This is a genomic window from Nonomuraea sp. NPDC001636 (assembly GCF_040298265.1).
Taxonomy (GTDB): domain Bacteria; phylum Actinomycetota; class Actinomycetes; order Streptosporangiales; family Streptosporangiaceae; genus Nonomuraea.
On record NZ_JBEOZT010000011.1, the window covers coordinates 113,387 to 170,583 of the forward strand.

Annotated in this window: 50 protein-coding genes (2 of these 50 running past the window's edge); 27 read left to right on the plus strand and 23 right to left on the minus strand. The window is 73.2% G+C overall.

Features of this window, described 5'->3' with window-relative positions:
• Positions 1-632, plus strand: the 3' portion of a protein-coding gene (locus ABT158_RS22065; RefSeq protein ID WP_352356067.1) for a helix-turn-helix transcriptional regulator. The gene continues 316 nt to the left of window position 1, outside the view; the window shows 632 of its 948 coding nt (coding positions 317-948); its start codon lies beyond the left edge, outside the window; the stop codon is at positions 630-632.
• Positions 633-898: 266 nt separating this feature from the next.
• Here the strand turns inward: ABT158_RS22065 and ABT158_RS22070 are convergent, their stop codons facing one another.
• The 3 genes from ABT158_RS22070 to ABT158_RS22080 are packed head-to-tail and all read right to left on the minus strand — an operon-like array spanning position 899 to position 3,236.
• Positions 899-2,593 (minus strand): SulP family inorganic anion transporter, encoded by a 1,695-nt coding sequence (locus ABT158_RS22070; RefSeq protein WP_352356069.1) that lies wholly within the window; start codon positions 2,591-2,593, stop codon positions 899-901.
• Positions 2,590-2,931 carry an ArsR/SmtB family transcription factor gene (locus ABT158_RS22075; RefSeq protein ID WP_352327141.1) on the minus strand — a complete coding sequence of 114 codons (342 nt, stop codon included), beginning with the start codon at positions 2,929-2,931 and terminating at the stop codon, positions 2,590-2,592. Before ABT158_RS22075 ends, ABT158_RS22070 begins: the two co-directional genes overlap by 4 nt.
• The gene (locus ABT158_RS22080) at positions 2,931-3,236 is read right to left on the minus strand and encodes a hypothetical protein (RefSeq protein ID WP_352356072.1); all 306 of its coding nucleotides are present in this window, start codon (positions 3,234-3,236) and stop codon (positions 2,931-2,933) included. Before ABT158_RS22080 ends, ABT158_RS22075 begins: the two co-directional genes overlap by 1 nt.
• Positions 3,237-3,331: 95 nt before the next feature.
• On the opposite strand from ABT158_RS22080, the gene ABT158_RS22085 reads away from it, so the two are divergent.
• On the plus strand, positions 3,332-3,946 hold the full coding sequence (locus tag ABT158_RS22085; RefSeq protein ID WP_352356074.1) for a TetR/AcrR family transcriptional regulator: 615 nt from the start codon (positions 3,332-3,334) through the stop codon (positions 3,944-3,946).
• A gap of 23 nt (positions 3,947-3,969) precedes the next feature.
• On the plus strand, positions 3,970-4,758 hold the full coding sequence (locus tag ABT158_RS22090) for an SDR family oxidoreductase (protein ID WP_352356076.1): 789 nt from the start codon (positions 3,970-3,972) through the stop codon (positions 4,756-4,758).
• A gap of 130 nt (positions 4,759-4,888) precedes the next feature.
• Here ABT158_RS22090 and ABT158_RS22095 read toward each other — a convergent pair whose 3' ends face one another.
• The 5 genes from ABT158_RS22095 to ABT158_RS22115 all read right to left on the minus strand — a co-directional run bounded on the left by ABT158_RS22095 (position 4,889) and on the right by ABT158_RS22115 (position 9,790).
• Complete coding sequence (locus ABT158_RS22095) at positions 4,889-6,232, minus strand: amino acid permease (RefSeq protein ID WP_352356078.1); 1,344 nt, start codon at positions 6,230-6,232, stop codon at positions 4,889-4,891.
• A 205-nt stretch (positions 6,233-6,437) separates the two neighbouring features.
• Positions 6,438-7,226: an enoyl-CoA hydratase/isomerase family protein gene (locus tag ABT158_RS22100; protein WP_352356080.1), complete on the minus strand. Its 789-nt coding sequence runs from the start codon at positions 7,224-7,226 to the stop codon at positions 6,438-6,440.
• Positions 7,223-8,845: an AMP-binding protein gene (locus ABT158_RS22105; RefSeq protein WP_352356082.1), complete on the minus strand. Its 1,623-nt coding sequence runs from the start codon at positions 8,843-8,845 to the stop codon at positions 7,223-7,225. The genes ABT158_RS22100 and ABT158_RS22105 overlap by 4 nt, the downstream gene beginning before the upstream one ends.
• Entirely contained in the window at positions 8,842-9,471 is a 630-nt protein-coding gene (locus ABT158_RS22110) for a TetR/AcrR family transcriptional regulator (protein ID WP_352356084.1), read from the minus strand. Before ABT158_RS22110 ends, ABT158_RS22105 begins: the two co-directional genes overlap by 4 nt.
• 43 nt (positions 9,472-9,514) lie before the next feature.
• Entirely contained in the window at positions 9,515-9,790 is a 276-nt protein-coding gene (locus ABT158_RS22115; protein ID WP_502911561.1) for a helix-turn-helix domain-containing protein, read from the minus strand.
• An 83-nt stretch (positions 9,791-9,873) separates the two neighbouring features.
• Between ABT158_RS22115 and ABT158_RS22120 the strand changes: the two genes are divergently transcribed.
• Positions 9,874-11,109: a serine hydrolase domain-containing protein gene (locus tag ABT158_RS22120; protein ID WP_352356086.1), complete on the plus strand. Its 1,236-nt coding sequence runs from the start codon at positions 9,874-9,876 to the stop codon at positions 11,107-11,109.
• 1 nt (position 11,110) lies between these two features.
• On the opposite strand, the gene ABT158_RS22125 is transcribed toward ABT158_RS22120, so the two are convergent.
• Entirely contained in the window at positions 11,111-12,574 is a 1,464-nt protein-coding gene (locus ABT158_RS22125; RefSeq protein ID WP_352356088.1) for an LCP family protein, read from the minus strand.
• Between the two features lie 102 nt (positions 12,575-12,676).
• Positions 12,677-12,928 (minus strand): hypothetical protein, encoded by a 252-nt coding sequence (locus tag ABT158_RS22130; RefSeq protein WP_352356090.1) that lies wholly within the window; start codon positions 12,926-12,928, stop codon positions 12,677-12,679.
• Positions 12,929-13,295: 367 nt separating this feature from the next.
• Here ABT158_RS22130 and ABT158_RS22135 point away from each other — a divergent pair, with 367 nt between their 5' ends.
• The 10 genes from ABT158_RS22135 to ABT158_RS22180 all read left to right on the plus strand — a co-directional run bounded on the left by ABT158_RS22135 (position 13,296) and on the right by ABT158_RS22180 (position 19,538).
• A complete protein-coding gene (locus tag ABT158_RS22135; RefSeq protein WP_352356092.1) occupies positions 13,296-14,060 on the plus strand; it encodes an ABC transporter ATP-binding protein in 765 nt (254 codons plus the stop codon).
• Positions 14,061-14,071: 11 nt separating this feature from the next.
• The gene (locus ABT158_RS22140; RefSeq protein WP_352356094.1) at positions 14,072-14,833 is read left to right on the plus strand and encodes an ABC transporter permease; all 762 of its coding nucleotides are present in this window, start codon (positions 14,072-14,074) and stop codon (positions 14,831-14,833) included.
• 10 nt (positions 14,834-14,843) lie between these two features.
• Positions 14,844-16,052 (plus strand): cytochrome P450, encoded by a 1,209-nt coding sequence (locus ABT158_RS22145; protein WP_352356096.1) that lies wholly within the window; start codon positions 14,844-14,846, stop codon positions 16,050-16,052.
• 48 nt (positions 16,053-16,100) lie between these two features.
• Positions 16,101-16,712: a DUF1707 SHOCT-like domain-containing protein gene (locus ABT158_RS22150; protein ID WP_352356098.1), complete on the plus strand. Its 612-nt coding sequence runs from the start codon at positions 16,101-16,103 to the stop codon at positions 16,710-16,712.
• A gap of 97 nt (positions 16,713-16,809) precedes the next feature.
• Positions 16,810-17,133 carry a hypothetical protein gene (locus tag ABT158_RS22155; protein WP_352356100.1) on the plus strand — a complete coding sequence of 108 codons (324 nt, stop codon included), beginning with the start codon at positions 16,810-16,812 and terminating at the stop codon, positions 17,131-17,133.
• The gene (locus ABT158_RS22160; protein WP_352356102.1) at positions 17,130-18,002 is read left to right on the plus strand and encodes a hypothetical protein; all 873 of its coding nucleotides are present in this window, start codon (positions 17,130-17,132) and stop codon (positions 18,000-18,002) included. Before ABT158_RS22155 ends, ABT158_RS22160 begins: the two co-directional genes overlap by 4 nt.
• 5 nt (positions 18,003-18,007) lie before the next feature.
• A complete protein-coding gene (locus tag ABT158_RS22165; protein WP_352356104.1) occupies positions 18,008-18,436 on the plus strand; it encodes a YbaB/EbfC family nucleoid-associated protein in 429 nt (142 codons plus the stop codon).
• An 82-nt stretch (positions 18,437-18,518) separates the two neighbouring features.
• Entirely contained in the window at positions 18,519-18,845 is a 327-nt protein-coding gene (locus ABT158_RS22170) for a PadR family transcriptional regulator (RefSeq protein ID WP_352356106.1), read from the plus strand.
• Complete coding sequence (locus tag ABT158_RS22175) at positions 18,842-19,198, plus strand: DUF1048 domain-containing protein (protein WP_352356108.1); 357 nt, start codon at positions 18,842-18,844, stop codon at positions 19,196-19,198. Before ABT158_RS22170 ends, ABT158_RS22175 begins: the two co-directional genes overlap by 4 nt.
• A gap of 1 nt (position 19,199) precedes the next feature.
• Positions 19,200-19,538 carry a DUF1048 domain-containing protein gene (locus ABT158_RS22180; RefSeq protein ID WP_352356110.1) on the plus strand — a complete coding sequence of 113 codons (339 nt, stop codon included), beginning with the start codon at positions 19,200-19,202 and terminating at the stop codon, positions 19,536-19,538.
• On the opposite strand, the gene ABT158_RS22185 is transcribed toward ABT158_RS22180, so the two are convergent.
• Both ABT158_RS22185 and ABT158_RS22190 read right to left on the minus strand, forming a co-directional pair.
• Positions 19,526-20,284 (minus strand): ABC transporter permease, encoded by a 759-nt coding sequence (locus tag ABT158_RS22185; RefSeq protein WP_352356112.1) that lies wholly within the window; start codon positions 20,282-20,284, stop codon positions 19,526-19,528. The genes ABT158_RS22180 and ABT158_RS22185 overlap by 13 nt on opposite strands.
• Positions 20,281-21,225 (minus strand): ATP-binding cassette domain-containing protein, encoded by a 945-nt coding sequence (locus tag ABT158_RS22190; protein WP_352356114.1) that lies wholly within the window; start codon positions 21,223-21,225, stop codon positions 20,281-20,283. The genes ABT158_RS22185 and ABT158_RS22190 overlap by 4 nt, the downstream gene beginning before the upstream one ends.
• A 149-nt stretch (positions 21,226-21,374) precedes the next feature.
• Between ABT158_RS22190 and ABT158_RS22195 the strand changes: the two genes are divergently transcribed.
• The 6 genes from ABT158_RS22195 to ABT158_RS22220 all read left to right on the plus strand — a co-directional run bounded on the left by ABT158_RS22195 (position 21,375) and on the right by ABT158_RS22220 (position 29,543).
• Complete coding sequence (locus ABT158_RS22195; protein WP_352356116.1) at positions 21,375-22,052, plus strand: GbsR/MarR family transcriptional regulator; 678 nt, start codon at positions 21,375-21,377, stop codon at positions 22,050-22,052.
• Between the two features lie 262 nt (positions 22,053-22,314).
• Positions 22,315-22,404, plus strand: a complete 90-nt coding sequence (gene kdpF / locus ABT158_RS22200; RefSeq protein ID WP_352356118.1) for a K(+)-transporting ATPase subunit F — start codon at positions 22,315-22,317, stop codon at positions 22,402-22,404.
• Positions 22,404-24,065 carry a potassium-transporting ATPase subunit KdpA gene (kdpA, locus tag ABT158_RS22205; protein WP_352356120.1) on the plus strand — a complete coding sequence of 554 codons (1,662 nt, stop codon included), beginning with the start codon at positions 22,404-22,406 and terminating at the stop codon, positions 24,063-24,065. The genes kdpF and kdpA overlap by 1 nt, the downstream gene beginning before the upstream one ends.
• A 1-nt stretch (position 24,066) precedes the next feature.
• Entirely contained in the window at positions 24,067-26,172 is a 2,106-nt protein-coding gene (gene kdpB / locus ABT158_RS22210) for a potassium-transporting ATPase subunit KdpB (RefSeq protein ID WP_352356122.1), read from the plus strand.
• Positions 26,173-27,006 carry a potassium-transporting ATPase subunit C gene (locus tag ABT158_RS22215; RefSeq protein WP_352356124.1) on the plus strand — a complete coding sequence of 278 codons (834 nt, stop codon included), beginning with the start codon at positions 26,173-26,175 and terminating at the stop codon, positions 27,004-27,006.
• On the plus strand, positions 27,003-29,543 hold the full coding sequence (locus ABT158_RS22220; protein WP_352356126.1) for an ATP-binding protein: 2,541 nt from the start codon (positions 27,003-27,005) through the stop codon (positions 29,541-29,543). Before ABT158_RS22215 ends, ABT158_RS22220 begins: the two co-directional genes overlap by 4 nt.
• Positions 29,544-29,557: 14 nt before the next feature.
• On the opposite strand, the gene ABT158_RS22225 is transcribed toward ABT158_RS22220, so the two are convergent.
• Entirely contained in the window at positions 29,558-30,172 is a 615-nt protein-coding gene (locus ABT158_RS22225; protein WP_352356128.1) for a hypothetical protein, read from the minus strand.
• Positions 30,173-30,304: 132 nt separating this feature from the next.
• A complete protein-coding gene (locus ABT158_RS22230; RefSeq protein ID WP_352356130.1) occupies positions 30,305-31,447 on the minus strand; it encodes an FAD-dependent monooxygenase in 1,143 nt (380 codons plus the stop codon).
• Positions 31,448-31,510: 63 nt separating this feature from the next.
• On the opposite strand from ABT158_RS22230, the gene ABT158_RS22235 reads away from it, so the two are divergent.
• Complete coding sequence (locus ABT158_RS22235) at positions 31,511-31,963, plus strand: MarR family winged helix-turn-helix transcriptional regulator (protein WP_352356132.1); 453 nt, start codon at positions 31,511-31,513, stop codon at positions 31,961-31,963.
• Positions 31,964-31,982: 19 nt separating this feature from the next.
• On the opposite strand, the gene ABT158_RS22240 is transcribed toward ABT158_RS22235, so the two are convergent.
• Positions 31,983-32,945, minus strand: a complete 963-nt coding sequence (locus ABT158_RS22240; protein WP_352356134.1) for an alpha/beta fold hydrolase — start codon at positions 32,943-32,945, stop codon at positions 31,983-31,985.
• 85 nt (positions 32,946-33,030) lie between these two features.
• On the opposite strand from ABT158_RS22240, the gene ABT158_RS22245 reads away from it, so the two are divergent.
• Positions 33,031-33,618 carry a TetR/AcrR family transcriptional regulator gene (locus ABT158_RS22245; RefSeq protein ID WP_352356136.1) on the plus strand — a complete coding sequence of 196 codons (588 nt, stop codon included), beginning with the start codon at positions 33,031-33,033 and terminating at the stop codon, positions 33,616-33,618.
• A gap of 54 nt (positions 33,619-33,672) precedes the next feature.
• Here ABT158_RS22245 and ABT158_RS22250 read toward each other — a convergent pair whose 3' ends face one another.
• The 5 genes from ABT158_RS22250 to ABT158_RS22270 all read right to left on the minus strand — a co-directional run bounded on the left by ABT158_RS22250 (position 33,673) and on the right by ABT158_RS22270 (position 41,507).
• Complete coding sequence (locus tag ABT158_RS22250) at positions 33,673-37,461, minus strand: type I polyketide synthase (protein WP_352356138.1); 3,789 nt, start codon at positions 37,459-37,461, stop codon at positions 33,673-33,675.
• 49 nt (positions 37,462-37,510) lie between these two features.
• Positions 37,511-38,554: a ketoacyl-ACP synthase III family protein gene (locus ABT158_RS22255; protein WP_352356140.1), complete on the minus strand. Its 1,044-nt coding sequence runs from the start codon at positions 38,552-38,554 to the stop codon at positions 37,511-37,513.
• A 20-nt stretch (positions 38,555-38,574) separates the two neighbouring features.
• Positions 38,575-38,829 (minus strand): hypothetical protein, encoded by a 255-nt coding sequence (locus ABT158_RS22260; RefSeq protein ID WP_352327657.1) that lies wholly within the window; start codon positions 38,827-38,829, stop codon positions 38,575-38,577.
• Positions 38,826-39,836 (minus strand): ketoacyl-ACP synthase III family protein, encoded by a 1,011-nt coding sequence (locus ABT158_RS22265; RefSeq protein WP_352356142.1) that lies wholly within the window; start codon positions 39,834-39,836, stop codon positions 38,826-38,828. Before ABT158_RS22265 ends, ABT158_RS22260 begins: the two co-directional genes overlap by 4 nt.
• A gap of 351 nt (positions 39,837-40,187) precedes the next feature.
• Positions 40,188-41,507: a cellulose binding domain-containing protein gene (locus ABT158_RS22270; protein ID WP_352356144.1), complete on the minus strand. Its 1,320-nt coding sequence runs from the start codon at positions 41,505-41,507 to the stop codon at positions 40,188-40,190.
• A gap of 432 nt (positions 41,508-41,939) precedes the next feature.
• On the opposite strand from ABT158_RS22270, the gene ABT158_RS22275 reads away from it, so the two are divergent.
• Entirely contained in the window at positions 41,940-42,158 is a 219-nt protein-coding gene (locus ABT158_RS22275; protein WP_352356146.1) for a hypothetical protein, read from the plus strand.
• 70 nt (positions 42,159-42,228) lie between these two features.
• On the opposite strand, the gene ABT158_RS22280 is transcribed toward ABT158_RS22275, so the two are convergent.
• The 3 genes from ABT158_RS22280 to ABT158_RS22290 are packed head-to-tail and all read right to left on the minus strand — an operon-like array spanning position 42,229 to position 45,945.
• Entirely contained in the window at positions 42,229-43,443 is a 1,215-nt protein-coding gene (locus ABT158_RS22280; protein ID WP_352356148.1) for an ROK family transcriptional regulator, read from the minus strand.
• A gap of 31 nt (positions 43,444-43,474) precedes the next feature.
• Complete coding sequence (locus ABT158_RS22285) at positions 43,475-45,265, minus strand: sensor histidine kinase (protein WP_352356150.1); 1,791 nt, start codon at positions 45,263-45,265, stop codon at positions 43,475-43,477.
• Positions 45,262-45,945, minus strand: a complete 684-nt coding sequence (locus ABT158_RS22290; RefSeq protein WP_352356152.1) for a response regulator transcription factor — start codon at positions 45,943-45,945, stop codon at positions 45,262-45,264. Before ABT158_RS22290 ends, ABT158_RS22285 begins: the two co-directional genes overlap by 4 nt.
• A gap of 90 nt (positions 45,946-46,035) precedes the next feature.
• Between ABT158_RS22290 and ABT158_RS22295 the strand changes: the two genes are divergently transcribed.
• The 4 genes from ABT158_RS22295 to ABT158_RS22310 all read left to right on the plus strand — a co-directional run.
• Positions 46,036-46,803 (plus strand): L,D-transpeptidase, encoded by a 768-nt coding sequence (locus ABT158_RS22295; protein ID WP_352356154.1) that lies wholly within the window; start codon positions 46,036-46,038, stop codon positions 46,801-46,803.
• A gap of 29 nt (positions 46,804-46,832) precedes the next feature.
• Complete coding sequence (locus tag ABT158_RS22300) at positions 46,833-47,099, plus strand: hypothetical protein (RefSeq protein ID WP_352356156.1); 267 nt, start codon at positions 46,833-46,835, stop codon at positions 47,097-47,099.
• A gap of 838 nt (positions 47,100-47,937) precedes the next feature.
• Complete coding sequence (locus ABT158_RS22305; protein ID WP_352356158.1) at positions 47,938-52,674, plus strand: non-ribosomal peptide synthetase; 4,737 nt, start codon at positions 47,938-47,940, stop codon at positions 52,672-52,674.
• Positions 52,671-57,197: the 5' portion of a non-ribosomal peptide synthetase/MFS transporter gene (locus ABT158_RS22310; protein WP_352356160.1), read on the plus strand. 3,693 nt of this gene lie beyond the right edge of the window; 4,527 of the gene's 8,220 nt are visible here — the first part of the coding sequence; the start codon lies at positions 52,671-52,673; the stop codon falls past the right edge of the window. The genes ABT158_RS22305 and ABT158_RS22310 overlap by 4 nt, the downstream gene beginning before the upstream one ends.

Below are 57,197 nucleotides of genomic sequence, written 5' to 3' on the forward strand. Positions count from 1 at the left end.
TCCGGCGGGTGCTGCCGGACACGCTGCGGCAGCAGGCCGGCGCGCTGGAGGAGACCCTCGACTTCACCCTCGCCGCCCGCGCCGCGCGGACGCCCGCGAGCCGGGCCGTGCTGACCCTGGCCGCCGCGATCCGCGACCGCCGCCGGGTCACGCTGGGCTACCGCTCCTGGAAGGGCTCCACCACCGAACGCGAACTGGACGGCCACGGCCTGGTCTTCCACTCCGGCCGCTGGTACGTGACCGGCCTCGACCACCTGTCCGGCGAGCTGCGCACCTTCCGCCTCGACCGGATCTCCTCCGTCGTCCCCGGGACGGCCTCCTACGAGATCCCCGCCGAGTCCGACCCGGTGCGGCAGGTCACCGCGTCGCTGGCCCGGGTGCCGTACGCGCACCTCGTCGAGGTCGTCCTGCGTGTGCCCCTCGCGGAGGCGGCCCGTCGCGTCCCGCCGTCGGTCGCCACGCTCACCGAGACGCCGGACGGAGTGCTGCTGCGGATGCGCGCCGAGTCCCTGGACGGCATGGCCGCCATGCTCGCCGGGCTCGGCTTCCCGTTCACGATCCGGTCGCCGCCGGAGCTGCGCGCCGCCGTCCGCCGGCTGGCCCAGGGACTGCTCGACCAGACTCCCGATTGAGGCCGGACGCCCGCTCCCGTGATCTCACCCAGGCGGTGCAGCCCTCGACCGCCTGGAAGCGGACCGGGTGGCACAGGTCGAAGGCGTGGTTGCCGCCGCGCAGCTCGGCGTGCACGACGGGGGAGGCCGAGGTGCGGCGCAGGCTGTCGGCGAAGTGCCGGGCGTCGGCCACGGGCACCAGCGGGTCGAGGTCGACGTGGGCCACGAGGAACGGCGGCGCGTCCGGCGTGACGTGGGCCAGCGCCCCGCCCCGCCTTCGCCGGCCGTCAGCCGATGGGGGCGGGGAGGACGCCGGTGCGGTGAAGATGGCGGCGGGCCGCCGCGATGGCCTCCGGGGTCGAGGCGAACACCTGACCGGCCTCGTCCAGGCGGGCGATCGCGCCCAGGGCGCGCAGCGGCCGGTGGTGGCCGTCCCGGATGCCGGAGACGTACACGGTGATGCCGCGTCGTTCCAGGCGGGCGACGGCGTCACCGAGCACCAGGACGCCGCTGGCGTCGATCGTGCTGATGCGGGACATGCGCAGGATCACCACCGAGACGTCGGCGACCTCCGACAGCTCCAGCAGGAAGCGGTGCGCCGCGGCGAAGAACAGCGGCCCGTCCAGCCGGTAGGCGACGATGTGCTCGGCCAGCAGCTCGTGCTCCTCGGCGTCGTGGGCGCCGGGCAGGTCGGCCTGCAGGGGCACGGTGTCCAGGCGCACGTTCCTGGCGATGGCCCGCAGCGCGAGCGCCCCGGCGACGATCAGGCCGAGGATGACGGCCGTGACCAGGTCGAGAACGAGGGTGGCGACCGCGGTCGAGGCCAGGACGACGGCGTCGGCCCGGGTGGAGCGCAGCATCGACGTCACCGAGCCGACCTCGACCATCCGCGCCGCGGTGGCCAGCAGCACCCCGGCCAGGGCCGCCAGCGGGATGCGGGCGACCAGGCCCGAGGCGGTGAACACGATGACGCCGAGGATCGCGGCGTGCGCGAGCGCGGCCAGCCGGGAGGACGCGCCCGCGCGCACGTTGACGGCGGTGCGGGCGATCGCGCCGGTGGCCGGGACGCCGCCGAACAGCGGGGCGACCAGGTTGGCGACGCCCTGGCCGAACAGCTCGCGGTCGGGGTCGTGCCGATGGTTGACGCTCATGCCGTCGGCGACGGCGGCCGACAACAACAATTCCAGCGCGGCCAGCGCGGCCACGGCGAACGCGGGGGCGACCAGGGAGCTCAGCGCGCCGACGTCCAGGAACTCCAGGGACGGGGCGGGCAGCCCCGCGGGCAGGGCGCCGATGCGCGTCACCGGCAACCCCGCCAGCTCCGCGACGAGCGTGGCGGCGACGACGGCGAGCAGCGAGAACGGCACGGCGGGCCGCCGGCGTCCGCCGAACAGGATCACCGCCGCGACCGCCGCGGCCATGGCGAGGGCGGCCCAGTTCGGACGGGCGGCGAAGTCGCGCACCGCCTGCCAGGCCACCGCCAGCACCTTGTCACCCGCAGGCGTGGGCACGCCGAGCGCGGCGGGCACCTGCTGCATGCCGATCACACAGGCGATGCCCAGGGTGAACCCCTCCACCACCGGCGCGGGCACCAGCATCATGAACCGGCCCGCGCGGGCCAGGGCCAGGCCGAGCAGCAGCAGCCCGGCCAGCAGCCCCACCGTCAGCACGCCGGTGGCGCCGTGCGCGTGCATGATCGGGACGAGCACCACCGTCATCGCCCCGGTCGGCCCGGACACCTGCAGGGCCGAGCCGCCGAAGACGGCGGCCAGCGCGCCGGCCACCACCGCGGTGGCCAGCCCCGCCTGCGCGCCCAGCCCGCTGGAGATGCCGAAGCCGAGCGCCAGCGGCAGCGCGACGATGGCCACCGTCAGCCCGGCCAGCAGGTCGCGGCGCGGATGGCGGCCGAACGCGGCCAGATCGGCCCGGCCGGGCAGGACGGGGCGCAGACGGGCCCAGCCCGCCCGGAGCACTGAGGTCACCGTTCGCCGGCCTCCGATTCGAGCAGCTCGTTCAGCAGCGCGTGCCGGCCGGAGAGCTTGGCCTGCAGCAGGTGGCGGGCGGCGCGCAGCAGTTCCGCCACGTCGCCGCCGGACAGCGCGTACACGACGGTCGATCCGTCGCGGCGGGCGGTGACCAGCTCCGAGCGGCGCAGCACGGCCAGATGTTGCGACAGGCCGGTCGGCTCCACCTCGATCTCGGCCAGGAGGTCGCGCACCGGCATCGGGCCGTCCTGGAGCAGCTCCAGCACGCGGATCCGCACCGGATGGCCGAGCAGCCGGAACAGCTCGGCCTTGGCCTCGTACAGGGGGACGGACATCAGCGCGCCTCCTCTCCCCCGCGCGCCGGGCCGGGGTCCGCGCCGGGGCTTCCGTCGGTGTTCACGCCGGGGCTTCCGTCGGGGTCCGCGCCGGGTCTTTCGTCGGTGTTCGCGCCGGGGCTTCCGTCGGTGTTCACGCCGTGTGCGCGGGCCATCCGCAGCACCTCGTCCAGCCCGCCGGCGGCGGACAGCGCGGCGTCGGCGTCGCCGTCCTGTTCGGCCGCGCGCAGCGCGCCGGCCGCCTCATCCACCCGGCGCCGGATCGCCGCCGCGAACGCCTCGCTCACCGTGTCCCCTGCCTTCACGCCTGCCTGAACGGGATAAGTGTTGAACGAATTGCGAAAATTCGCAAGTTCTATACGGATTGCCGTTTGTTATCTGACTAGATAACGTTATCTGTATGGATAACAGCGACGGCGATCAAGGCCGTCCGCTCGGCCCCCATCAGGCGGCGACCGCGGCCCGCAGGAAGCAGATCATCCGGGCCGCGATCACCCTGCTCGGCGAGCGCGGCTACCAGGCGACCACCTTCGACGCCATCTGCAAGGAGGCCGGGCTCAGCAGCAGCCGGCTGATCACCTACCACTTCTCCAGCAAGGACGAGCTGTTCGCGGCCGTCGCCGACCAGATCGCCGCCGACGCCGAGGCCCACGTGCGTCCCGCCGTGGAGGCCGCGCGCGGCGCCCGCGAACTGCTGGCCACCGCCATCCGGGCGAACGTGGCGTTCATCGCCGCCCACTCCTCGCAGGTGCGGGCGCTCCAGCAGATCCTGCTCAACAGCGGTCAAGGCGTCTGGGAACGGCACCACACCGAGTCGCTGGACCGGCTGGCCGGCCTGTTCACGGACGGGCAGCGCGCCGGCGTCTTCCGTCCCTTCGACCCGCAGGTCATGGCGGCGGCGCTGCGGGCGTCGATCGACAGCGTCGTCCCGCTCCTCGCCGCCGGGCTCGACCCCGGCCTCTGCGCGGAGGAACTGGTCGAACTCTTCGACCGCAGTACGAGCGAGAAGTCCTGAGACCGGTCCGGAAGGGGAACACGATGTCAGTTGAGGGGATCGCCGGGCGGACGTACGTCGTCACCGGTTCGGCGTCGGGCATCGGCGCCGCGACCGCCGCCCTGCTCCGGGCGCGCGGCGCCACGGTCATCGGCTGCGACCTCGACGACGCCGACGTCCGGGCCGACCTGTCCACGCCCGAGGGCCGGCGGTCGCTGGTCGGCCAGGTGAGCGCGGCCGGGGCCGTCGACGCGGTGCTCGCCGTCGCCGGGGGCGGCCGGACCGGGCTGCTCGCGACGAACTACTTCGGCGCGGTCGCGACGCTCGAAGGTCTGCGTCCGCTGCTGGCGCGGAGTCAGGCCCCCCGGGCCGTGGTCGTGTCGTCGACGTCGTCGCTGGCCCCCGCCGACGAGCGCGTCATGCAGGCGTGCCTGGACGGCGACGAGGCCGCCGCCGTCGCCCTCGTCGAGGCGGACCCGTCCGCCGGCGGCCCGGCCGGCGCCTACGGGATCGCCAAGCGCGCGTTGAACCGCTGGGTGCGCAGAGCCGCCCCGACGCCGGAGTGGGCGGGCGCCGGCATCGCGCTCAACGCCGTCGCGTCCGGCGTCGTGGACACGCCGGCGGCCGCCTGGATCTTCGCGAGCGAGGAGGTGCGGGCCGCGGTGGAGGCGGCGGCGCCGCAACCGTTCGGCGGCTTCCCCGGGCGGCCGGAGTGGGTCGCCGAGCTCCTGTGCTGGCTCACCGGCGCGGACAACCGCTTCGTCACCGGCCAGATCATCTTCGCCGACGGCGGCGCGGAGGCGGCGCTGCTCGGCGACCTCCATTGGCGCTGACCGCGCTGGAGGCGCTGGAGGCGCTGGGGGCGCTGGGGGCGCTGGGGGCGCTGGGGGCGCTGGGGGCCGCCGACCGGCCACGAGCCCACCGCTCAGGCCGGTGCTCGGGCCACCGCCGGGGCCACCCCGCTCAGGCCACCGTTCGGGCGACCGCGTCGGCGGGCTGTTTGCGGCGGGATCTGATCTCGTAGGCGAGCAGCGTGCCGCCGACGGCCACGGCGACCGCCCCGACCACCGGCAGCGCCTCGGCGGAGGAGGCCACGGCGGCGAACGCCAGCACCAGCAGCGCCACCACCACCCGGCTCAGCCAGGGAAAACCCCACATGCGCAGCCGCAGCAGCTCGGGCGACTCGGCCTCCATGCGCCGCCGCAGCCGGAGCTGGCTGAGCGCCACGAAGACGTAGAGCAGCAGCACCAGCAGCCCGGCGGTGTTGATCAGCAGGTCGAAGGCGTCGTCGCCGACCGCGAACGCGCCGGCCATCAGGGCCAGCGCGAGCGCGCCGCCGCCGAGCAGGGCGGGCGCCGGCACCCCGGACGCCCGCACCCGCGCCGCCGCGGCCGGGGCGTCGCCGCGGGCGGCCATCGCGCACAGGACGCGCGAGGCGGCGTACAGCGCGGCGTTCATCACCGACACGACCGCGACCAGGATCACCCACGTCATCAGGGTCGCCGCGCCGGGGACGCCGAGCTCGGCGATGGCGGCCGCGAACGGGCTGTCCGCGCCCCCCGCCGGGACGCGGTTCCACGGCACGACCGCCAGGATGACCAGTACGGAGCCGACGTAGAAGATCAGCACCCGCCAGACCACCCGCAGGGTGGCCCGCGCGACCTCCTTGGCGGGTTCGGCCGACTCGGCGGCCGCGATGGTGACGATCTCCGCCCCGAAGTAGGAGAACAGCACGGTGACGAGCGCGGTGAGGACCGCTCCCCAGCCCTTGGGGGCGAACCCGCCGTGCCCGGTCAGCGCGCTGAGGCCGGCGCCGCCACCGGACGGCCACAGGCCCAGGACGTACAGCGCCCCGGCGGCGAGGAACGCCACGATCACCACGACCTTGACCGAGGCCAGCCAGAACTCGGTCTCGCCGAACAGCCGCACCGAGACCAGGTTGGCCGCGGTGAGCGCCGCCAGCAGCGCGACGGCCGTCGGCAGCACGGGGACGGCGCCGGACAGGGAGTGCAGCAGCTTGGCCCCCGCCACGCCCTCGAACGCGACCGCGACGATCGCGAACAGCCAGTAGCACCAGCCCACCAGGAACCCGGCGCGCGGCCCGAGTGCGGCACGGGCGTAGTCGGCGAACGAGCCCGCCGAGGGCCGGGCGGCGGCCATCTCGCCGAGCATCCGCATCACCAGGACGACGATCAGGCCGCCCAGGGCGTAGGCGACCAGCGCCGCCGGGCCGGTGTCGGCGATCACCTTGCCGCTGCTGACGAACAGGCCGGCGCTGATGACGCCGCCGAGCCCGATCATGGTCATGTGGCGTCGTTTGAGTCCGCGGTGGAGCGATCCCCCGCTGTCGTGCCCGGTCATGGCGTTCGGCTCCCTGCTGTTCTCGGATAGGGGAGGTCGGACCCCGGCCCATGGCCGGGCCGGGGTCAGGTTGATCGCGGGGGCGGTACGGGCGGCGCGGCCAGTGGCCGCATTCAGTGGCGCGGTCAGTGGCCGCGGTCAGTGGCCGCGGTCAGTGACCGCGGTAGACGGCGGGGCGCCGTTCGACGAAGGAGCGGACGCCTTCGAGCACGTCCTGGCCGCGCAGGCAGGCCAGCAGCCCTTCGGTCTCCAGGTCGAGCACCTCTTCCAGGTCCAGCTCCCAGACCCGCCGCATGGCCTGCTTGATCAGGCGTACCGGGGTGGGCGCCGCGGCGGCGACGCGTTCGGCCAGCTCCAGCGCCGTGTCGAGCAGGTCGGCGTCGGGGACCAGCCGGCTGACCAGCCCGGCGCGGTACGCCTCGGCGGCGCCGACGGTCTCGCCCGTCAGCAGCAGGTCCACCGCGCGGCCGTGGCCGACCAGGCGGGGCAGCGAGTACAGCACGCCGTTGCTCGGGAACAGGCCGCGGTGCACCTCCTTGAAGGCGAACGAGGCGGCGTGGCCGGCCAGCCGCAGGTCGCTGGCGATGGCCAGCTCCACGCCGACGCCGACCGCGATCCCGTTGACCGCCGAGATGATCACCTTGGGGTGGGTGGCGAAACGGCGGGTGAGGTCCTGGAGCGCGGCGATCCGTTCGGCCAGGTCGGCGTCGGACCCGGCGGCGAGCTGCGCGCCGGCCTCCTTCAGGTCGGTCCCGGCCGAGAAGGCCCGGCCGGTGCCGGTGAGCACCAGCGCGCCCACCGCGTCGTCGCGGGCTGCCTCGTCCAGGACGGCGACCAGTTCGCCGTAGGTGCGCTGCCGGAAGGCGTTCAGCACCTCGGGCCGGTCGAAGGCGACCACCAGGGCCGAGCCGGCGCGGCGCACCCGCAGATCGGTGCTCATCGGTTTGCCTCCCGGGCGTCGTAGGCGCCGTCCCGTCCGGGCGGCAGCAGGTGCTTGGCGATGCGTTCGGACGGCGTCATCGGGAACGCCTCGACGAACTGCACGAACCGCGGCGTCTTGAAGTCGGCCAGCCGCGCCCGGACGTAGTCGACCAGCTCGTGCGGCTCGACGGGCTCGGCGACCTGCACGAACGCCTTGACCTCCTCGCCGAACAGCTCGTCGGGCACCGGGATCACGGCGGCGGCGCGCACGGCCGGATGGCCGGTCAGCACCGCCTCCACCTCGGCGGCGGCGACGTTCTCGCTGCCCCGCCGGATCATCTCCTTGAGCCGTCCGACCAGGTGGTAGTGGCCGCGGGCGTCCCGGCGGCCGAGGTCGCCCATGGGGTACCAGCCGTCGCGCAGCAGCGGCTCGTCCCGGTTCCAGTAGCCGGTCAGCATCGGGCGGCCGCGGACCATGATCTCGCCGATCTCGCCGTCCGGGGCGTCGGACCCGTCCTCCCGGACGATCTTGACCTCCTTGCCGGGGACGGGCCGTCCCATGGCGCCGGTGCCGACGCACGCGGTGTCCTCCGGCCGGACGGCCAGCACGACCCCGGCCTCGGTGCTGCCGTACGCCTCCCGCCAGGGCGCGCCCCAGCGCTCCTCGATCGCGGCGTGCAGGGCGGGCGCGATGCCCGAGCACAGGACGAGCCGGACGCGGTGGGCCCGGTCCCGTTCGGGGTCGGGCGGCTGCCTGAGCAGCAGCAGCGGCATCGTGCCGAGGACGTAGAAGAAGGTGGCGCCGTGCTCGCGCACCGACGGCCAGAAGCCGGAGGCGGAAAAGCGCGGCAGGATCACCAGCGGGATGCCGGTCAGCAGGCACAGCACCGTGTTCCACTGCGGGTCCATGTAGTAGAACGGCTGGGCGGTGAGGTCCACGTCGTCCGGGGTGACGGCGGCGACGTCGGCCGCCAGTTCGGCCAGGTGCAGCCAGTAGCGGTGGGTGAGCATGCAGCCCTTGGGGAACCCGGTGGTGCCCGAGGTGTACTGGAGGTTGAGCAGGTCGTCCCAGCCGACGTCGGGCAGGTCGGGGGCGCCGGACGCGGCGGCGCTCTCGGCCCCCGCGTCGAAGGCGCCCGCGGGGACGGGTTCGGGCGCGGGCCCGGCGTCGGCGGCGTCGAGCAGCCCGACCTCGCCCAGGCCCAGCGCGAGCAGCGCACCGGCCGCGGCAGCCGAGCCGGCCAGGGCCAGCACCGGCGCGGCGTCCCTGACGACGTGGGCCAGGTCGGCGCTGCGATACCCGGGGTTCAGCGGGACGATCACCGCGCCCAGCTTGGCGATCGCCAGCCAGGCGACCGGGAAGCCGACGCCGTTGGCGAGCATCACCGCGACCCGGTCGCCGCGGCGGACGCCGTGCGCGGCCAGCACACCCGCCAGCCGGTCGGTCCGCTGCTCCACCTGCGCGACGGTGGTCTCGGCTCCGTCGAAGCGGAACAGCACCCGGTCGCCGTGGGCGGCGGCCCGGTCCCTGAGCAGCCCGCCGAGGCCCCCGGCGATCCGCCCGGCCGCTCCCCCGCCGAGGCCGCCCGCGATCGGCCCGGCCGCTTTCCCCCCGGACGGCGGGAAAGCGGCCGTCACGCCCGCCGCCGGGTGGCCATGTCGAACATCGTCGTCAGCTCGGCGGCGCAGTCGGCCAGGTCGACGGCCTCCTCGTCGAAGACCCACTGGAGCATGACGCCGTCGATCGCGCCCTGGACGGTGGCGGCCAGCGTGCGCGGCGAGAAGTCGCGGAAGTCGCCGCTGTCCTGGCCGCGCCGCAGGATGCCTTCCAGGTGGTGGCGGCACGGGTCGTACATGTCGGCGTTGAACCGGCGCTTGGCCTCGGGCGATCCGAAGCTGCCCCAGATGTCCACCAGCGCGACGAAGTTGGCGCGGTTGGCCGCCATGAACTCGAAGCTCGCCTCGATGAAGGCGCGCAGCCGGTGCGGGGCGTCCGGCGCCCGGTCCACCCGAGCCTTGATGAACCGGTTCGTCTCGGTGAACAGGGCGTTGACGACCTGCTGGATCAGTTCGTCCCGGCCGGCGAAGTGGTAGGAGATCACGCCCCTGCTGACGCCGACGTCCTGGGCGATCCGGGCCAGCGACGCCTGGGGCAGCCCGGCGGTGGCGATGGTGGAGATGGCGCCCTCCACGATCTGCCGCCGCCGGGCCTCCTCGATGAACGAGGCCTTCTTCTGGCCGTCCTGATCGATTTTTGACCGCATGGCCAGGATTCAAGCCCGGCGGACGGCGCACGGCAAGCCCCGCTCACCGACTGTGCGGTTTCCCCCACCCCTCGCCCGGCCGTTCCCCGGGCCGGCCGGTCGCCGCGAGGTAGTGCAGCACCGCCAGCACCCGGCGGTTGCCGGCCGCCGACGCGGGCAGGCCGAGTTTGGCGAACACCGCGGTGACGTGCTTCTCCACCGCGCTCAGCGACACGTACAGCTGGTCGGCGATGCCGGTGTTGGACCAGCCCTCGGCCATCAGGGCGAGCACCTCGCGCTCGCGGGGCAGCAGGGACTCGTCCCAGCCGGGGTCGGGCATGGCGGCACCTCCTCGGTGCGGGAAACCGCAAGATCCGGGCGAACCTCTTGTCTCACTCATACCATCTGGATTAAATCCTGGCCATGCGGTCAAAAAATCATCACCATGCCCAGAAAACCTGCCTGCTCGGCGCCGTCCTGGCCGGCGTGGTGCTCGGCGGCGGCCTCGCCGTCCCGGCCCACGCCCGGACGGCGCACGTCCCCGCCACCGCGGCCCGGACCGCCACCGACGCCGCGCACGCCATGCACGCCATGCACGCCGTGCACGCCACGGACGCCACCGACGAGCAGCTCCGTTGCCTGCTGGACGACGTCGTCAAGCCGCCCGTGCCCGGCGCGATCCTCACCGTGACCGGCCCCGGCCGGGCCTTCGACGGCGCGGCCGGCGTGTACGAGCTGGGCGGACGCGCCCTGCGCAGCTCCGACGCCTTCCGCGCGGCCAGCGTCACCAAGACGATGACCGCGGCCGTCGCGCTCCGCCTCGCCGAACGCGGCGACCTGCGCCTGGACGCCCCCATCAGCGAATACCTGGACCGCAAGCTGGTCGCGCGCATCCCGTACGGGCCGCGGATCACCGTCCGGCAGCTCCTCGACCACACCGCCGGTCTGTACGACTACGTGGGGGACGAGAAGTGGTTCCAGTACGTGCTCGACCATCCGGACAAGACCTGGAAACCGCTGGAACTGGTGGACTGGGCGCTTCGGTCGGGCAAGCCCTACTTCGCTCCCGCCAAGGGCTACCACTACTCCGACACGGGCTACGTCCTGGCCGGGATGGTCATCGAGAAGGCCGGCCGCGAGCCGCTGCACCGGCTGTACCGGTCGTTGCTGCTGGAGCCGCTGAAGATGGACCGCACGTACCTGGAGTGGTGGGAGCCGCACCGCGGCCCGCGCGCCCACAACTACCTCGGCGAGCGCGACACCTACCACCACAACCCGACGTTCGACACCTTCGGCGGCGGCGGCCTGGTCTCCACCGGGGCCGACCTCAACCGGTTCATGCGCGGCCTGTTCGAGGGCAAGGTCTTCAAGAACCCGGCGACGCTGCGGACGATGTTGCGCAGCACCCCGCAGAGCGTCAAGGCCGGGTCGCCGTACGGGCTGGGCATCGCCCGGCTGACCGCGACGGGCGATGCCGTCTACGGGCACAGCGGCTTCTTCGGCGCGTTCCAGATCTACGTGCCGAAGCAGCGGCTGGCGATGACCGGCACCCTCACCCAGGCGGAGACGGTGTCCAAGAAGCAGAGCAGCGAGTTCATCGAGAACGCCCTGCGGGTGAGCCTCGGCAAGGCGCCCACCGGCCCCTGCGCGCGCCCGTAGCTCAGGCCACGCAGGAGTCGGCCAGCTTCCCCGACGACGCCATCGCCGTCCTGGTGGGCGTGCCGGACGGCCGGCCGGACGGCGTGCTCGACGGCGTGGTCGACGGCGTGCTCGACGGCTGGGCGGACGGCGTGCCCGCGGCGACGGTGGCGGGCGCGCGGTGCGAGCGGAGGATGGCCTTGCGGACGTCGGCCCGGATGCGCGGGAAGTCCGGGTAGGCCGGGTTGTAGCGCGGCGGGACGATCGACAACGTCCCCACCCGGGCGCCCTTGACCTTGTCGGCCAGCGGCACCAGGTCCTGCAGCAGCCCGCGCGGGATGTCGGTCCGGAACGTCTGCCGGGCCGCGCCGGCCAGCTGCTTGAACTTCAGCAGCACGTTGGCCGGGTCGAGCTGGTCGAGCATGGCGGAGATGACGCAGTGCTGGCGGCGCATCCGGGTGTGGTTGTCGCCTCCGGCGCAGCTGGAGCCGTCGTGGTCGCGGGCCCTGCCGTACCAGAGCGCGTCGTTGCCGTTCAGCCGGCGGGTGCCCGCCTTGATCACGCCGCCGTCGCTGCGGCCCACGCCGTAGCAGATGTCCTGCTCGACGTGGATGCGCACGCCGCCGAGCGCGTCGATCAGCCGGGCCACGCCCCACATGTTGACCAGCACGTAGTAGTCGATCTTGAGGCCGAGGATCTCGCCGACCGCGCCCTTGACGGCGTCGGGGGCCCGGGTGGGCGAGTTGCGGAACAGCGCGGGGTGGGTGTCGGCGTAGGCCCAGACGCCGTTCAGCAGGTCCTCCGACTCCCGTCCGGCCCCGGCGATGTAGAAGCCCTTGGGCGGCGGGAACAGCCGGCCCATCACGCTCCCCCGGGGGAAGGGCGCGTTCTCCATCTCCCTGGGCAGCGCGAACAGCACGGTGTCGCCGGTCCTGACGTCGATGCTGGCGACGTTGACGCTGTCGGTGCGGATGCTCGTCCCGTTGCGGCCGCGCGCGCCGTCGCCGCCGAGCAGCAGGATGTTCACCCTCGTCCGGCCGGCCCACGGGTCGGCGTGGTCGATGGGGGTGGGCTCGGGGGCGTTGAACACGTCGGTCAGCGTGGCGTCGACCTCCGACACCGTCTGCGAGGCCACCACGAACGGCGACACGACGGCCGCGACCAGCAGCAGCGCCACGCCGTCGGACCAGACCAGCCGCCGCCGCGGCCGCAGCACGGTGTAGGAGGCGACCACCAGCAGCCCCCACGCGACGCCGACGCCGATGGCGCCACCGGTGATCGCCGAGGCCCAGGCGGCCTGGGTCGCCATGGCCAGCCCACCCGCCGAGGCCACGACGAGGGCCACCGCCACGCCCGCGGCCAGGAACAGCCCCAGCAGCGCCAGCCCGAGCAGGCGGTACCCGGCCCGCAGATGGGCCGCGCCCGGAATGACGATCGACAGCGCTGCCCAGCCGATGGCTGCCCCCGCGCCCCGTTTGGTGCCCATCCGCCCTCATGATCTCTATGTGGTACGTCCCCCGAGATCATAGGTTCGGGGCTGATTGCCCATGTACGCAACTTATCCGGCGGAATATGCGGAAGAAGGGCGTCAGTCCACGTACGCCCACAGGTCGTAGGTGGTGGAGCCCGGGTAGCTCTGCGGGTAGTGCGTGCTGCACCACCAGGTCTGCCAGCGCCCGTTCTGCTGGCCCGACTGGCCGAAGGAGACGCAGATGTCGTACGGCAGGCCGGTGTAGACGACCTGGAGCGTGGACGTGGCGTCCGCCGGCGTGCTCATGGCCAGGACGGGCGCCAGGGTGGTGACCGCGGCAAGCGTCAGGGCGGTGATTGCGCGACGCATCGGCTCTCCCCTCATCAAGGGTCGGATTGCGTGAGAAGCGATCACCGTGAATTGCACGACAGGGCTCGTCCCCGCCGCAATATCGGCCCGCGCACGGCCCCGGCGACCAGGGCGAACGTCCCGCGGGCGATGAAAGCTTCATTCCGCCGCCCCTGACGGCGTCAGAGCGGGGCTGTGCCGTGTCAGCGCGACGTCGGCGCGGTGTCAGCGCGGCCCGCGAAGGTGAACCCCATGAACAGCGCGGCGGTCAGAGCTATCCGGTGTTGCTAGATACCAGTACTTCGTGGCACTATATAGCTGGTAGTCAGCACCACTAAGTAGTTGCGCCGACGGCGAGACCCCCCGGAAGAGAAGACAGGGCCAAGAGATGACGACACAACAAGCTCCGGCGATCCAGGTGCGCGGCCTGGAGAAGTCGTACAAGGAACTCCACGTGCTGCGCGGCGTGGACTTCGAGGTGGCGCGGGGCAGCATCTTCGCCCTGCTCGGCTCGAACGGCGCGGGCAAGACCACGCTGGTGAAGATCCTGGCCACGCTGCTCAAGGCCGACGCCGGCACAGCGAGCGTCAACGGCCTCGACGTCGCCGGGCAGGCCGCCCGGGTGCGCGAGTCCATCAGCCTCACCGGCCAGTTCGCCGCCGTGGACGAGATCCTCAGCGGACGGGAGAACCTCGTGCTCGTCGCCCGGCTGCGACACCTGAAGAACCCCGGCAAGATCGCCGACGACCTGCTCGAACGGTTCTCGCTGACCGACGCGGGCGGCCGGAAGGCGGCGACGTACTCGGGCGGCATGCGCCGCCGCCTCGACATCGCGATGAGCCTCATCGGCGACCCGCCGGTCATCTTCCTCGACGAGCCGACCACCGGCCTCGACCCCCAGGCGCGCATCGAGGTGTGGCAGGCCGTCAAGGAGCTCGCCGCCCAGGGCACCACCGTGCTGCTCACCACCCAGTACCTGGACGAGGCCGAGCAGCTCGCGGACCGGATCGCGATCCTGCACGAGGGCCGGATCATCGTCAACGGCACCCTCGCCGAGCTCAAGCAACTCCTCCCGCCCGCCAAGGTCGAGTACGTCGAGAAGCAGCCGACCCTGGAGGACGTCTTCCTCACCCTCGTCGGCACGAAAGCCTAAGGACCCCCACGATGAGCAAGCACTTCTTCGGTGACACCACCGTCCTGCTGGGACGGTCCCTGCGGCACATCTCCCGCAGCCCGGACACCATCGTCACGACCGCGATCATGCCGATCGCCATGATGCTGATGTTCGTCTACGTGTTCGGCGGCGCGATCAGGACGGGGTCGGACTCGTATGTGAACTACATGCTGCCCGGCATCCTGCTCATCACGGTCGCCTCCGGCATCGCCTACACCGCCTACCGGCTGTTCATGGACATGAAGGGCGGCATCTTCGAACGGTTCCAGTCCATGCCGACCGCACGCTCGGCCGTGTTGTGGGCGCACGTGCTGACCTCGCTGGTCGCCAACCTGGTCTCGCTGGCGGTCGTGATGCTCGTCGCCCTGCTCATGGGCTTCCGCTCCAGCGCGGGCCTGTCGGCGTGGCTGTCGGTCGCGGGCATCCTGGTCCTGTTCACCCTGGCGCTGACCTGGATCGCCGTCATCCCCGGCCTGTCGGCCAAGACCATGGAAGGCGCGAGCGCGTTCTCCTACCCGCTCATCTTCCTGCCGTTCCTCAGCTCGGCGTTCGTGCCCACCGACACCATGCCCACCGTGGTGCGCGTCTTCGCCGAGAACCAGCCGGTGACCTCCATCGTCAACGCCGTCCGCGCCCTGTTCGCCGAGCAGCCCGTCGGCAACGACATCTGGATCGCCCTCGCCTGGTGCGTCGGCATCCTGGTCGTCGCCTACGTCTTCGCCATGAACACCTACCGCCGCAAGATCTCCTGAAAGGACGAACATGACCGACTCCCTCCACACCGTCACGCCAATGCCCGCCGAGCGCCGTCCCGGCTGCCCGTTCGACCCGCCGAAGGAGCTCATCGAGGCCCGCGAGCACGGCCCCATCAGCCGCTTCCCCTTCGCCGACGGACACCAGGGCTGGCTGGTCACCGGCTACGACCTGGCCCGCTCGATCCTGGCCGACCCCCGCTTCAGCTCCCGCAAGGAGCTCATGAGCCACCACCCGACGATCGACTACGGCGACATCGAGGTGCCCCCGGCCCCGCCCGGCGAGTTCCTGCTCATGGACGACCCGCAGCACAGCCGCTACCGCAAGCCGCTGGTCGGCAAGTTCACCGTCCGCCGGATGCGGCTGCTGACCGAGCGCGTCGAGCAGATCACCGCCGAACACCTGGACGCCATGGAGCAGGCCGGCCCCACCGCCGACCTGGTGACGGCGTTCGCCAAGCCCATCCCCGCCATCGTCATCTGCGAACTGCTGGGCGTGCCGTACGAGGACCGGGACCGCTTCCAGGAGAACATCGACAAGTTCCTCGGCGGCGAGGCCAGTGACGAGGAACTGATCGCCGCCTACCTCGCCACCCAGCAGTACCTGGCCGAACTCGTGGCCGCCAAGCGCGCCCACCCGACCGACGACGTGCTCAGCGACCTGCTCGACAGCGACCTGACCGACGAGGAGCTGCAGGGCATGGCCCTGATCCTGCTGTCGGCCGGGTTCGACACCACCGCCAACATGCTGGCCCTCGGCACCTTCGCCCTGCTGCAGAACCCGGACCAGCTCGCCGCGCTGCGCGCCGACCCCACGCTCGCCGACCAGGCCGTCGAGGAGCTGCTGCGGTACCTGTCCGTCGCCAAGCAGTTCTACCGGGTCGCCCTGGAGGACGTCGAGCTGGCCGGCCAGACCGTCAAGGCCGGCACGATGGTCCTGCTGTCCCTCAACACCGCCAACCGCGACCCCGAACGTTTCCCCGACCCCCACACCCTCGACCTGCGCCGGCAGGACGGCGGCCACCTGGCCTTCAGCCACGGCATCCACCAGTGCCTGGGCCAGCAGCTCGCCCGCGTCGAGATGCGCGTCGCCTTCCCCGCGCTGCTCAACCGCTTCCCCACGCTGCGCCTGGCCGTACCGGCCGACCAGGTCGCCCTGCGGCCGGAGCTCGCCGACATCTACGGCGTCAAGAGCCTCCCCGTCACCTGGGACGCCTGACCCCGCCCCGGCAGCGCCGATCCCTGAGCTCCAGAGAGGAACCACCCCATGGCAGACCTCCCGGCGGGTCCCGTGATGCCCTCCTCACCGGCGCTGCGGGCCTCCGACGCGGACCGCGACCGCGTCACCGAACTGCTGCGGACGGCCGTCGCCGAGGGCCGGCTCGACCTGGCCGAATTCGAGGAGCGGCTGGAGGCGGCGTTGTCCGCCCGCACCGTGAACGCGCTGGCCCCGCTCGTCACCGACCTGGTCGCGGGTCCGGGCGGCCACGGCGCGCTCGCGCCGCCGCCGGCCGGGGCTCCGGCCGCCGAACTGCTCACCATCAAGGAGAGGCACGGCTCGGTGCGCCGCGACGGCCGCTGGACGTTGCCGCACCGGCTGGCGGTGCGCACCGCGTGGAGCGACGTGCTGCTGGACCTGACCAGCGCGGTGCGCGGCGCGCCCGAGCTGATCATCGAGTTGCGGGTGAGCGGCGGCAGCGTGGAGCTGGTCCTGGCGCCGGGCATGGTGCTGGAGAGCGACGAGCTCTCGGTACGGCACGGCACGCTGGCGATCAGCAGGGCACCCGAGGACGACACGCCGGAGGTGTTGCGGGTCCGCCTGACCGGCCGCATGCGGCACGGCCGGCTCGACGTCCGCCGGCAGGCGACACGGCGGTGACGCGGCGCGGCGCGTAGGGATTTCGTCAGGATTGCGGCGGTTCACGCCCCGGCGGGACAGGCTGGACAGATCATTCCCGCACGGACGAGAGCCCCGCATGCCGATGAATCCATGGACACCCTCCGGCCCGCACGAGATCGAGATCGACCGGTCCCGGCTCAGGGAGATGCGATCGCGCCTGCCCGAGGCGGCCAGGCGGCTGGACGAGGTGCTGCCCAAGCTGGTGTCGCTGACCGTGGCCGAGTCGGCGTTCACCTCGTTCACCTACTCGCTGGCGCTGGCCTACAACGAGGTCGAGGCCCTCACGATGACCGAGGTGCGCCGCCACCTCGACGACACCGCACGCGTCCAGGACGACCTGGACACCTCGGTCGCCACCTGGCAGGACGCCGAGACCGCCGCCGCCGTGAGGCTGCGGTGAACGCCGCCGAGCTGGCCCGCGACGCCCTCATGGCGGGCGCGGGCGCGGCGGTGACGCTGTCCGCGCTCGGCGTGCCCGCCGCCTGGCCGTTCGTCGGCAGGATGTACGTCCACCAGTACGACCCCCAGGCGTTCTTCGACGGCGCGGACACCTGGCTGGCCGTGCACGACGACGTGGCGGCCACCCGGCTGAACGTCGAGGCGCTGGTCGGCGAGGTGGCCACGACGAGCTGGCGGAGCGCGGACGGCCGGGCCTTCGACCGCCGCATGGACGCCTACCTGGCCGGCCTGCGCTCGATCGAGATCCGCGCGGTCGTCACCGCCCTCGTCCTGCGCACCGTCGGCGCCGCGCTCGTCGCGATGATCCTGTACCAGTTCCTGGTGGCCGCGGCCATGGCCGCGCTGGCGCTCTGGGTGCTGACCGCCGCGCTCACGCCGCTCAGCCTGGTCACCGCCCGGACCGCGGCCACCCGCTGCCTGACCGGCCTGTACGAGAACTACCGGGCGGTGGAGTCGCTGCTCGACACGCTGCTGCACGGCTGCGCCGCCGCCCTGTCCGCGGCGGTGGCCGTGGACGCGGGCGCCAAGGCGGCCCGCGGCGACGGCGGCGGGCTGCGCGACCTCGCCGCCGCCACCTTCGCCCAGGGCCCGCTGCTGGTCTGGGGCACCGCGAACCGGATCGAACGGGACCTGACCGCGCACGGCCTCACCGGCCGCCGCAAGGGCACCGGCGGCCCACTCCCCCAGGGTGTCCCGCAGGCGGCGGGCGCCAAGGCGCTCGACGACGTCGCGTCCGGCAGCCAGACGATCACCGGCCGGTACGTGCCTGCGCAGGCCGCCGACGGCTCCTACTCGTTCCCCTGGGAGTGACCGCCATGGACTTCGAGCAGGCACTCGGCCTCGACCCCGAACGGCTCGCGGCCGACGCCGACCACCTTTTCAGCAGACTGAGCCGGCTCCCCGGCGAGACCGCCACGGCCCGGGCCGAATCCCCGGACGGCTGGGTGAGCGTCGAGTACAGCTGCGCGTCCGGCGTCCAGGATTTGCGGCTGGACCCGCGGGCGATGCGCATGGAGTCGGCGCGCCTGGCCGAGACCGTCCTCGGCCTGATCCACCAGGCCAGGCGGCAGGCCGAGGCCGAGGAGCGGGCCAGGCTGGCGGAGTTCCTGGGCGCGGGCGACGCGCTCCTGACCGGCCGCGGGCTCGTCGCCGCCCGGCTGCGCGACTCGACCGGCGCCCTGCTGGCGAACCTGGAGCAGGCCGAGGCGACGATCGACCGGGTACGCGGCCTGCTGCGCCCCTGACCCTCAGGCTCTACTCTGTGGTACTGTATAGCAGTACTTGGTACCACCGAGTACTTCGGAAGGGGGCGGAAGAAGAGCCACCATGGACAATCTGACGGAGATGCTGAAGGGCACGCTTGAAGGCTGCGTGCTGGAAATCATCGGCAGCGAAGAGACCTACGGGTACGCCATCACGCGCCGGCTGAACGACCTGGGCTTCGCCGACGTCGTCGAGGGGACGGTCTACACCATCCTGCTGCGACTGGAGAAGAACGGGCTCGTCCAGGTGACGAAACGACCGTCCGAGCAGGGGCCGCCGCGCAAGTTCTACGCGCTCAACGACGCGGGACGCGCGGAACTGGCGACGTTCTGGGCGAAATGGGCGTACATCACATCCCGGATCGACAAGCTCAAGGAGGGCGGGAAATGAGCTTCTGGGAGACCATCACCGGCAGCGATCTCACCAGGGACTACAAGGCGTTCGAAGCCCGGGCCGCGGCACTGCCGGCCGACCACCGGGCGGCGTGGGAACAGATCAAAGGCCACCTCTTCCTCTACGGGGACTTCACCGGCCGGAACCTGATGCCGATCTTCGACGGCGTTCTGGGGCTGCTGGAGGAGACGGCGGCCGACGGGCAGAACATCCACGAGGTGCTGGGCGACGACATCCCGGGGTTCTGCGCGGCCCTGGCCGGCGAGGCGGGAGGCCGCAACTTCCGCGACCGGTGGCGCGAGCAGCTGAACAGGAACGTCGCGAAGAAGCTGGGCCGGCTGGGAGGCTGACGTGGGCATCCAGGACATCATCGAGGGCAAGAAGCAGTGGCGGGCGCACCTGGCGCGGGTCAAGGCGCTGCCGCCCGACTACCAGATCGTCTACAAGGAGATACAGCGGTACTTCTTCAAGGTGGGGCCGGTCGGGCTGACCGACGGGTCCCTGCTGCCGGGCATCGTCGACTTCTTCGAGGAGGGCGTCGCGGCCGGCAAGGGAGTCCTGGAACTCATCGGCGAGGACGTCGCCGCCTTCGCCGACGACCTGATCAAGGACTCCCGCACCTACGCCGACCTCTACCAGGAGTCCGTCAGCGAGAAGACCGGCAGCAAGGAGAAACCTCACCGGTTGTAGAGCCTGCGGGCCCACAGGTACCCGCCCAGCGCGATGGCCGCGCTCCAGAGTGCCGCCGCCGCGAGGCTGGGCCCCGCCGGCCGCCCGGCCAGCAGCGCGCGCAGGGTCTCGATGACCGGCGTGAACGGCTGGTGTTCGGCGAACCAGCGCAACGGGCCCGGCATCGACTCCGGCGGCACCACGCCGCTGCCCAGGAACGGCAGCAGCATCAGCGGCATCGGCAGGTTGCTGGCCGTGGCCACGTTCTTGGTGACCATGCCCAGCGCGGCCGACAGCCAGGTGATGGCGAAGGTGAACATGGCCAGCACGCCCACCACCCCGAGCCAGTCCAGCGCGGAGGCGGCGGGACGGAAGCCGATCAGCAGGGCCGTCAGCGTCACGGCGGCGATCGCGGTGAAGTTCTGCACGAGCGCGCCGAGCACGTGCCCGGTCAGGACCGAGACGCGGGCGATGGCCATGGTCTTGAACCGGGCGACGATGCCCTCGGTCATGTCCATCGCCACCGCGATCGCGGTTCCCTGCGCGGCGCTGGCGATCGTCATGATCAGGATGCCGGGAGTGATGTAGGCGACGTAGGCGGCGCGGTCGCCGCCGATCCCGGCGCCCATGATGCCCCCGAGGACGTAGACGAACAGCAGCAGGAACACCACCGGGACGCCCGCGTAGGTGAGGATCAGCGTGGGGTAACGCCACATGTGCCTGATCTGGCGGCGCAGCATCGTCGCCGAGTCGGTGATCGCTCTCATCGTGCGGACTCCTCGGTCAGGGCCAGGAAGACGTCGTCCAGGCCGGGCGTGTGCATCGACAGTTCGGCGACGTCGACGGCCTGCGCGTCCAGCAGCTCCAGGAGCTCGCGTAACGCGCCGACGCCGGTGTCGGGGATCTGCACCGTCAGGGACTCCTCGTCGTGCGAGCCCGCCCCCACCAGCGAGACCGCTCTGCGGTAGCCGTCGGGGTCGGCGAGGCGCACGACGACGTGGCCGCCGGGGACCATGCGCTTGAGCTCCTCAGGGGTGCCCTCGGCCACCAGCCGGCCCTGGCTGAGCAGCGCGATGCGGTCGGCGAGCTCGTCGGCCTCCTCCAGGTACTGGGTGGTCAGGAAGATGGTCACGCCGTCCTGCCGGACGAGGTCCCGGACGATCTGCCACATCGTGCGGCGGCTGCGCGGGTCCAGGCCCGTGGTGGGTTCGTCGAGGAAGATGAGCCTGGGCGTGCCGACCATGGTCATGGCGAGGTCGAGCCGGCGGCGCATGCCGCCCGAGTAGGCGGCCGCGGGCTTGGCCGCGGCGTCGGTGAGGTCGAAGCGCTCCAGCAGTTCGGCGGCTCGGCGGCGGCCCTCGGCGCGGCCGAGGTGCAGCAGGTCGGCCATGAGCCGCAGGTTCTCCTCGCCGGTCAGGAGGCCGTCGACCGCGGAGAACTGGCCGGTGACGCCGATCGCGGCCCGCACCTTGTCGGGCTCCCTGGACAGGTCGTGCCCGGCGACCCGGAGCTCGCCGGCGTCGGCCTTGATCAGGGTGGACAGGATCTGCACCGTGGTGGTCTTGCCCGCGCCGTTGGGGCCGAGCAGCGAGAAGACGGTGCCCTGGGGGATGGACAGGTCGATGCCGTCCAGGACGCGGTGGGCGCCGTAGGACTTGCGCAGCCCCGTCACCGAGACGAAGGACTCGTCGCGATAGTACGTGTTCATCACAATTGAAAGCTACGTTGCCTTCAGAAATTGTGTCAATCATCAGCAATATGTAAGCCCAGCTCAGAGGCGATAAATTGGTACCTTGACGCTGAAGCTGAATGCAATGAAACGTTGCATTGTGTGCGGCCGAACGCAATAGTGAGGTCGTGGCAGAAGGAAGATTGACCCTGCACGACCGCAGGCGCATCGCGACCGGTCTCGCCGAAGGCCGCTCCTACGCCGAGATCGCCAGGCGGCTCGACCGGCCGACCTCGACGATCAGCCGTGAGGTCGGCCGCAACGGCGGCCCCGGCGACTACCGTCCCGAGCGGGCGCACCAGGCGACGGCGCGGCGGGCGCGGCGCGGCGCCCCCGCTCGTCCGGCCGAGCCCCGGGGCCGCGAGGTCTTCGAGGCGGAGGAGGGAGCCGTCGAGATGGCGGTCGCGATGGGCCTGCCGAAGATGGTGGCGCGCGTGCTCATCGGCCTGTGGCTGAGCGAGGACGGCCGGCTCACCGCGGCCGAGCTGGCGCGCGGGCTGAAGGTGAGCCCCGCCTCGATCTCCACGGCGGTGGGCTACCTGACCCAGCAGGGCCTGATCAGGCGCGAACGCGACCCGCAACGACGGCGCGACGTCTACGTGGTGGACGACGACGCCTGGTACCACTCGACGGTGATCAGCGCGCGGCAGACGCTCGCGGCGGCGGAGGTCGCCAAGGCAGCCGGGCAGACGCTCGGGCTCGACACACCCGCCGGCCGGCGCCTGGCCAAGGGCGGCGCGTTCCTGGAGCGGATCAGCCTGGACGCCCTGGCGTCGGCCGAACGCTGGCGCGACCTCCTGCCGTGACCGGTTGCCCCATGGGGGCGCGGGCTCCGGCACGAGCCGCGTAGGGAGGCCGTCAAGATTCGGGCCACGGCCGTATGGAAACCGTCAAGAACGGCAAAACACCCCATTTTCCGGCGTTTGCTGGACCTGCGGCCGCCCGTCGAGGGGCGGCCGCGGTCTCATCATCGAACTGAGGAGTGGGGATGGCCGACGTCATCTTCGTCGCCCTGACGATCGCGATCTTCGTGGTCTTCGGGCTGGTCGTGAGGGCGGTGGAACGGCTGTGAGCGCCGTCAACGCCACTGGTCTCATCGTGGTCGCCGGTCTTGTGATCTTCATGATCGCGGCCCTGCTGTTCCCGGAGCGGTTCTGATGAGTACGACCCTGGCCGGAATGATCTTCATCGTCTCCCTGATCGCGGCGCTGGCCCTGGTGCACAAGCCGTTCGGCGACTACATGCACCGCGTCTACTCCACGGCCCGGCACAACGTCGTCGAGCGCGGCGTCTACCGCCTGCTCGGGGTGCGGGCCGACACCGAGCAGAGCTGGCCGGTCTACGCCCGCAGCGTGCTGGCCTTCTCGGTGATCTCGGTCCTGGTCGTGTACGGCCTCCAGCGCCTGCAGGACAAGCTGCCGCTGAGCCTCGGCATGGAGCCAGTCACCGGCCACATCGCCTGGAACACCGCGATCAGCTTCGTCACCAACACCAACTGGCAGGCGTACTCGGGCGAGTCCACGATGGGCCACCTGACCCAGATGGCCGCCCTGGCCGTGCAGAACTTCGTCTCCGCGGCCGTCGGCATGGCGGTCGCGGTGGCCCTGGTCCGCGGGTTCGCCCGGCGCAGGTCCGGCACGATCGGCAACTTCTGGGTGGACCTGGTCCGCGGCACCCTGCGCATCCTGCTGCCGATCGCCTTCGTCGGCGCGCTGGTGCTGGTGGCGGGCGGCCTGGTGCAGAACTTCGCCGGCGTGCACGAGGTGACCACGCTGACCGGCGGCACGCAGGGCGTCACCGGCGGCCCGGTCGCCTCCCAGGAGGTCATCAAGGAGCTGGGCACCAACGGCGGCGGCTTCTACAACGCCAACTCGGCCCACCCGTTCGAGAACGCCACGAGCTGGACGAACTGGTTCGAGATCTTCCTGATCCTGGTGATCCCGTTCTCGCTCACCCGCACCTTCGGCCGGCTGGTCGGCCAGGTCCGGCAGGGGTACGCGATCCTCGCGGTGATGGGCGTGCTGGCCCTGGCGAGCGTCCTGCTCACCAACGTCTTCGAGCTGTCCGGGAACGCCACCGTGCCGCAGGCGGCAGGTGCGGCGATGGAGGGCAAGGAGCTGCGCTTCGGTGTCTCGAACTCGGCCACCTTCGCCGCCTCGACCACCCTCACGAGCACCGGGGCGGTGAACTCCTTCCACGACTCCTACACGCCCTTCGGCGGCATGATGACGATGGTCAACATGATGCTCGGCGAGGTCGCGCCCGGCGGCGTCGGCTCGGGCCTGTACGGCATGCTGATCCTCGCCGTGATCACGGTGTTCGTGGCGGGCCTGATGGTCGGCCGCACCCCCGAGTACCTGGGCAAGCGCATCGGCGCCCGGGAGATCAAGCTCGCCTCCCTGTACTTCCTGGTCACCCCGGCCCTGGTGCTGGTCGGCACGGCCTGCGCGATGGGCTCGGCGGAGCGGCGCGCGAGCATGCTGAACGGCGGCCCGCACGGCCTGTCGGAGGTCCTGTACGCCTTCACCAGCGCCTCCAACAACAACGGCTCGGCCTTCGCCGGCCTCACCGTCAACACCCCCTGGTACGACGTGGCGCTCGGCCTGTGCATGGCCTTCGGCCGGTTCCTGCCGATCATCCTGGTGCTGGCCCTGGCCGGTTCGCTGGCGGCGCAGTCGCCCGTCCCCGAGGGCGCCGGCACGCTGCCCACGCACCGGCCGCAGTTCGTCGGCCTGGTCGTCGGCGTGACGGTCGTCCTCGTCGCCCTCACCTTCCTCCCGGCACTCGCGCTCGGCCCGATCGCAGAAGGACTGTCCTGACATGTCAACCCCCGTACTGGACAAACCCTCCCCCGCGCGGCGGGACGGCCGCGTGGGCGGCGGCCTGCTGGATCCCCGGCAGCTCGTCAGGTCCCTTCCCGACGCGGTCAGGAAGCTGAACCCGGCCACGCTGTGGCGCAACCCCGTCATGCTGATCGTCGAGGTCGGCGCGGTGTTCACCACCGTCCTGGCGATCGTCGATCCGTCGTTCTTCGCCTGGGCGACCGTCGTGTGGCTGTGGCTGACGGTGGTCTTCGCCAACCTGGCCGAGGCCGTCGCGGAAGGGCGCGGCAAGGCGCAGGCGGCGACGCTGCGCAAGGCCAAGACCGACACCGTGGCCCGCCGCCTGCGCGGCGACGCCGAGGGCGGATGGGACACGGTCGGCGCGCCCGAGCTGCGGCAGGGCGACCTGGTGGTGGTCGAGGCCGGCGAGGTCATCCCCGGCGACGGCGACGTGGTCGAGGGCATCGCCTCGGTGGACGAGTCGGCCATCACCGGCGAGTCCGCGCCCGTCATCCGCGAGTCGGGCGGCGACCGCTCGGCGGTGACCGGCGGCACGAAGGTGCTCTCCGACCGGATCGTCGTCAGGATCACCCAGAAGCCCGGCGAGAGCTTCGTCGACCGCATGATCGCCCTGGTCGAGGGCGCCAACCGGCAGAAGACGCCCAACGAGATCGCGCTCAACATCCTGCTGGCCGCCCTGACGATCGTCTTCCTGGTCGCCACCGTCACCATGCAGCCGCTGGCCGTCTACTCCAAGCAGATCAACCCCGGCGTCCCCGACTCGATCGCGCTCGACGCGAACGGCGTCACCGGCATCGTGCTGGTCTCGCTGCTGGTCTGCCTGATCCCGACGACGATCGGGGCGCTGCTGTCGGCCATCGGCATCGCCGGCATGGACCGTCTGGTGCAGCGCAACGTCCTGGCCATGTCCGGCCGCGCGGTCGAGGCGGCCGGCGACGTGTCCACGCTGCTGCTGGACAAGACCGGCACGATCACGCTGGGCAACCGGCAGGCGGCCGAGTTCGTCCCCGTGGACGGGATCACCGAGGCCGAGCTCGCCGAGGCCGCCCAGCTCTCCAGCCTCGCCGACGAGACCCCCGAGGGCCGCTCGGTCGTGGTGTTCGCCAAGGAGCGGTACGGCCTGCGCGAGCGCGAGATCCACGGCGCCGAATGGGTGCAGTTCACCGCCCAGACCCGCATGTCCGGCGTCAACCTGGACGGCCGCGAGGTCCGCAAGGGCGCGGCCACCGCGGTCATGAAGTGGGTGCGCGACAACGGCGGCCACCCGACCGACGACGTCGGCCACATCGTGGACGGCATCTCCGCCTCCGGCGGCACCCCGCTGGTCGTGGCCGAGCGGGGCCGCGTGCTCGGCGTCATCCACCTCAAGGACGTCGTCAAGCAGGGCATGCGGGAACGCTTCGACGAGATGCGCCGCATGGGCATCCGCACCGTCATGATCACCGGCGACAACCCGCTCACCGCCAAGGCCATCGCCGACGAGGCCGGCGTGGACGACTTCCTGGCCGAGGCCACCCCCGAGGACAAGCTCGCCCTGATCAGGAAGGAGCAGGAGGGCGGCCGGCTGGTCGCGATGACCGGCGACGGCACCAACGACGCCCCCGCCCTGGCCCAGTCGGACGTCGGCGTGGCCATGAACACCGGCACCTCGGCCGCCAAGGAGGCCGGGAACATGGTCGACCTGGACTCCAACCCGACCAAGCTCATCGAGATCGTCGAGATCGGCAAGCAGTTGCTGATCACGCGGGGCGCGCTGACCACGTTCTCGATCGCCAACGACATCGCGAAGTACTTCGCGATCATCCCGGCCATGTTCGCGGCCGTCTACCCGGGCCTGGACGCGCTCAACGTCATGCGCCTGTCCAGCCCCCAGTCGGCGATCCTGGCCGCGGTGATCTTCAACGCGCTGGTCATCGTCGCGCTGATCCCGCTGGCGCTCAGAGGCGTCCGGTACCGGCCGTCCAGCGCGTCCAAGCTGCTCTCGCGCAACCTGTACGTCTACGGCCTGGGCGGCATCGTCGCCCCCTTCATCGGCATCAAGATCATCGACCTGCTGATCCAGTTCCTTCCGGGGATGTCATAAATGGAACGCCTGCCAAGCTGGGTCCGCCAGCACCTCGCCGCCCTGCGCGCCGTCGCCGTCCTGACCGCGCTGCTCGGCATCGTCTACCCGCTGGTCACCACCGGGGTCGCCCAGGCCCTGTTCAACGGGCGCGCCAACGGCTCGCTCGTCGAGAAGGACGGCCGGGCCGTGGGCAGCGCGCTCATCGGCCAGTCCTTCACCGACGCCGACGGCAAGCCGATCAGGACGTACTTCCAGTCCCGCCCGTCGGCGGCGGGCGACGGCTACGACCCGACCTCGTCCGGCGCCAGCAACCTGGGCCCCGAGGACGTCGTGGACACGCTGCCGGTCGCCGGCGCGGAGGGCCGGCAGTCGCTGCTCACCCAGGTCTGCGCCCGTTCCAGGGCGGCCGGCGAGCTGGAGGGCGTCAGCGGCGCCCGCCCGTACTGCACCCCGGACGGGGTCGGCGCGGTGCTCAAGGTCTTCCCCGACCGGGCCGTCAGCGTCAACCAGGCGTGCCCGGCCACCCCGTTCGTCGCGTCCTATCAGGGCAGGCGGGTGGAGTGTGCCAAGCCGGGCGAGGACTACGCGGCCGGGCGGACCGTCCCCGTCCGGGGGAACGCCACGGCGGTCGTCCCCGCGGACGCGGTGACCGCCAGCGGCTCCGGGCTCGACCCGCACATCTCCGTCGCCTACGCCGAGCTCCAGGCCCCCCGCGTCGCCAGGGAGCGCGGCCTCGGCCGGGCCAGGGTTGAGCAGCTCATCAAGGAGCACACCACCGGCCGGGCCGTCGGCTTCATGGGCGAACCGGCCGTCAACGTGCTCGAACTCAACCTGGCGCTCGACCGCTCATGAGCAGGGGGCGGTTGCGGGTCTACCTCGGGGCGGCGCCCGGGGTCGGCAAGACGTACGCGATGCTCGGCGAGGGCCGCCGCGCCAGGGAACGCGGCCGGGACGTCGTCGTGGGCCTGGTCGAGACGCACGGCCGTCCCCGCACCGCCGCCCTCCTGGAGGGCCTGGAGGTCATCCCGCGCCGGACCGTCGTCCACCGCGGGGCCACCTTCACCGAGCTCGACGTGGACGCCGTCATCGCCCGCCGGCCCAAGGTGGCGCTGATCGACGAACTGGCCCACACCAACGTGCCCGGCTCGAAGAACGTCAAGCGCTGGCAGGACGTGGACGAGATCCTGGACGCCGGCATCGACGTCGTCTCCACGGTGAACATCCAGCACCTGGAGTCGGTCAACGACGTCGTCCAGGAGATCACCGGCGTGCCGCAGCGCGAGACCGTGCCCGACGAGGTGGTGCGCCGCGCCGACCAGATCGAGCTGGTGGACATGTCACCGGAGGCGCTGCGCCGCCGCATGGCGCACGGCAACGTGTACGCGCCGGAGAAGGTCAGCGCCGCCATGTCCAACTACTTCCGCGTCGGCAACCTCACCGCGCTGCGCGAACTCGCGCTGCTGTGGGTGGCCGGCAAGGTGGACGACCAGCTCGACCGCTACCGCGCCGACCACGGCATCGCCACCACCTGGGAGACCCGCGAGCGGGTGGTGGTCGCGCTGACCGGCGGGCCGGAGGGCGACACGCTGGTCCGGCGGGCGGCCCGCATCGCCGCCCGCACCAAGGGCGCCGACCTGCTGGCGGTGCACGTCACCAGCGCCGACGGGCTGGCCGGGGCCGACCCGGCCAGCCTGGCCCGCCAGCGCACGCTGGTGGAGGACATGGGCGGCAGTTACCACCAGGTCGTCGGCGACGACGTCCCGCGGGCGCTGCTCGACTTCGCGCGCGGCGTCAACGCCACCCAGCTCGTCCTCGGCGCCTCGCGCAGGGGGCGGTTCGCGCAGATCTTCTCCCGGGGCGTCGGCGTGGAGACCACCGCCCGGTCCGGCTCGATCGACGTCCACATGATCACGCACGAGGAGGCCAAGCAGGGACGCCGGCGGCCCGCCCGCACGCGGGCCGCGCTCACCCGCACCCGGCGGGCGAGCGGCTGGGCGCTGGCGGTGGCCGGGATGCCGCTGCTGACGGCCGCGCTGGCGCCGTTCCGGGACATGTTGTCGCTGCCCAGCGAGATCCTGTTCTTCCTGTGCCTGACCGTCGGGGTGGCCCTGGTGGGCGGCATGTGGCCGGCCATCACCGCGGCCGTCGGCGGTTCGCTGCTGCTCAACTGGTTCTTCACCGCGCCGGTCGGCGAGTTCACCATCGCCGCCCCGGAGAACCTGTTCGCGCTGGTCGTGTTCGTGCTGGTGGCGGCGGCGGTGAGCACGATCGTGGACATCGCCGCCCGCCGGACGAGGGAGGCCGCGCGGGCCGGCGCCGACGCCGAGCTGCTGTCCACCATGGCCGGTCACGTGCTGCGCGGCGAGGCCGCGGTTTCCTCGCTGCTGGAACGTATGCGCGAGACCTTCGGCCTGACCTCCGTCACCCTGCTGGAACGGCGGCCCGAGGCCGCGCGCGTGCCCGACCAGCAGTCCGCCCCGGACGCCTGGCGGATCGTCGCGACCTCCGGCGGCGCCCCCGCCACCTGCCCGGGACGGTCCGACACCGACGTCGTCATCGACGAGGAACTGGTGCTGGCCGCCAGGGGCGAGCCGCTGGAGGCCGCCGACCGCACGGTGCTGGAGGCGTTCGCCGCCGAGACCGCCGTCGCGCTGCGCCAGGAACGCCTGCAGCAGGAGGCGGAACTCGCCCGCCCGCTCGCCGAGGCCGACCGGATGCGCACCGCGCTGCTGGCCGCCGTCAGCCACGACCTGCGCACGCCGCTCGCCTCCGCCAAGGCCGCCGTCGAGAGCCTGGGCAGCACCGAGGTCGCCTGGTCGGAACGGGACCGGTCCGAGCTGCTCGCCACCGCGAAGGAGTCGCTGGACAAGCTGGACCGGCTGGTGGCGAACCTGCTGGACATGAGCCGCCTGCAGGCCGGCGTGCTCGGGGTGAGCGCGCAGCCGCTGGCGCTCGAAGAGATCGTGCCGCGTGCCATCGACGATCTCGGCCCGATGCGGGACCGCGTCGAAGGCGACGTCTCCGTCGAGCTGCCTGACGTGCTGGCCGACCCCGCGTTGCTGGAACGCGTCCTGGTCAACCTCATGTCCAACGCCGTGCGCTTCAGCCCGCCCGGCCGGACCGTGCTGGTCACCGCGAGCGGGCACGGCGACCACGTCGAGATCCGGGTGATGGACCGCGGCCCCGGCATCCCGCCGGAGGCGCACGACCGCGTCTTCCAGCCGTTCCAGCGGCTCGGCGACCGCGACAACCACTCCGGCGTCGGGCTCGGGCTCGCCCTGTCCCGCGGGCTCGCCGAGGCCATGGGCGGCACGCTCGTGCCCGACGAGACCCCCGGCGGCGGCCTCACCATGATCCTCACCCTGCCCGTCGCCGCCCCCGGACGGTGAGGCCGCCCTAGGCGTCACACGGCGGCCGGCACGGCGGGCTCGGCCACGCGGTGCCGGCCGTCGGCCGCACGGGACGCGCGCGACACCCGGGCCAGCGCCAGGAAGGAGACCAGCAGGCAGGCGGCGCCCAGCGGCATGAGGTCCTTCTCCACGAACGGCACCATGACGTCGGCGACCACCAGGACGGGCGTCCACGCCTTGACGCGGCGCTGGACGGCGAGCTGGAGGACCAGGCCGATCTGGGCGACGAAGAACAGCAGCGGCCCGAAGTCGTAGACCACCTGCTGCACCCCGGGAACCGACTGGACCTGGTCGAAGAGCACGCCCATCGCGGCGTGGTCGGCCGAGCGGAACCCCACGACGATGTCGATGGCGAACTGGGCGATCAGCGCGGCAATGCCGACATGTCCGGCGACGGCCAGCCCTGTCGCCACGCGGCCACCACCGGCCAGCCTGCGCATCTCGCGGAAGGTCACCGCGAAGAACGCCAGGGCGCCGATGAAGGCCAGGTGCCCGGTCGTCCAGGCCAGGCCGGGGCCGCGGCTGCCGTCCAGGCCGTCCAGGATGCGGAGGACGCCGTAGGCGAAGGTGAGCACGGGGGCGGCGACGAAGGCGATGCGGGGGTTCATCTCGTTGACTCCTTAGCGGTGATGACCTCCCCAATCCTGGTTCTCCGCGGCCTGCCGGACATCGCCGGAGCGGGCGAAGTCCCGTCTCGCTCCTGAGTGGGAGGCGGGACTCCACCTCCCTCCCGAGAGTGATCATCCCCCGGCCGGCGCCTCGTGGGCGAGGGCGGCGGTGAGGCGGTTGCTGAAGCGGGCGAGCAACCCGCTCTGGGACGTCTCGGAGACCATCCGGCCGACGAACGGGGGGATGCGCCAGTTGGCCGGGCTGCGCCGGGCCAGCCTGGACACCAGGTTGACGTGCGGGTAGCGGGCCCGTTCGTAGGCGCGCAGCCGTTGCGCCGGGTCGCCGCCCTTGGCCAGCTCGCGGCCGAGCACCCACACGTCCTCCAGGGTCTGGTTGGCGCCCTGTCCGAGGGTGGGCGGCATGAGGTGGGCGGCGTCGCCGAGCAGGGTGACGCGGCCCTTGCCCCACTCCCGGCGCACCTTCTGCCAATGGTGGCCGAAGAAGTCGAGGTCGGCCTCAGACGCCTGGGCGAGCAGCTCGGGGACGGGCGACGCCCAGTGCCCGAAGCGGCGCCGCAGCTCGGCCAGGGGCGCGGCCGGGCGCGGCTCGCCGGGGGCCCAGCGCACGTCGAACCACCACTGGAGCTTGCCGTCACCGGCGGGGATGATCCCGCACGCCCCCTCCCGACCGGTGATCATGAGGTGCAGGTGGGTGCGGGCGAGGTCGATGTCGATCCGGCTCAGGGCCTGCCAGGTGCCGAACGTGGCCGTCCGGATGGGGTCGTCGCCCCACAACTCGCGCCGGACGACCGAGTGGTGGCCGTCGGCGCCGATCAGCAGGTCGCCCGTGGCCGTCGAGCCGTCCTCGAAGGTCGCGGTCACCCGATCGCCGACCTGGGTCACGGTCCGGCAGGCCGTGCCGTAGCGGATGAGGTCGCCGGGCAGCCCGTCGGCCAGCCGTTCCAGCAGGAGACGGCGGGAGACCGACTTGTTCGGGAAACCGTAGAGCGCGGCCGCGTGGGCCATGTCGGAGGTGAGCCGCAGCCGGCCGTCCGCGGTCAGCGCGTCGATCCGGTCGAACCGGCCGCCGACGCCGTCAAGGGTGACACCGAGGTCGTGCAGCACCGCGGCGCCGTTGCTGAAGATGCTCAGCCCGGCGCCGCCCGTGCGCAGGGCGGCGGCCTGTTCGTAGATCCGCACCTGGTGACCGGCGGCGAGCAGGCTGCGCGCGACGGCCAGGCCGCCCACGCCGGCGCCGATGACAACAACGTCCATTTTATCTCCAAAACGAAGTTACTTCGATTCAAAGATACATCGCTGTGAAGTACATTGGGGCGAGTGACCGACAACCACCCAGAAGCGGACGTCTACCGCGAGTTCCTGATCGCGGTCATGCTGCACATCGAGGCGATCGCCGACCGGCTCGGCGTGCACCACGTGGACGTGGCCGCGCTCATCCTGCTGGAGATGCGCGGCCCCCTCCCGGTGGGGGCGATCTCGGAGGAGCTGGGGCTGCCGTCCGCGTCCGCGACCCGGCTCATCGACCGTCTGGAGAAGGCCGGCTACGTGCGGCGGGTACGCGGCGAGCGCGACCGGCGCACGGTCACGGTGGAGCTGCTGGAGGGCGGCATGGCCGAGTACCACGCCACCCGCGTCACCTCCGAGCGGCACCTGGAGCAGATCCGCGGGCAGTTCACGCAGGAGCAGTTGCCGCTGATGCTGGGCCTGCTCGCCGGGGTCGCCCGCGCCTACCGCTCGGCCACCAGGGAGATCCGCGAGCAGTCCGGCTGAGACGCCCCGGCCCGTGGCGTCAGGGGGCGTCGCCGGCAGTGTCGTCAGCGCGGTCGTCGGCGCGGTCCACCTCGTCGGCGAAGGCGAGGACCCGGGTGTTGACGCGGTCGGGGAACTCGCCGTTGAGTGCGTGGGAGGCGTCCGGCCACAGCTCGACGACGCCCCGGGCGAGCAGGCGGCGGGCCCGCAGGGCGGCCTTGCGCGGATTGTGGATGATGCTGCGCCCGGCGATCAGCGCGAGCACCGGCGCGCCGAGCCCGGCCACCTGGTCGTCCGCGGGGTACGCAGGCGGCGGCAGGAAGGCGGTGAAGTCCCGCATCCCGGCCGAGATCAGGTTGGCGACGGGCTCGTCGGCCGAGGCGTCGGCCCCGCCGGAGATCCAGCTCAGCAGCTTCCTGCGCCACGACTCGGGGAAGAACGGCACCACCGAGCCCAGCGAGAAGACGACGACCTTCCAGGTGATCCGGCCGAACAGGTTGGCGGGATCGAGCACGCTCACCGAGGCGATCCGTTCCGGCACGCGCAGGGCGAGGTGGAAGGCGCTCCACCCGCCGATGGACACCCCGACGAGGTGCACCCGGGCGAGGCCGAGCCGGTCCAGCAGTTCGGCCAGCCAGGTCGCCTGGTCCTCCGCGCTCGTGAACGCCCGGGTCTGCACCGACAGGCCGGGCTCGCCGAGCAGGTCGACGGTGTAGACCGGCCGCCGGGCGACGAGGCCGGCCAGGTTCGCCTCCCACATCGGGGTGGCCGAGGTGCGCCCCGGCAGCAGGAGCAGCGGCACGCCGTCGCCGCCGCCGAAACGGTAGACCCGGACGGTTCCGAAGCCGGTCACCACGTCGTGGGTCTGGGCGGGGTCGGGGAGCTGGGCCATGGCGTCGTCGTAGGCGTTGCGGTAGCGCGCGAAGGCGGCGGCGTCGCGGAAGTGGCCGAGCCGCCGCGCGCGGAACGCGGCTCCGATGTTGGGTTCCACAAGATCGTTCACGTGCGGGATCCTTCGTTCGCCCTTCGCGATACGATCGTATCGCCATAACGTCACGATACACTCGTATCGCAAAGAGAGGGGGGCCGTGCCGAAGCAGGTGGACCACGCGGCGCGGCGGGCCGAGCTCGCCCATGCCGCGCTCAGGCTGTGCGCCCGTGACGGCCTGGCCGGGGTGAGCATCGGCGGGGTCGCGCAGGAGGCCGGCGTCTCCAAGGGGCTCGTGCAGCACTATTTCGGGGCGCGGGCCGACCTGATGCGGGCCAGCGCGCAGCTGCTCAGGCGGGAGATCGAAGGCCATGTCCGGGCGGCGCTGCGGGAGGCCGCCGGGCCGGCCGACACGCTGCGGCGCACGCTGCTCGCCGTCGTCGAGCTGGGCTCGCGCGCTCCCGTGCTGCTGCTCGCCGGGCACGCGTTCCTGGCCACGGCCGTCACCGATCCTGACGTGCGCGAGCTGTACCGGGCGGGCGGCGACGCGGTGCACCGCGAGATCGCCGCGCTCGTGGCCGCCTCTGCCGCGGACCCCGGCGTCGAGGCGGGCGCCGAGGCGCACGTGCTGCTCGCGCTCGCCCGCGGGCTGGCCGATGGGGTGCTGGTCGGGGAGCTGGGCATCGCCGAGGCGACCGCCGTCCTCGACCACCAGCTCCGCCGGCTCGGCCTCCCGGCGGGCTCCTGACCGGACGCCGCGGGCGGCCCAGGGAGATCCTCCGCCGGGCCGCCCGCGCCGCTCTCATCCGCCGATCGCGGGCATGTCCTCCGGTACGGTCTCCGCCGCCGCCTCCGGCCTGGCCGCCGCGAGCAGCTCCACCAGCCGGTCCGCGATCGCGGAGATGGTGGGCTGCTGCCACTGCAGCGTCGCGGGGAGCCGGCAGCCGAAGCGCTTGTCCAGCCGCCGCCGGACCATGACCGTCATCACCGAGTCCAGCCCCTGCTCGACCAGGGGACGGCGGACCGCCAGGTCCTCGGGGGCCAGCCGCATCACGGCCGCGATCTCCGCGCGCACCTCGGGCAGGACGCGCTCGCGCAGGCCCTCCGCCGTCAGCCCGGCGAACGACTCCGCGGGCCCGCCCAGCTCCTCCTCGGCCGGGACGGGCGCGTCGATCACCGGGTAGCGCAGCCCCGTGAGGTGCCCCACCACCCGGCCGTCCGGGTCGGCCAGCAGCGCCCGCACGGTGTCGTCGGCGGCCCGGTCCACGGCCGCGTCGATGACCACCGTCGCGGGCGGGGCGCCGGTCAGCACGACCTCGTCGATGTGCACGACCATGCGCAGCATCGGATCCCCGGGGAACACGCAGGGCGCCACGGACATCGCCGCGTCCAGCGCCGGGGCCCAGCTCTCGGCGTCCCCGGTGCGGACGGTGGCGCGCAGCGCGCCGTCGCCGCCCAGCAGCGTCTCGATCGTCCAGTCGAAGCCCGTCGAGGGCACGCCGACGGCGGCCAGCCGCCGGTGCACGAACCCGGGGTCGATCGGGGTCAGAGCGCCGGCGTCGGGCAGCACGTCGGGCTTGACCTGGCCAGGAGCGGCCACGTCGGCGGTGACGTGCACCAGCCAGGCCGGTTCCGGCTCGCCGGGGCCGGCCGGCGTGCGGGCCGCGAGCCGTACCGCCGGAGGCTCGTGCACGACCTGGACCTGCCGGCGTTCCGCGGTCATCAGCGGATGCGTCATCTCCACGCCGGTGAGCGTGACGTCCTCGTCCTCGGCGGCGTGCAGGAACGTGTTGACCAGCACGGCGGCGGGCACGATCTCGACCCCGTTGAGGGTGTGGCTGCCCGGGTAGGGCCGGTTGGCGTCCTCCAGGCCGGTCCGCCACACGCGGGTCCGGCTGCCGGCGAGGCTGGTCCCGGCGCCGAGCAGGGTGTGGGAGCGCACGTCGTGCCCGCGGTTTCCGTCGTCGCCGGAGTCCTCGCGCCAGTGGCGGCGGTGCTGCCAGGCGTACGGCGGCAGGTCGGCGAGGCCGCCGTACGGCTGCAGCCGGTTCCAGTCCACCTCGACGCCGTGACAGTGGGCCGTGCCCACCGCGGCCAGGAAGGCCGGCAGCTCCGGCTGGTTCCGGCGCAGCGAGGTGCCGACGAACACGTCCTCGAAGCCGTTCTCCGACAACGTCTCGGTGACGGAGTGGGCGACCACCGGGTGGGGGGAGATCTCCAGGAACACGCGGTAGCCGTCCTGCGCCGCGGCCGTCGTCGCCGCGGTCAGCCGCACGGGGTCACGGAGGTTCGCCGCCCAGTACGCGCCGTCCGGCACGGGCGTCGCCCGGGGGTCGGCCAGCGCGGTCGTGTACATGGGGATGCGGGGCGCGCCGAACGACAGGTCGGCGACGGCGGCGGCCAGCTCGACGGCCAGCGGTTCCATCTGCGGGCTGTGGAAGGCGACGTCCGAGGCCACCCGCCGCACCACGATGCCCTCGGCCGGCCAGTCCTCGACCACCGCCTCGACCGCGACGACGTCGCCGGACAGCACGGTGGAGCCCGGCGAGGACGAGATCGCGGCCACCAGGTCGGTCCGCCCGGCCAGCCGCTCGGCCGCCTCCTCGAAGGACAGGCCGACCATCACCATGGCCCCCTTGCCCTCGGCCTGCCGCAGCAGCCGCGAGCGGCGGCAGATCAGGCGGGCGCCGTCGGCGACGCTCATCGCGCCGGCCGTCACCGCCGCCGCGATCTCGCCGACGGAGTGGCCGATGACGGCCCGGGGCGCGACCCCGTACGCGTTCCAGAGCCGGGCGAGGCCCAGCTGCATCACGAAGATCATGGTCTGCACGCGGTCGATCGTGTCGAGGTCGCCGTCGGCCAGGACCTGCCGCGGCGAGAAGCCGATCTCCTCGGCGAAGATCGGCTCCACCTCGTCGACCAGGGACGCGAAGTCCGGCACGGCGAGCAGCTCCCGCCCCATCCCGCGCCACTGGCAGCCCTGCCCGGAGAACACCCAGACCGGCCCGGGGCCGAGGTCGGGCAGCACGTCGCCGGTGAGGACCGCCTCGGCCGGCACGTCGTCGGCGAGCCTGCGCAGGTGGGCCGCCAGCTCGTCGCCGTCCGTCCCGATCACGACGGCGCGGCGGGGCAGATGGGTGCGCCGCAGCGCCAGCGTGTGCCCCGCCGACGCCGGGTCGACGCCCGTCCCGAGGTGATCGGCGAGCCGGCCCGCGTACTGCCGGAGCGCCTGCTCCGACGCGGCCGACAGCGGGAACAGCCGCTCCGCGCGGGGAGCCGCCTCCTCCTGCGGGGGCGCGTGCCGGGCCGGAGGGGCCTGTTCGAGCACGATGTGCGCGACCGTGCCCCCGTACCCGAAGCTGGAGACGCCCGCCCGGCGCGGGTGGTCGCGCTCCGGCCAGGACGACCGCCGCGTCACCACGCGCAGGCCCGAGGACTCCCACGGGACGGTCGGGTTGAGGGAGGACAGCACGCTCGGCGGGATCTCCCCGCGGTCGAGGGCGAGCACCGCCTTGATGACGCCGGCGATGCCGGCGGCGCCTTCGAGGTGGCCGATGTTGGACTTGACCGAGCCGATCAGGCACGGGTCGCCGGGAGGCCGCCCCGCGCCGTACACCGAGGACAGCGCGCCCGCCTCCAGCGGGTCGCCGAGCCGGGTGCCGGTGCCGTGCGCCTCGACGTAGTCCACGGTGGACGGCGCGACGCCCGCCTGCCTGCAGGCCCGGGCCATCACGTGCTCCTGGGCCTCGCCGCACGGCGCCATGATGCCGTTGGTGTGCCCGTCCTGGTTCACGGCGCTGCCGATGACCAGCGCGAGCACGCGGTCACCGTCGCGCTGCGCGTCCGACAGGCGCTTGAGCACGACCACGCCGCAGCCCTCGCCGCGGCCGTAGCCGTCGGCCGCCGCGTCGAACGACTTCGACCGCCCGTCGGGCGCCAGGGCTCCGGCGGTGCCGAGCGTGAGCGTCTGGCCGGGCGTGACCAGCAGGTTGACGCCGCCGGCGAGGGCGACGTCGCTCTCGCCGAGCCGCAGGCTCTGCGCGGCCAGGTGCAGCGCGACCAGCGACGCCGAGCAGGCGGTGTCGATCGCCATGCTGGGGCCGCGCAGGTCGAGGGAGTAGGAGATGCGGTTGGCCACGGCGCAGGTCGCGGCGCCGATCCCGGTCCACGCCTCGATCCGGGGCAGGTCCTCCAGCAGCCGGCCGCCGTAGTCGGCCGTGCAGACGCCGACGAACACCCCGGCGTCGGTCCCGGCCAGCTCGTGCGGCGGCAGCCCGGCGTGCTCCAGGGCCTCCCACGCGGTCTCCATGAGGATGCGCTGCTGCGGGTCCATCAGCTCGGCCTCGCGGGGCGACAGGCCGAAGAACTCCGCGTCGAAGCCCTTGATGTCGCTCAGGAAACTGCCGTGCCGTACGGCCTCGCGCAGCGCGGCGGCGTGTTCGGGGCTCCGGGTCTCGTAGCCGCGCCAGCGTTCGGCGGGCAGCGGCCCGGTCGTGTTGCGGCCGGCGCACAGCAGGTCCCAGAACTCGTCCGGCGAGTGGACGTCGCCGGGGAGACGGCATCCGATCCCGACCACCGCGACTGGTTCCACCCGGGCTCCGCGCGGAGTGTCGACCATCTGCGTTCGTTTCCCTTCGATGTCAGGCCCAATGAGGAGTTTCGAGGATTTCGAGCACGGCGCCGGAGACGGTCACCCCGGGCCCGGTGCCGAGCATGAGCAGGTGGTCGCCGGGGCCCAGCTGCCCGGTCGCGAGCAGGTGGTCGAGGGACAGGACCTGGTCGCCGGCCCCGCAGTGGCCGATGGTGCGGCCGTAGTCCCAGGTGGAGCGGGACATGGGCAGGTCGACCACGGCCATGCAGCGCTGTTCGACGATCTCCTCGGAGTAGTTCATGAACGCCACGCGGGTCAGGTCGCGGGCCTCGATCCCGCTCTCGTCCAGCAGGCGCTCGACGATCTCCATCAGCGCCCGCTGGATGTTGAACAACGCCGCGCCGGCCTCGCCCTTGGGCATGACCTGCTGCCGGAACTGCTCGTTGCGGGCCGCGAAGCTCATCCGGCGCCCGACCGTGACGCCCGGCGGGAACAGCGGTTCGCTGCCCCGGTGCAGTTCCTCGGCCTCGGCCACCGTCGTCGTGCAGACCGACGCCAGGCGGGCGAACCCGCGGTCCTTGGTGAGGACGAGCGCGGCGGCGGCGTCCCCGCCGATGTAGCCGGGGCCCATCCGCCACCGGTCCATCAGCGGGGTGCCGTAGTTGTCGGCGGCGACCAGCAGGGCGGCCTGCCTGCCGGGCGCGGCGGCCAGGTGACCGGCCGCCAGCTCCAGGGCGATGAACATGCCGTTGCAGCCCTGCCGGATCTCGGTGGCCAGCACGTCCCCGCCGACGAGGTGTCGTTGCAGGTAGGAGTGCGGGGGCCAGCCGTCCGGGCCCTGGTGCCAGGTCGAGGCGTACAGGAGGAGATCGAGGTCGCCCGGCGCCCGGCCGCTGCGCTTGATCGCGCTGCGCGCCGCGTGCAGGGCCATCTCCGGAGCCGGCACGTCGCCGGCGACCACCGTCCCCGCCAGGTTGTGCAGCTCGGCGTCCTCCGCCGGGTACCAGCCCTTGGCGACGGCCTTCTCGACGCTGACGACGGTCCTGGGCAGGTAGGTGCCCACGCCGCCGATGTAGGTGTCCGCGTACCGCATGACTTCCGTCCTCGTCCCGGCTAAGCGGATCGGAGTTCTCTGACCATCGTCACGATGGTCGCGACGTCCCTGAAGTTCTCGGGGTCGAGCATGGCGGCGGTGACCCGGACGCCGACGTCCTTCCTGAGGAAGTTGAGCAGCCGCGCCGTGCGCAGGGAGTCCAGGAGGCCCGACACGAGGAGCGGGGTCGTCTCGTCCACCTTGACGTCGTCGCCGTCCAGGACGAGGTTGTCCTGGACGAAGTCGACCAGCCGCCGGGTGAGGTCGTCGCTCACGCGCGTGCCCCTCTCGTGACGGGAGCGGTGGACAGGACCCGGAACGCCGCCGCGGCGACCGACGTGCCGGAGCCGAAGCCGACCATGAGCAGGTGGTCGCCGGGCACGAGCCCGCCGGTCGCGATCAGGTGCTCGAAGGCGATGAACTGGTCGACCGCGCCGCAGTGGCCGACGCGCCGGCCGTAGTCCCAGGTCGTCTGGTCCTCGTCGATGCCCAGCCAGGACATCTGCCCGTCCAGGTCCTCGCGGCGGCCGTGCGGGAAGGCCACCCGGGTGATGTCGGCGAAGCCGATCCCGGCCTCGTCCAGGGTCTGCTCGACCTGCTGCATCATCGTCTTCTGGATCGTCAGGTGGATGCCGGTGCCGTGCGCCTTGAGCAGCCGCTGGCGGAACTCCTCGTGCCGGTCGCCGAAGCTCAGCCCCCTGCCGACGGTGGCGTCCGGGGGGAAGAGCGGGTAGGCGCCGTCGTTGACCGCGTCGGCCTCGGGGATCACCGTCATGTTCACCGACAGCAGCTCGGCCATGCCGTAGTCCTTGCCGAGGACGAGCGCCGCGGCGGCGTCGCCGATCAGCGCCCCGGGGGTCATCCGCCAGCGGTCCACCAGCGGAGTGCCGTGGTTGTCGGCGGAGACCACCATGGCCGTCCGCCGGTCGGCGGCGGCCTGGAGGTAGCTCGCCGCCAGCTCCAGCGAGCTGATCATCCCGACGCAGCCGCTGCGGATCTCGTGCGCCGGCACGCCGCCGCCGAGGAGGTGCATCTGCAGGTAGTGCTGGGGCTGCCAGCCGTTGGGGCCCTGGTGCCAGACCGACGGGTAGAGCAGCAGGTCCAGGTCGCGCGGGGAGGACTCGCCCCACCGCTCGTACGCGTCCAGGACCGCGAGCCGCGCCATCTCCGGCGCCGGCATGTCGCCGGCCACCGCCGCGCCGATCTGCCGGTACTTCTCGGCGTCCGCGGCCGGGTACCAGCCTTCGCGGACGGCCTGCTCGACGCTCACGCTGTCAGGCACGTAAACGCCCAGGCTCCTGACGAACATGTTGGGTGTACGCACACGCCCCCTAACTCATCGACGAATCCCGGACAACGGCCCGCGCCAGGGAAAAGCGCTTATCCGATTTATTTCCGGCCAGGAGTCACGTGGCCCCCGGCCGGTCGGTGAATACGACGGTAAATGAGCCGGCGGGCCGTCCCGGGTAAGGATAGGGGCGGCCCGCCGAATAACGCAATAAGGTGATCCGCGACCTTCCGTGACCGAGGCTCGACGGAACGTGGCGCAATATGGGAAAGCCGCTATTCAGCTCCCCGCCGCGGATTCGCCGAATAAAATTCGGGAATCCGCGGCGGCGGAACGGGGGTCGGCTCAGGCGGGCACTCTCGTGCAGACGATGTTGTTGAGCTTGAACTGGGCGGGAATGTCGTTCGTCCCGGTGACGGACGCCGAGAAGCCGAGGCTCTGGCTGGAGCCGGGCCCGATGTAGGTGTTGGTGCCGGCGTCGCGGGCGGTCACCTGCGTGCCGGTCTGGGTCACGGTGGCGTTCCAGGCGTTGGTGATCAGCTGGTTGCCCGACCAGGCCCATGTGGCGGTCCAGCCGTTGATGGGGGTCGTGCCGGTGTTCCTGATGGTCAGGCTGCCGTTGAACGCGCCGTTCCAGACCTCGGTGGCGTAGGCGACCTCGCAGGAGGTGCCCATCTTGAGCCCGCCGCGCAGGAAGGTGGTGAAGTTGGGCCAGGTGGGGTCGAGGGTGCCGGTGCCGACGGTCTCGCCGCAGTTCTTGGTGGTGCGGACGGTCTGCGTGCCGTAATGGGCGGGGTCCATGACCTGGGGCATCATGTGGTCGGCGCCGGGCACCGAGACGAAGGTGGCCGTCCCGCACTGAGCCTTGATCTTGTTGTAGAGCAGGACGCTCTGCCCGTGCGGCACCAGGAAGTCGGCCTGGCCGTGCAGGAACATCAGCGGCGGGTCGTTGGCGTCGACGTACGTCATCGGGTTGGCCTGGGCGACGGTGGCCGGGCAGGTCTGGATGGGACAGCCGACCAGGAGGGACTCCGGCGAGGCGGGAGAGTTGTGGTCCAGCCCGCCGGTCGGCAGGTTCTGGGCGTTCATCTGCAGGAAGTCGGTCGGGCTGTAGAAGGCGAGGCCCGTCTGCACGGCGCTGGAGACGCCGGTCGTGCCGATGGCGCCCTCCAGCGCCGGCACGCCGCCGGACAGCGTGGCCATCTCCGTCAGCCAGCCGCCCGAGGAGTCGCCCATGATCGCGAATCGGTTGGGATCGAGCTGGTACGTGGCGGCGTTCGCACGCAGCCAGCGGATCGCCGCCTTGATGTCGTGCACCTGGGCCGGGAAGATCGCCTGGGCGCTGGAGCGGACGCTGACGCCGGCCACCGCGAAGCCCAGCGGGTTGAAGATCGCGGCGATGGCGTCCGCGCCGGCTTTGCCGTCGTCGCTGCTCCACGCCGAGCCGGTGTGCCAGATGATCAGCGGGCGGGGCGTGATGCCGGTGGCGGGCAGGTAGAGATCCAGCAGATGCCCTCTGCTGCCGGCCGGTTGCGCGGGCGCGTAGGCGATGTCGGTGATCGTCTGCGTCGCGTGTGCCGGCGGCGCGAAGGCCGCCGGCACACCGACGGCGGCCAGCACGGTCATCGCCAAGCCGACGGCGGCCGTGCGGATTCGAGCTTGCATGGTGCGACTCCGGTTGGTCGGATGGTCGCCGCTTCCCGGGTGGCCGTCCGTGTCTCGTTCGATGGCAGGGCGGCCGTGATGAGCACGCCGACCTGTAGCGCCTGCGAGAACAACGTCCTGTTCGAGTGTCGCGGCTCACATCGATATGGGCGGGGAGACGATATGACACCTACGCGACGATGGTCAAAGTTTTCGAAGTTTCGTTTCATTTAGAACGGGAAAGCGGCATAAATCGTACTTTGGGGCTGTAAGGCGCGGAGACGGCCCCAGATCATCCATGGCATGCACAGGCGGTCGGATACACCCCCACGGCGTCTTTCACGCCGATGAAAGTTTCATCACCCGGCGGCCGGCGATTCCGCCGCGACAATCCCGCCGGAGCCGTGAGTGATAATGTCCACCGACATGATCTCCCCAGTCGCAGGAGGACGAATGCGAAAGGCACGCGCTGTTCTCGTCTCGGCCGTCATGGTCCTTGGAGTGTCGCTGACGATCGGCGCCGCCCCGGCGAACGCCGAGAGACTGGCGGGCGTCTTCAGGGAGCACGCGGAGTGCGAGCGGATCGGCACCCAGGGCGTCGACCAGAACTGGTGGGACGACTATTCATGCCAGTGGGAGAGCAAGTACAGCTATTACTTCCTCTACGCCTGACCCCGTGAGACGCACGCTCCCCGGGCCCGCGGACCGAACCGGGGGCGCGTGCGTCCCCGGTTAGGCCCTCTCAGCGAAGGGTGGCCAAAGTGCTGAGGGGGTTGTCCAGGAGGCCGGCGAAGGCGAGTTCGGCGGCCCCGGCGAGCGTGGTGTCGTCACCCAGGGCCGTCACGGCCAGGCGGACCCGTTCCCGCGACACCGGCAGCACGTGCGCGTCGATCCGGGCACGCACGCGCGGCTCGGCGCCCGGATAGACGTCGCGCAGCATCCCGCCGAAGACCACGAGCGCCGGGTTGAACAGGTTGATCAGGTTGACGACGCCGACGCCGAGCCAGTCGCCGACGCGGTCGAGGGCGTCCCGCGCTTTGGCGTCACCGGCCCGGGCGAGGGCGACGACGGACCGGATGCCGTCGCGGCCGACGAGGTCGCCGGACCGTCCCGCGTAGTCGAGCAGCGCCTCCTCCCCCACCTCGGCCTCCAGGCAGCCGCGCGACCCGCACAGGCAGGGCCGGCCGTCGAACGGGTTGACCAGCATGTGCCCGAGTTCGCAGCCGTAGCCGGTGTCGCCGTCCAGGAGTTCGCCGCCGACGATGATCCCGCCGCCGACGCCGACGTCCCCGTGCAGGTAGACGAGGTTGTCGGCGTCACGTCCCGCGCCGCGCACGTGTTCGGCGATCGCCCCCATGTGCGCCTCGTTGCCCACCTCGACGGGCAGCCCGAGGCCGAGCCCGGCGCCGAGTTCCGCGCCGAACGCCTGGTCCACCCAGCCGAGGTGCGGCCCGTACCGCACGGTGCCGTCGGTCCGTCTGATCAGCCCGCAGTACGAGGCGCCCACCCCCACGCACAACGAGCCCGGCGCCGCCCCGGCGACCAGCTCGCGGCCGAACGCGGCCAGCACCCCGACGACGTCCTCCAGGTCGACCCCGGCGCGGGCGCGGACGGCCTCCCTGCGGTCGAGGACCCGGCCGCCCAGCCCGACGCGGGCCGCGACCAGCCGGTCCACGGCGACGTCGAACGCCAGCCCGTACACCGTGCCCTGCTCGGGCATGACGACGATGGACGGCCGCCCCGCCCGGCCCCGCCCGGCCGGCACGCCCTCGCGGACGAGCCCGGCCGCGGCGAGTTCGGCCGTCAAATCCATGATGGTGCTGCGGTTGAGGCCCATCCGGCGGCCGAGCGCGGCGCGTGACACCGCCCCCTCGTTGTGGACGCGCCGCAGCACCTCGCTCAGGTTCCGCTGCCGTATCTGCTCCTGCGTGCGCACGCCCACCGCCGATCCCGTCATTCCCGTCACCCTAGGACGTGTGCTCACAGGATCACGGTCGTACCGGAAGGCGCAAGGCGAAGGTGGTGCGGACGCCCGGGGTGCTGGCGGCCGTGGCGGTGCCACCGTGCGCCTCGGCCAGGTCGCGGACGATCGCGAGGCCGAGGCCGCTGCCGCCGGTGCGGCGGTTGCGGGACTTCTCCGCCCGCCAGAACCGGTCGAAGACGTGCGGAAGGTGCTCGGCGCGGATGCCGATCCCCGTGTCGGTCACCTCGATGACCACGTGGTCGCCGTCCTGGCGGGCGGCCAGCGTGATGCGCCCGCCGGCCGGCGTGTAGCGCAGGGAGTTGGTGACGAGGTTGCCGATGGCCTGGCGGAGTCGTACCGGGTCGGCGGTCAGGGTGGGCGCGCCGGTGCCGCCGGTGGTCAGGGTGAGCCCGGCGGCCTCGGCGCGGCCCCGGTGGGCGGTGGCCACCTGGTCGAGGAGGTCGCCGAGGTGCACGGGTTCGAGGTGCAGGCGCAGCTTGCCCGCGTCGGCGAGGGCGAGGTCCTGGAGGTCGTCCACGATGTGCTGCAGCAGCAGGAGCTCCTCGACCAGGGAGGCGATCAGCGCGGGGTCCAGCTCGGCGACGCCGTCCTGTGCCGCCTCCAGCCAGCCTCTGAGGTTGCTCAGCGGGGTGCGCAACTCGTGGGAGACGTCGCTGACCATGGCCCTGCGCTGCACCTCCATGCGCTGGAGGTGCTCGGACATCTCGTTGAACGCCGTGGCCAGCTCGCTGATCTCGCCGGTCGTCCTGACCTGGACGCGGGCCGAGCTGTCACCGTCGCGCATCCGCCGGGCGGCGTGGGTGAGCGCGTTGACCGGGCCGACCAGGCGCCTGGCCGCCATGACGCTGACGCCGACGGTCAGCACGAGCACGAGGAGGGCGGCGCCGGCGATCGAGGGCAGCGGGATGCGCGGGCCGGTGGCCTCGGCCGGGGATCCGATGTACAGGTAGGCGGCGGGGGCGACGTAGGGGTCGAGCTGTTCCTTGCGGGCGGCGACGATGCAGGAGGAGATCGTCTGGCCGGGCTCGGCGGCCGAGGACGCCGGCCGCTTGTCCTTGGCGACCCAGGTGAAGTCGAGGCCGACCGAGCCGCGTTCCGCGCCCTTGCCCTTCAGGCATCTGCCGACCAGGAGGTTGAGCTGCTTCAACGCGGCCTTCTCGGTGCGCGTCGGCGTGTTGAAGGTGACCGCGTCGCAGGGGGGCTCCACCGCCGGGACCGCCGGGACCGGGACCGGGCTCGGCTCCTGCGGGACGCCCTCGCCGGTCGTCGTCACGGAGGGCCGGCCGGTGTGGGAGACGGTCGTCCGGACGGCCTGCCCGGTGCGTCTCATGCAGGCGGCGTAGGCGCCGGCGGCCTTCCCCAGCCGGACCCGGTCACGGTCGGGCAGCAGGAAGGGGCCCACCGCGCGCGGATCGATGCGGTCCTCGGCCGCCCCCGGCACCAGGGTCACGTCCACGGCCAGCGGATCGACGACGGCCGACACCCGGGCGGGCAGCGGGGTCCCGGCGGCCGCCGAGTCCGCGATGAGGGCGCCCTTCTCCGTGGTCAGCGCGACGCGGCGGCTGTTGGCGGCGGCGAGGTCGCGGACGGTGGCGGCGACGCCGGACCAGTCGGGATGGCGGGCGGCGTAGCCGAGCAGGCTGTTGTTGATCTGGGCGTCGCTGGCCAGCGTCTGGCCCTGCTCGCGCTGGATCGCGCCGGAGGTGCTGCTCGCGGCCAGCCACGCCGTCGCCGTGATCGAGCAGACCGCCACGACGGCCGAGCTGGTGAGCAGCCGGACGAACAGCGACCTCATGCCTGGGTCAGCTTGTAGCCGACGCCGTACACGGTCAGCAGCCGGGACGGGCGGCGCGGCTCGGGCTCGATCTTCTTGCGCAGGTTCATCACGTGCACGTCGACCGTGCGTTCGGTGATGAACCGGTCGAAGCCGTGGACGCGCTCCAGCAGCTGCTTCCTGGTGAACACCCGTTCCGGCTCGGCGGCCAGCGTCTCGACGATCCGGAACTCCGCCAGCGTGCAGTCGACCGGCGTGCCCGCCACGGTGACGGTGTGCCTGACCGGGTCGACGACCAGGTCGCCCGCCCGGAACAGCCGGCCGGTCTCCGGCGCCCTGCCGGTGCGGCGCAGCAGCGTGCGCACGCGGGCCATCAGCTCACGCGGGCTGTACGGCTTGGTCATGTAGTCGTCGGCGCCGAGGTCGAGCCCGAGCAGCAGGTCGTCCTCGGTGGACCGGGCCGTCAGCATCAGGATCGGCAGGTCGGACTCGGCGCGCAGCACCCGGCAGACGTCCAGGCCGTCGACCTTCGGCATCATCACGTCGAGCAGCACGAGGGCGGGGTCCCCCTGCCGGGCCTCGTCGATCGCCGAACGTCCGTCGTGCACGACGCGGACCTCGTGGCCCTCCCGCTCCAGGTAGCGCCTGAGCAGTTCGGCCTGCTTGGGGTCGTCCTCGGCGACCAGCACGTACGCGCACATGGCCCGAGGTTATGCGCACCGCGCGAGTGCATACGGGATCCGCATGACAGGCAAACAGGTTCCACACATTCTGCCGCCAGGCTGCGCCGGGTGAGAACCAACCTGCTTCGTACGGCCGCGGCGACGGCGCTCGCCCTCCTGTCGGCGGGCTGCGCGGGCAGCGCAGACGGCGCCGTACGGCCCGACCCCGCGCGCACCACGCCGGGCACCACGGCGGGCGCCACGGCGAGCACCGTCGCGCGCACCGAGCCGGCGGGCGGCGCCAGGTCGAAGATCGCGAGCGTCAAGGGGGCTCGGATCACGATCTACCGGGGCAGACAGGGCGTGGCCCGGACGACGATCACCAGCCCCAACGACTACGGCGCGACGCGCGTCTTCCTGGTGGACCGCGACGAGGGCGACTGGCTCCAGGTGCTGCTGCCGATCCGGCCCAACGGCAGCAAGGGCTGGATCAGGGCCGCCGACGTGACGCTCGCCGAGACGTCCCACCGCGTGGAGATCGACCGCGGGGCGTTCCGCTTCACGGTCTACGACGGCGACCGGCCCGTCAGGACGGGCAAGGTCGCGACCGGCGAGGCCGGGACGCCGACGCCGCCAGGCCGCTACTTCTTCACCGAGCTGGTGCGGCCCACCGGCGACGGCGGGGCCTACGGCGCGTACGCCTTCGGGCTGAGCGGCTTCTCGCCGGTGCTGAAGAGCTTCGCCGGCGGCCCCGGCCAGCTGGCGATCCACGGGACGAACAAGCCGTCCGCCATCGGCACGCGGGCCAGCCACGGCTGCGTCCGGGTCGGCAACGACGACATCACCTGGATGGCGAAGAACCTGGCGATCGGCACTCCGGTCGTCGTCAAGGGCTGATGCCCTGCTCGAAGGATGAGAGGAACCCTATGAAGATCAGAACCATGCTGGTCGGCGGCGTCGCGGCGCTGGCGCTCGCGGCGGGCCTCGCCGGGCTCTCCGGGACGGCCTCGGCCGAGCCCAAGAAGCCCGCCGCAGTGCCCGCGGCAGTGCCCGCAGCGGTGCCCGCAGCAGTGCCCGCCGTGGCCACCTCCGCGGCGCCCTCGCCGGTGCCCGCCGAAGGCCGCCGGCCCACGGTGGAGCAGACGGCGGGGCCGAGGGAGCCGGTCGCCGTCAAGCCGCGGTACACCGGCTGAACACGACCCGTCGCCGCCGCGTGACGTCCCTCCTCCCCTGCCCGTCGGCCGCGTCGGCGGCCTGGCCATCACGGGCAGGAGCGGGGCCCGGACGCCGCGGCGCCACGTGCGGACGGCGAACGGGGCGGCCACGCCGTCCCTGACCACGCACGGCACGGCGTCCGTGACGCCGCCCCTCCCCCGCCGGGGTCCGACCCCGGCGGGGGCTTTCTTTTTCGAGCCCTCCTGTGCGCCGACGCCCGAGGACCGGGCCTTTCCCGTCGCGCTCCCGGCCTCGCCGTCCCGTGAGGTCCCGCGACGGATGTGCTTGCCCGTCCGCGGATTTTCGTGCCTTTCGATCACGTTTGCGGGACTGCCCTGGCGAAGAGGATCATGTCGGTGTGGCGTTCCGGAACAGTGGTGCGAAGGCCGCACTCCTCGCCGACGTCCGGAGCCCGGGGTCTGCCTGTCGCCGGTCCAGGAGGTTCGCGCGCTCCGGCCGTCGCTGGGCGCCGGGACGCCGCTGACCGCCTGCCGAGCCGTCCCGCGCCCACCGGCCGATGACGCGCCCTCCTGCAAGCAAGGTCATGGCAGGTTCCAAGTCAGTGGCAAGCCAGGTCACCGATGCTGCTGCGCGGACGACCATGGGCGAAAGGAGCACGTAACCGCAGAACATGACATTTGCCGCGAATGCCCCCCACCGCACCCGCCGACCGCGCGACACTGAACCGCCCGCACGACCCCGCACGACCCCACGCGCCCAGCGACGACCTCGCCCGGGCCCGCGTGCCGTCCCGAGGAACGGGCTGTTCCATACCGCCCACCCGGGCACGTTTGACCTTTGCTGGAAAGAGGACACATGACTACGGATGTGACGGGCGCGAACCGCCCTCCCACCGACTCGCCGGGACGCCTCCACGAGGCCCTGGAGGCGCAGTGCCGACGGACACCCGATCGCCTCGCCGTCGTCGCGGGCACAAGCCGGATGACCTACGCCAAGCTCGACCGCAGGGCCAACGGGATCGCCAACGCCCTGGCCGCGCGGGGGGTCGCACGCGGCGACCTGGTGGGCATCTGCCTCGACCGCGACGAGTGGCTGGTGCCCGCGCTGATCGGGGTGCTCAAGGCGGGCGCGGCCTACGTGCCGCTGGACCCCGCCTACCCGGCGGAACGCTTACGTTTCATGGCCGAGGACGCCGCCATGACCGCGGTGGTCACCTCGGCGGCGCGGCGCGAGACCGCGGCGCCGACCGGCGCGGACGCCGTGCTCGTCGACGACGTGACGCCCGCCGCGCACGGGCCGCAGGTGCCCGGCGAGCCGGACGACGCCGCGTACGTGATCTACACCTCCGGCTCCACCGGCCGTCCCAAGGGCGTGGTCGTGGAGCACCGCAACACCCTGAACCTGGTGCGCTGGGAGGCGTCCGCCTACACCGCCGAGGAGCTGAGCGGCATGCTCGCCGGCTCCTCCATCTGCTTCGACGCCTCGATCACCCAGATCTTCACGCCGCTGTCCGCCGGCGGGACCGTGATCATGGCGGACAACGTGCTGGCGCTGCCGACGCTGCCCGCCCGCGACGAGGTGCGCACGGTCTTCGGCGTCCCGTCCGCGCTGTCGGTGCTGCTGCGCGAGCCGCTGCCGGACGGCGTGCGCATGGTGCTGTCCGGCGGCGAGCGGCTGACCGCCGCGCTGGTCGCGCGCGTGTACGCCAACCCCGGCGTGCGCCGCGTGCTCAACATGTACGGCCCCACCGAGTGCACCACCGGCTCCACCCTGTTCGAGGTGAGCCGCGACCACCAGGGCGACCCGCCGCTGGGCGGGCCGATGGCGAACGCGCTGCTCAGCGTGCGCGACGCCGCCGGCAGGCCGGTCCCCGAGGGCGAGGTCGGCGAGTTGTGGATCGGCGGCCCGAACGTGACCCGCGGCTACCTGGGCCACGACTCGCAGGCGTTCGGCACCGACCCGGACGGCACCCGCGTCTACCGCACCGGCGACCTGGTCCGGCGGGTGGACGGCGAGCTGCGCTACGTGGGCCGCGCCGACGACCAGGTCAAGATCCGCGGCTACCGGGTGGAGCTGGGCGAGGTCGAGTCGGCGCTGGACCGCCATCCCGCGGTGCGCCGCGCCGTCGTCCTGGCCCACACCGACGACGACGGCATCGCCTACCTCGTCGCGCACGTGGCCGCCTCCGGCGTGACCGAGCCCGAGCTGCGCGACTGGCTGCGTGACCGGCTGCCCGACCACCTGGTCCCGGCCAGGATCGGCGTCACCGGCGACCTGCCGATCGCCCCCACCGGCAAGGTGGACCGCGCGGCCCTGCCCAAGCTGGGCGCCGCCCGGACGGGGACCGCGGCGCCGGTCGCGCCCCGGACGGACGACGAGCGCCAGGTGGCTGAGGTGATCGCGGCCGTGCTGGGCCTGCCGGAGGTGGGCGTGCACGACCGGTTCGCCGACCTGGGCGGGCACTCGCTGGCCGCCGCCCGGGTGGTGACCGAGCTGTCCCGGCGGCTGGGGCACACCGTGCCGCTGGCGACGTTCCTGACCGAGCCGACCGCGGCCGGGCTGGCGGCGCGCCTGCGTGAGCCGGGATCGGCTCCGGTGCGGCGGACCGGCCGGACCAGCCACCCGCTCACCGCCGCCCAGCGCGAGTTCTGGACGTTGCGCCAGCTCCACCCGCACAGCCCGGTCACCACCGTGTCGATCCGGCTGCGCGTGCGCGACCTGAGCGGGAGCGCGCCGCTGCGCCGGGCGCTGGACGCGGTCCTGCGCCGGCACGAGGCCCTGCGCAGCACGATCTCCGTCGGCGAGGACGGCGTCCCGTACGCGGTCGTGCACCCGCCCGTCGCCGTCCCCCTGGTCGAGCATCCGGCGGGCGCGGACCCGGTGAAGGTGGCCCGGGCCGCGGTGGAGCACGTGTTCGACGTGACGACCGAGGTGCCGTTGCTGCGCGCCAGCCTGTGCCCCGTCGGAGAGGGCGTGGCCGAGCTGGTGCTCGTGACGGACCACATCGCCTTCGACGGCGGCTCGACCGGCGTGCTGATGGACGAGCTGGCCGCCGAGCTGGCGGGTGAGCCCGTCCCCGAGCCGGCGGTGCAGCTCGGCGACGTGGCGGTGCGCGAGCAGGAGGACCGGCCCGACCTCGAACGGCTGCGGGAGTTCTGGCGCGGCGAGCTGGCGGGGGCGCCGGTGGCGGGGCCGCCGCCCGGCGACCTGACGACGTGCCGGGTGGTCAGGCCGCTCACCGAGGAGTTCACGGACGGCGTGGCCGCGCTGGCCCGCGCGTGCGGCGCGACGCCGTACGCGGTCTACCTGGCCGCGCTCGCCCTGGCCGCCGGGGAGCCGGACACGCTGGTCGGCATGGTCGCGGCGCGGCGCGCCCGGCCGGAGCTGGCCCGGGTCGTCGGGCCGCTGATCGACACGGTCCCGGTGCGGCTGCGGCCGGACGCCGCGCCGACCTTCCGCGACCTGGTCCGGCAGGCCGGGCAGGCCGCCACGCGGGCGCTGGTCCACCAGGAGGTCCCGCCCGCCGACGTGCCGCGCGCCCCGGTGCTGCTGGCCATGCAGCACGCCGAGGTGCCGGTGCGCGCCGGCTGCCTCGAACTGCTGACCGAGGTCGGCCCGGGCGCGGCGGTGCACGAGTTCAGCGTGCTGGTCAACCGCACGGCCGCCGGCGCCGAGCTGCACCTGGAGTACGCGGTCGCGCTGCTCGGCCGGGAGGCGGCCGGGGCGTACCTGGACCGGCTGCTGTGGCTGCTGCGGCGCGTGGTGGCCGAGCCGGACCTGGCGATCGCCACGTTCGAGCCGGTCACCCCGGACGAACGCGCCGCGCTACTGGCCCGCGCGGCCGGCCCCCGGCTGCCGGACGACCTGCCGCCGGTGCCGCTGTCGCTCGCCGCGCACGCCACCGGCACGGCGGTGGTCGGCCCGGACGGCGTCGCCCTGAGTCACGCCGAGCTGAACGACCGCGCCGACCGGATCGCGGCCGGGCTGCTGGCGCACGGGGTGTCGCGCGGCGACGTGGTCGGCGTCCACGTGCCGCGGGACGAGATGTTGCCCGCTGCGCTGCTGGGCGTGTGGCGGGCGGGGGCGGCGTACCTGCCGCTGGACCCGGAACACCCGGCCGAGCGGCTGCGCCTGCTGGCCGCGGACGCCGGCGCCCGCGTGGTCCTCACCCGCGCCGGGACACCCCCGCAGACGGCACCCGGCAAGGACGGGCCGGTGACGCTCGACGTGGACCGGCTCGCGGCGGGCCCCCGCGCGGACCTTCCCGAGGTGCGCGCCGAGGACCTGGCGTACGTCACCTACACCTCCGGCTCCACCGGCGCCCCCAAGGGGGTCGAGGTCACTCACGGCGCCCTGGCCGCCCTCGTGGCCGGCATGATCTCCGCGCTCCGCCTCGGCCCGGCCGACGTGCAGCCCGCGGTCGCGCCGCTGAGCTTCGACACCTCGGCCTCCGAGCTGTGGAGCGTCCTGGCCGCCGGCGGCACGTCGGTGGTGGTGGACAGGGCCACGGCCACCGACGGGCACGCGCTGGCGGAGCTGATCACCGCCGGCGCGGCCACGGTGATCGACCTGGTGCCGACCGCGTACCGGATGCTGATCGCGGCGGGCTGGGCGGGTGACCCCGCGCTGCGCGCCGTCGCCGGCGGGGAGGCGCTGGACCCGGCGCTGGCCGAGCAGATCCTGCTGCGCGTCGGCGAGTTGTGGAACGCCTACGGGCCCACCGAGACCACCGTCACCTCCACGCTGCACCGGGTGCGCCCGCACGAGGGCGACCGGGTGCCGATCGGGTCGCCGATGCCGGGCGAGCGGGCGTACGTGGTCGACGCGCGGCTGCGGCTGGTGCCGCCGGGCGCGGTCGGCGAGCTGCTGCTGGGCGGCGCCGGGGTGGCCCGCGGCTACCGGGGCCGTCCGGACCTGACCGCGGCCGCCTTCGTGGCCGACCCGTTCACGCCGGACGGCCGCTGCTACCGCACCGGCGACCTGGCGCGCTGGCGACCGGACGGGACGCTGGAGTTCCACGGCCGCCACGACCACCAGGTGAAGATCCGCGGCCACCGGATCGAGCTGGGCGAGATCGAGGCCGTGCTGCGCGAGGTCGCCGAGGCCGCGGTGACCGTGGCGGGCACGGACGCGCAGGCCCACCTGGTCGGCTACGTCGCGCCGGAGACGGCGGACCTGGCCGCGGTCGAGCGGCACGCCCGGTCCCGGCTGCCCGGCCACATGGTGCCGCGCCGCTGGGTCGCGCTGCCGGCCCTGCCCACGCTGCCCAGCGGCAAGGTCGACCGTCACGCGCTGCCCGAGCCGGACACCGGCCCGGCCCCGGCGCGGGCCGAACCGGCCACCGAGGCCGAGCTCCTGGTGGCCGCCGTCTGGGCCGAGGTGCTCGAACGGCCCGAGGTCTGGGCCGGCGACGACTTCTTCGCCCTCGGCGGAGCCTCGTTCGCCGCGACCAGGGTGGCCGCCCGCCTGCGCGAGATGTTGCAGGTCACCGTGCCCGTGCGGCTGGTGTTCGACCGGCCGGTGCTGGCCGACTTCGCCGTCGCGCTGGAGGAACTGCTGGCCGCCGACCTGATCGAGGGGAACGAGGGATGACCGAGGTACGTGAGGACCGGATCGCCGAACTCGTCCGGTCCAGGCTCGCCGCCGCCCTGAAGCAGAAGGAGCAGGCCGCCGTCCCCCGGATCCCGGCGACGTCGGCCGCGGACATGCCGCTGTCGCCGGCGCAGCAGCGGCTGTGGTTCCTGGCCCAACTCGAACCGGGCACGCCCGCCTACAACGTGCCGCTGAGGCTGCGGCTGCGCGGCCCGGTGGACGTCGCCGCCCTCACCGGCGCGGTGGCGGACCTGGCCGAGCGGCACTGGATCCTGCGCGGCGTCATCGAGGACGGACGCGTGCGGCCCGTCGCCGCCGTGCCGGTGCCCGTGGTCGACATGGTGGTCGACATGGTGGTCGACATGGTGGCCGCCGCCCCGGAGGAGCTGGAGCGGGAGCTGGCCGAGCACGCCTGGCGGCCGTTCCGGCTGGACGCCGAGCCGCCCCTGCGGGCCACGCTCTACCGGCTCGGCGACGAGGAGTGCGTGCTCGCGCTCACCCTGCACCACATCGCCACCGACGCCTGGTCGGAACGCGTGCTGCTGGACGATCTCGCCCACCTGTACGCCGCCCGCCTCGGCCTGGAGCCGCCCCCCGCTGCCCCGGCCCTGCAGTACGCGGACGTGGCCGCGTGGGAGGCCGGACGGCCCGACGCCGACCTCGACTGGTGGGCCGCTCACCTGGCGGGCCTGCCGCCGGTGCTCGACCTGCCGCTCGCCCGCCCGCGCCCGGCCGTCCCCACGTGGGAGGGGGCGGCGGTCGCGGTGGAGGTGCCCGAGGCGTTGTCGGCGAAGGTGCGCGCGGTGGCCGGGACGTCGCCGTTCATGGTGTTCCTGGCCGGTTTGCAGGCGTTGCTGAGCCGCCTGTCCGGCGTGGACGACATCGCGATCGGCGTGCCGCACGCGGGCCGCCACCACCCCGACGCCGAGCGGGTCGTCGGCTGTTTCATCAACACGCTGGTGGTGCGCGGCGACACCGCGGGCGACCCGACCGGCGCCGAGCTGCTGGCCCGTGCGCGCACGGCGGCGCTGGACGCGTTCGCGCACGCCGGCACGCCGTTCGAGCGGGTCGTGGAGCGGCTGCAGCCGGAGCGGAACCTCGCGGTCACGCCGCTGTTCCAGGTGATGCTCAACGTCTACGACACCGGCGCGCCGCCGTCGCTGCCGGGGCTGGCGGTCGAGGCCGGGACGCCGCCCGCGCCGACCGCCAAGTTCGACCTGAACCTGGAGCTCGGCGACGACGGCACCCGCTTCTCCGGCGAGTTACGCTTCCGCACCGACCTGTTCGACGAGGCCACCGTGCGCCGGCTGGCCGGCTGGTACCTGGAGCTGCTGGACGGCATGCTCACCGACCCGGGCGCGCCGGTGCGGCTGCCGGCCGGCGACGACCTGCGCGGCCGGGACGCCGGCCTGCCCGTCGACGTGCCGCTGCACACGCTGGTCGAGCGGATGGCCGACGCCCGCCCCGACGCGGTCGCGGTCGGCTCGCTCAGCTACGCCGAGCTGGACCGCCGCGCCAACCAGGTGGCCCACTGGCTGCTGGAGAGCGGGGTGCGGCCGCAGGAGCCGGTCGGCGTGCTGCTGGAGCGGCGGCCCGAGCTGGTGGTCGCCGTGCTCGGCGTGCTCAAGGCGGGCGCCGCCTACCTGCCGCTCGACCCGGTCTACCCGGAGCGGCGCAACCAGGCGGTGGTGGCCGACGCCGGAGCGCGGATCGTGCTCACCGGCGCCGAGCTCGCCGCCGCGGCGCAGGCGTCCGGCGAGCGTCCCGGCGTGGCGGTGCGGCCGGAGCACCTGGCGTACGTGATCTACACCTCGGGCTCGACCGGACGGCCGAAGGGCGTCGCGGTCGAGCACCGGCACATCACGCACTACCTCGGCGCGGTGGCCGACGTCCTCCCCGCGGGGATGACGTCGTTCGCGCTGGTCTCCACCGCCGCCGCCGACCTGGGCATGACGAACCTGTGGTGCGCGCTGACCACGGGCGCCACCCTCCACCTGATCGACCACGAGACGGCCACCGACCCGGCCGCGTTCGCCGCCCGCCTGGCGGCGCACCCGGTGGACGCGATCAAGATGGTGCCCAGCCAGCTCGAACTCCTCGGCACGGCCGCCCTGCCCGCCAAGCTGCTGATCCTGGCCGGCGAGGCGGTGCCGGCGGACCTGGTCGCGCGGGTCCGGGCGGCGCGGCCGGACCTGGAGGTGCAGATCCACTACGGCCCCACCGAGACCACGGTGTCGGCGCTGGCCTGCGACGCCGGCCAGGCGCTGGCCGAGCTGGGGCCGGGCCGGGCGCCGCTGGGCCGGCCGCTGGCCGACGTGGTGTGCCGGGTGGCCGACCCGTCCGGACGGGCGTTGCCGCCCGGCGTGCCCGGTGAGCTGTGGATCGGCGGCCCGAGCGTGGCCCGCGGCTACCTGGGCCGTCCCGACCTCACCGCGGAGCGGTTCACCGGCGGCTGGTACCGCACCGGCGACCGGGTCCGGGTGACCGGGGACGGGCTGATCGAGTTCCTCGGACGGATCGACGACCAGGTGAAGGTGCGCGGCTTCCGCGTCGAGCTGGGCGAGGTCGCCGCGGCGTTGCGGGCCCTGCCGCAGGTCGCGGAGGCGTACGTGCAGCCGGTCGGCGACGGCCTGGAGCGCCGCCTGGCCGCCTGGGTGACGCCCGCGACGGTGGACGCGGCCCAGGTGCGCTCGGCGCTGCGCGAGCGGCTGCCCGACTACATGGTGCCGGCCGCGATCGGCGTGCTGGAGGCGTTGCCGCTCACGCCGAACGGCAAGGTGGACCGGGCGGCGCTGCCCGTGCCCGAGTCGGGGCCCGCGGTGCGGGTGCCGCTGGGCACGCCCGCCGAGCGCCTGGTCGGCGAGGTCTGGGCGGACGTGCTCGAACTCGCCGAGGTGTGGGCGGACGACGACTTCTTCGCCCTCGGCGGGCACTCGTTCGCGGCGACCCGGGTGGCCGGGCGGCTGCGGGAGCGGCTGGGCGCGGCGGTGCCGGTGCGGCTGCTGTTCGAGCATCCGGTGCTGGCCGACCTGGCCGCCGCGCTGCCCCGTCCGGCCACCGCGGCGCGCGTGCGGCGCGCGCCGGCGGACGGGCCGGTGCCGCTGTCCGGGGTGCAGGCCAGGCTGTGGTTCCTGGCGCAGCTCGAACCGGACAGCAGCGCCTACAACGTGCCGGTGGCGCTGCGGCTGCGCGGCCCGCTGCGCGCGGAGGCGCTGCTGGACGCGGTGCGCGACCTGGCCGAGCGGCACCACGTGCTGCGCGGCGTGGTCGACGACTCCGGCCCCGAGCCGGTGATGGTGGTGCGGGACGCCGCCGAGGTGCCCGTCTCCACCGCGCGCGTGGACCGGTCCGAGGTCGAGGACGTGCTGGCCGGGCACCTGGCGACGCCGTTCGCGCTGGACCGCGAGCCGCCGATGCGGGCGGTGCTGCTCACGGTCGGCGAACCTGGGGCCGGCGACGAGCACGTGCTCTCGCTCACCTTCCACCACATCGCCACCGACGCGTGGACGCGCGGGCTGCTGCTGTCGGAGCTGTCCGGCCTGTACGCCGCCCGCCTCGGCCTGCGCCCGCCGCTCGACCCGCCCCCTGCGCAGTACGCCGAGGTCTCGCCGGTCCCCGACCCGGCCGACCTGGACTGGTGGGCCGGGCACCTGGACGGCCTGCCGCCGGTGCTCGACCTGCCCACCGACCGGCCGCGCCCCGCGGTGCCCGACCCGGGCGGAGCCGCGCTGGACCTGGAGCTCCCGCCGGAGCTGAGCGAGCGGATCAGGGCGGTGGCCGCCGCCTACCGGTCCACGCCGTTCATCGTGCTGCTGGCCGGGTTGCAGGCGCTGCTGGCCCGGCTGTCGGCGAGCGCGGACATCGCGGTCGGCGTGCCGGTCTCCGGCCGCGACCACCCGGACACCGAAGGCGTGGTCGGCTGCTTCCTCAACACCGTGGTCGTGCGGACCGACGTGGGCGGCGACCCGACCGGGCGCGACCTGCTGGCCCGCGCGCGGGAGTCCGCCCTGGGCGCGCTCGCGCACGCGGGCACGCCGTTCGACCGGGTGGTGGACCGGCTGCGGCCGGAGCGGAACCTGGCGGCCACGCCGCTGTTCCAGGTGATGCTCAACTACGTCCCCGGCGTGGCCGGGGCGGAGCTGCCCGGCCTGGAGGCGTCCGAGATCCACCTGCCGGAGCTGACCACCAAGTTCGACCTGAGCTGGCACGTCGTGGACGACGGGCCGGGCGCGCCGCTGCGCGGCGGCCTCGCCTACCGGACCGACCTGTTCGAACCGGGCACCGCGGCCAAGCTGACCCGCTGGTACGCCGCCCTGCTCGACGGGCTGCTCGCCGACCTGGACACGCCGGTGGGCGCGGTGCCGCTGGAGCCGGTGACCGGTCCGGCGCTGGCCGGCGGGCCGCCGCCGGAGCCGCCCGCCGGGGCGGTGCACCACCTGATCGAACGCTGGGTGGACGAGACCCCCGGCGCGCCGGCCGTGGTGGGCGCCGACCGCGCCCTGACCTACGCCGAGCTGGAGGCG

Coding starts and splice junctions, on each gene's coding strand:
- ABT158_RS22075 (WP_352327141.1), bottom strand. CDS start 2,931: ATGTCCGTCCCCCTGTACGAGGCCAAGGCCGAGCTGTTCCGGCTGCTC.
- ABT158_RS22085 (WP_352356074.1), top strand. CDS start 3,332: ATGGATAACAGCGACGGCGATCAAGGCCGTCCGCTCGGCCCCCATCAG.
- ABT158_RS22090 (WP_352356076.1), top strand. CDS start 3,970: ATGTCAGTTGAGGGGATCGCCGGGCGGACGTACGTCGTCACCGGTTCG.
- ABT158_RS22095 (WP_352356078.1), bottom strand. CDS start 6,232: ATGACCATGATCGGGCTCGGCGGCGTCATCAGCGCCGGCCTGTTCGTC.
- ABT158_RS22100 (WP_352356080.1), bottom strand. CDS start 7,226: ATGAGCACCGATCTGCGGGTGCGCCGCGCCGGCTCGGCCCTGGTGGTC.
- ABT158_RS22110 (WP_352356084.1), bottom strand. CDS start 9,471: ATGCGGTCAAAAATCGATCAGGACGGCCAGAAGAAGGCCTCGTTCATC.
- ABT158_RS22115 (WP_502911561.1), bottom strand. CDS start 9,790: ATGCCCGACCCCGGCTGGGACGAGTCCCTGCTGCCCCGCGAGCGCGAG.
- ABT158_RS22120 (WP_352356086.1), top strand. CDS start 9,874: ATGCGGTCAAAAAATCATCACCATGCCCAGAAAACCTGCCTGCTCGGC.
- ABT158_RS22125 (WP_352356088.1), bottom strand. CDS start 12,574: ATGGGCACCAAACGGGGCGCGGGGGCAGCCATCGGCTGGGCAGCGCTG.
- ABT158_RS22130 (WP_352356090.1), bottom strand. CDS start 12,928: ATGCGTCGCGCAATCACCGCCCTGACGCTTGCCGCGGTCACCACCCTG.
- ABT158_RS22135 (WP_352356092.1), top strand. CDS start 13,296: ATGACGACACAACAAGCTCCGGCGATCCAGGTGCGCGGCCTGGAGAAG.
- ABT158_RS22140 (WP_352356094.1), top strand. CDS start 14,072: ATGAGCAAGCACTTCTTCGGTGACACCACCGTCCTGCTGGGACGGTCC.
- ABT158_RS22145 (WP_352356096.1), top strand. CDS start 14,844: ATGACCGACTCCCTCCACACCGTCACGCCAATGCCCGCCGAGCGCCGT.
- ABT158_RS22150 (WP_352356098.1), top strand. CDS start 16,101: ATGGCAGACCTCCCGGCGGGTCCCGTGATGCCCTCCTCACCGGCGCTG.
- ABT158_RS22155 (WP_352356100.1), top strand. CDS start 16,810: ATGCCGATGAATCCATGGACACCCTCCGGCCCGCACGAGATCGAGATC.
- ABT158_RS22165 (WP_352356104.1), top strand. CDS start 18,008: ATGGACTTCGAGCAGGCACTCGGCCTCGACCCCGAACGGCTCGCGGCC.
- ABT158_RS22170 (WP_352356106.1), top strand. CDS start 18,519: ATGGACAATCTGACGGAGATGCTGAAGGGCACGCTTGAAGGCTGCGTG.
- ABT158_RS22175 (WP_352356108.1), top strand. CDS start 18,842: ATGAGCTTCTGGGAGACCATCACCGGCAGCGATCTCACCAGGGACTAC.
- ABT158_RS22185 (WP_352356112.1), bottom strand. CDS start 20,284: ATGAGAGCGATCACCGACTCGGCGACGATGCTGCGCCGCCAGATCAGG.
- ABT158_RS22190 (WP_352356114.1), bottom strand. CDS start 21,225: ATGAACACGTACTATCGCGACGAGTCCTTCGTCTCGGTGACGGGGCTG.
- kdpA (WP_352356120.1), top strand. CDS start 22,404: ATGAGTACGACCCTGGCCGGAATGATCTTCATCGTCTCCCTGATCGCG.
- kdpB (WP_352356122.1), top strand. CDS start 24,067: ATGTCAACCCCCGTACTGGACAAACCCTCCCCCGCGCGGCGGGACGGC.
- ABT158_RS22215 (WP_352356124.1), top strand. CDS start 26,173: ATGGAACGCCTGCCAAGCTGGGTCCGCCAGCACCTCGCCGCCCTGCGC.
- ABT158_RS22220 (WP_352356126.1), top strand. CDS start 27,003: ATGAGCAGGGGGCGGTTGCGGGTCTACCTCGGGGCGGCGCCCGGGGTC.
- ABT158_RS22225 (WP_352356128.1), bottom strand. CDS start 30,172: ATGAACCCCCGCATCGCCTTCGTCGCCGCCCCCGTGCTCACCTTCGCC.
- ABT158_RS22230 (WP_352356130.1), bottom strand. CDS start 31,447: ATGGACGTTGTTGTCATCGGCGCCGGCGTGGGCGGCCTGGCCGTCGCG.
- ABT158_RS22255 (WP_352356140.1), bottom strand. CDS start 38,554: ATGCGGTACGCGGACACCTACATCGGCGGCGTGGGCACCTACCTGCCC.
- ABT158_RS22270 (WP_352356144.1), bottom strand. CDS start 41,507: ATGCAAGCTCGAATCCGCACGGCCGCCGTCGGCTTGGCGATGACCGTG.
- ABT158_RS22275 (WP_352356146.1), top strand. CDS start 41,940: ATGCGAAAGGCACGCGCTGTTCTCGTCTCGGCCGTCATGGTCCTTGGA.
- ABT158_RS22280 (WP_352356148.1), bottom strand. CDS start 43,443: ATGACGGGATCGGCGGTGGGCGTGCGCACGCAGGAGCAGATACGGCAG.
- ABT158_RS22285 (WP_352356150.1), bottom strand. CDS start 45,265: ATGAGGTCGCTGTTCGTCCGGCTGCTCACCAGCTCGGCCGTCGTGGCG.
- ABT158_RS22290 (WP_352356152.1), bottom strand. CDS start 45,945: ATGTGCGCGTACGTGCTGGTCGCCGAGGACGACCCCAAGCAGGCCGAA.
- ABT158_RS22300 (WP_352356156.1), top strand. CDS start 46,833: ATGAAGATCAGAACCATGCTGGTCGGCGGCGTCGCGGCGCTGGCGCTC.
- ABT158_RS22305 (WP_352356158.1), top strand. CDS start 47,938: ATGACTACGGATGTGACGGGCGCGAACCGCCCTCCCACCGACTCGCCG.